The sequence below is a fragment of the Psychrobacter piscatorii genome (assembly GCF_904846415.1).
Taxonomy (GTDB): Bacteria; Pseudomonadota; Gammaproteobacteria; order Pseudomonadales; family Moraxellaceae; genus Psychrobacter; species Psychrobacter piscatorii.
The window spans coordinates 1-57,671 of record NZ_CAJHAR010000005.1; the positions used below are offsets into that span (position 1 = coordinate 1).

Here is a 57,671-nt window from a genome sequence, read left to right on the forward strand (position 1 = left end):
TACCGCTTTTGCTTTTTACACACTTTATTACACACTGTGTAAAAATAAAAAAGCCCCAAGAACTCAGTATTTAAGGGGCTTTCAGTCAGTCAGTCAGCAGGATTACATAGTTTTTGCTATATTCTCCGAAAGCGATCTTTTATTGTCTTACTGTGTCAAAAAACTCAAATCTTCTTCAGGGCGCGTGGTAAATACTTCACAGCCATTGTCTGTTACGACCATCGTATGCTCCCACTGAGCGGACAGTTTGCGGTCTTTGGTAATCGCTGTCCACTCATCTGGCAAGATCTTAGTTTGCCATGTACCTTGGTTAATCATCGGCTCGATGGTAAAGGTCATGCCGGTTTTTAGCTCAAAACCAGTGCCTTTTTTGCCGTAATGCATGACTTGTGGCTCGTGGTGAAATTCGTTACTAATACCGTGTCCACAGAACTCACGAACGATACTAAAGCGCTCAGGCTCGACCACTGCTTGAATGGCAGCACCAACATCGCCTAGACGCGCGCCGTTTTTGACCACACTCATGCCAGCATATAAGGCATCCTGTGCGACTTTGCAAATACGCTGCGCCATGATAGAACCATTACCAACGATCCACATTTTTGAGGTGTCGCCATAGTAGCCATCTTTGATGACAGTCACATCAATATTGATGATATCACCATCTTTGAGTAGCTTGCTTTCTGTTGGGATACCGTGGCAGACCACGTGATTGACTGATGTACAAATAGACTTTGGGAAACCATTATAGTTAAGCGGCGCAGGAATAGCCTGCTGCACATTAACGATATAGTCATGAGCGATTTGGTTAAGCGCTTCGGTACTGACGCCAACTTTGACGTGCTCGTCGAGCATTACCAAGACATCACTAGCGAGTTTACCGGCTACGCGCATTTTTTCTATGGCGTCGGCGGACTGGATAAGAGATTTTTTAGTCATCATCATCTGTCTTATAATTATGGGTTTAATGTGGATAGATTATACCATAAATGGATGAATGGCAGTTTCATGTTAAGTGATAGTGAACCTATCATTATTATTGATAATAATTGCTTTACCGCGTGGTAGAGACGGTTGTGACTCTTTAGTCACGATAATATATTCATTTTTTGACAATTTAGTTGAATCTTGTAGAATATATAAGTAATGTAATTTTGCATGCTAAAGGGATTAGCTGCCATCTTTGCCGATATTATGAGGTAAAGATAATCACAATTAATGATAACAAGGATGTTGTTATGACGCTTTCCTCATCTATTCGCGCCGCGCTCACGCCAAAAGCATTTTTGCCAATACTGGGTTCTATCAGTACTGGTGTCCTGTTAATGACGATGCAAACCACCTCTGCTCAAGCGGCAGGCCAATACTATAATTGTGCCAATGCCAATGGCTGTACGCTAGTCGACAGCAAGTATTTTACCTCTAATTATACCAAAACTCAGTATCCAGTGGTCATGGCGCATGGACTTGGCGGCTTTACCAAGCTGTTTGGGGTTTTAGATTATTTCAACGGAATTCCTCAGGAATTGATGAAAGGTGGCTCAGAGGTATACACCACCAAAACATCAGCGGTTAATAATAGCGAAGTGCGCGGCGAGCAGCTGTTACAACAGGTAAAAACCATCACTGCTATCTCAGGCGATCCTAAAGTCAATTTATTTGGGCATAGCCAAGGCGGTATCGATATTCGTTATGTCGCTGGTGTCGCGCCAAAATACGTCGCATCAGTCACAGCAGTATCAAGTCCAGAACAAGGTTCCAAAACCGCCGATTTTGTCAAAAATGTCCTTGAACCAAATAATAATACAGGCACGCCGTCAAACGTCACCACAGAGCTAGTGTCAGGCGTATTTAACCTGATCGGCGGTTTTACCGATGTTGGGTCAGGTATCAGTTTTAAGCAGATACAAGAGCAAGATGGCTGGCAGGCGCTCATGGCGCTATCGACCAGTGGTGCTGCTAAGTTCAATGCCAAATTCCCAGCAGCAATGCCAAAAAGCTACTGTGGTCAGCCGACCAGTACTGCCGCTAACGGTATCAAATACTATTCATTTAGTGGCGTTGGGCAAGTAACGAGCGCCCTTGACCCTAGTGATTATCTGCTTGCAGCAACAAGCGTACCGTTTTTATTCGAGGGAAATGATGGTTTGGTTTCTGCCTGCTCGAGTCGACTTGGTTATGTTATTCGTGATAATTACATCATGAACCATTTGGATTCAGCAGACCAAGTATTAGGTCTGACGGCATGGGGCGAGTCTGAGCCAAAATCTATCTATCGTACTCAGGTTAATCGTCTGAAAAACGCCAACTTTTAAGCTGACTTGTAAAAAGAACTCTCATCTATGTCGAAACATCGCCGTCCAGCCTATTTACCAATCGCTGTCATCGCCGTGGTCATCATCGCCATCGCTGCGGCGGTGATTATGTGGTTTAAGCCAGATAGTCAACGCATGGACACAGCACAATCAGCATCCAATGCATCTGCGGACGCCTCTGAGAGTACGCTATCCACTGCGCTAAATAGTGAGCAAACAGAACAAACCGCTTCAGCCCAGAACCAGTCTGCATTTGTCACTGGGTTGGAGCGTTTGCCGCGCTCATTGAAAGGCACGCAAGTGGACGGCGAAATCATCATCGATGAAAACAAGCAGTTGGTCGTCACTGAAGGTCTACGGCGTTTATTCGATTATTTTTTATCAGCAATAGGAGAGGAGGACGAAGCCGTTATTTTTGCGCGTGTCGAGAGTTATATTCGCCACCACACCCCAGAGCCTGCTGCCAGTCAAGCAGTCGCTATCTTTGGCAAATATGTGGCGTATCTCAAAGCACTGCCTGAGATAGAAAAGCGTTATGGTAATCTGCAATTGCAAGCGACCAAAAATGGTGAGCTAGATTTGAATGCAGTTGCTCAGCAAAAGCAGGATGTGGCTAACTTACGTCAGCAGTATTTTGACAAAACCACCATCGCGGCATTCTTTGGTGCTAGCGATAGTTATGATGACTATAGTATGGAGATGGTCAGAATCAATCAGAATCAGCAAATGAGCGAAGCACAGAAACAAGCCGCTAGACAAGACTATATTAGTCGCTTGCCAGACAGTGCTATCAAAACCAATATCATGCAGCAGGCCAATCTTGGTGAGCTTATGGTTCGTACTGAACAGATGAAAGCGGCAGGTGCCAGCCCTGAAGCGCTATACAATATGCGCCGAGAGCTAGTAGGTGCACCAGCGGCAGAGAGACTGGCACAAGTCGATCAAGAAGATGCCAATTTTGATCAGCGTTTCACTCAGTATCAGAAACAAAAGGAGCAACTATTGAGCCAAAATACCAATTCAGCAGAGGCGCAAACTCAAATAAATCAACTTGAGCAGCAACTATTTGATGACGCTGAGCGCAAGCGCTTGTCCGGTTATGCAGCGTTGCAAGAAACCAAAACTCAGTAAGCATATTTCATTAACATTAATTAACTTACAGCAATATAAGAGATAGGTATGCTAAAAGTGTGAGTAAGCTATGATCATTGGGAGAAGTCAGGCCTGATATCTGTAGCTTTAGTACAATGGTAGTAATCTTTCAATTGAACCAACAGTCTATTAAAACGATTCTAGGAGCTAATATGAAAAACTTAACCAAAGCATTGATGACAGGTATTGTCATGGTAACGGTACTCGTCGGGTGCCAATCGATGTCAAGTATGACAGCGCCCGCGACTGAAGAGCCAAATATTACTGGTACAGATGTGATCTAAGCTAGTTATTAATACGTGTACTGAGGCCTATATGTATTACTCAAGGTTTCGATAAACGATATCAGTCATCAGATGCGATAGTCGCACGATAAAAACACCTCACTATTTAGTGGGGTGTTTTCGTATCAGCTGACATCTGCCAAGAGAAGGTTTAAATAAAACCTCATCAAGAAAAGTGACACCATCGTTGAAAAATAGCATTGATAGTAAATATCAGTAGTTAGTAGTTAGTAGTTAGTAGTTAGTAGTTAGTAGTTAGTAGTCAGTAGTCAGTAGGATGTATGAGGCAAAAAATATCCGCCAAGTGCTTACTCAATTGATAATGACAGTCACTGGTGAGTCAGACAAAATATCGCTACTGTCTGAAACAGTGAATAAGACAATCAACCATAATAAATCAAAATTCTGAATGCGCTTGTTGGGTCTCGTGTCAAGTAGGACCTTATGCTCAGCAAGATTTTTGGATTCAATAAAAAAGGAATGTATATGAAAAATATGACGAAAGTGATGATGGCAGCTACCTTTTCAGTTAGTGCTCTTGCGGCTGGTTGCCAGACAACGGCTACCTTGCCTGCGCCAGCCAGTCAGCCCGTCACTGTAGAGGCGTTACAAGCGCACAATTGGCAGTTGGTTGATGCCAAACGTAGTAACGGTGAGCAAGTGTCTCAGCTGTTCTTTGATCCAGCCAAGCCTTTAACGTTAAGCTTCATGAACGACAATGGTAGAAACTACGTGGCATTTATGAACACGTGCAACAATATGAGCGCGGGCTACAGTGTCGTCAATGGTGATGTACAGATCAAAAACGGCATCAGCACAATGATGGCCTGCCCTGAACCACAAGCCAGCTTTGATACAGCGACCCTAGCAACGGTACAAGGCAAATACAGCCTCAGTAAAAATGCCAAAAATGTCCCTGTCTTAACCATCAAAAATGACAATCAAGTGGCTTACTTTAAAGCCGTCTCTAAATAAGCGAGCGATGTATAAATACGCTGGTTAGATTTGATAAGGCCTCACTAATATGTGGGGCCTTTTTTTGTCCAAAGTTTGTCGAATTTTACGCTACACTAGAGTGATGCTGCTGTCATACCTTAGCGATTTTATTGGATACTATTTTATGTTTAAAACCATTATGTCAAAACCAACCACGAATAACATCACGATAAAAGGGGCGACGACGATCGCTATATTGGCGGCTCTCACTGGCTGTCAGACACTGCCGAGTGCTGAAATGAAAAAACCGACCAGTACAGTGGATAGCAATCCACTGACCGCTGCTATGCCTGCCGTTGATCGTCAAGGACACATTGCTTATGTGGAAGAGCAAGGGTCAGGGAGCGCCAAAGTATCGACACTCTATAGCATCCGTCCTGATGGCAGTAATCGTCAGCTCATCGATCAGATCACAGGTTATATCTATGCGCCAGCGTGGTCGGCTGATGGGCAACTGCTTGCTTATAGCAAACAAGCCCCGCGTGAGCATCCTAAAATATATATTTACGACCGCAGCAGCAAGACGCGCAATCTGGTCGTCAATGTCGAAGGCAGTAATATGTCAGCGTCATTCTCACCTGATGGCCAACACCTGCTCTATAGCTCAACTGTCGGTGGTAATGCTGATATCTATAAGATGCGCCTGAGCGATGGCGAAACCAAGCAATTAACGGCACTACCGAGCACTGAGGTACAGCCCAGCTATGCAGCTGACGGCAAAAGCTTTGTCTATACCAGTGACAAAGTCCGTGCTGGGCGCCCACGTATCTACCGTTATCAGTTTGCAACGGGTCAAGCCACGCCTGTACCGACCAATGGCTATGTCGCCAGTCCCCAGCTAAGTATGGATGGTCAGCGCATGGCTTACCTAAACGGTCGTAAGGCGGCTGTTATGACGCTGGCGACTGGACAAGTGATCAATCTGGCAGAAACTGGACTCGATGAACCGGCACGTCTATCTCCTTCTGGAAGTTATGCGGTCTATCCAACGCGTCATTCAAAAATCAGCGGGCAAGTAGGCGATCAAAGTTTAGGAAGTCAAAAAGGTGGCGATTTGGTTATTCATTCGCTCTTGGGTAACACAAGTTACGCTATCAATAGCCAAAATGCTGGCGTCGTACGCTCACCGATATGGGGTCGTTAATAGCAACAGCTATATATTATGTAATGAAATGTATATATAATCATTAATAAAGGAACATAAGTTGATTCTGGAAATAGAAATATAACGGCATCAAGTCGAGCAATCGTCATTCATGTCATACCAAGCTATGTAACTGAGTCATTAAGATACTAGATTAAGTGAGTAAAGGGAGAAGAGGTGTCATGCAAGAAGCTTTTTTAGTATTTATCACTAAAATCAGTTTATACCCCACGATTATTTTTACGGGGCTTGTGATGTTTGTCACCTTATATTGGGTCGTATCACTGCTTGGTATGACAGATATGGACAGCGTCGATCTTGGTGACGCAGGCGGTGATGTGGATGTCTCCAACTTATCGTCAACAGGTTTTTTCACGGGTCTCATGCTGAAGTTTGGCCTTTATGGCGTCCCTCTCATTATCATACTCAGCTTAATTAGTTTGATTGGTTGGCTGCTGAGCTATCTGTACACCAGCTTTTTACATCAAAACGTTGACTCAGGCATTCTGTATTACCTGTTCGGCACAGGGGCACTCATTTTTGTCTTGGTTGTGTCCATGTGGTTGACTGGTCTTATCATCTCGCCCATCCGCAAAAATATCGCCAAAATCCCCAAGCGCAATTCGTCTAGTAATGTGGGCAAAATCGCTGTGGTACGCACGCTCAGTGTGACCGACAAGCATGGCGAAGCTGCGCTCAATGATGGCGGTGCAGGATTGATACTCAAGATTCGCTCAGATATGAGCGACAATCAGCTAAAACAAGGCGATAAAGTAGTGTTAGTAGAATATTTAGATAATACCAACACTTATCGCGTAACGCCTGTTAAAGACAAATAACGCTCATCAATGATATTGGTCAGTGAACGATGGCTCAATAATATAAAAAATAAGTATTTGGTAAATATAGTAAGGGTTTTAAATTCGCTTGGAATGTTTTAATTAAAGGAATGGATATGGATATACTCATTATCGTCGGCGTGGTTGTGGTGCTGGCGTTTGTTTTTATGATGGTTGCGCTTTTGATGCTCAAAGCCTTTTACGTCAAGGTTGAGCAGGGCAAAGCACTGATTATCAACGGCGTGAGTAAAATCGCCGTACGTTTTGATGGTGGCTTTGTTTGGCCAGTCATCAATAAAAAAGAGCTGATGAAAATCTCGCTGATCACCCTAGAGGTGGACAGACGCGGCAAAGAAGGTCTGATTTGTGCGGACAATATGCGTGCGGACATCACAGTCGCATTTTATCTACGGGTGAATGAAACCGAAGAAGATGTGCTCAAAGTCGCCAAATCCGTCGGCGTCGAGAGAGCGTCTGATAAAGTCGCGGTCAATGAGCTATTCAATGCTAAGTTTTCAGAAGCGCTAAAGACCGTCGGTAAGCAGATTGATTTTGTCAAACTGTTCGAAAACCGCAGTCAGTTCCGTGACAGTATCGTCCAAGAAATCGGTAACGATCTCAACGGCTATGTCTTAGAAGATGTGGCGATTGACTACCTAGAGCAAACGCCAAAAGTATCGCTAGACTCAAGCAATATCCTAGATGCTGAGGGTATCAAAAAAATCACTCAGCTAACGGCATTTCAAAACGTCATTACCAATGAGCTTGAGCGTGACGAAGAGCTGGCGGTTAAGAAAAAGAACGTCGAAACCCGAGAGGCAATGCTGGAGCTAGAGCGTCAACAAGCCGATGCCGAAGCCAAGCAAAAGCGTGAAATCTCATCAGTAATCGCTCGTGAAACCGCTGAAACTCGCAAGATTGAAGAAGAAGAACGCAAAAAGTCAGAAACCGCCATCATCATGGTAGAGCAAGATTTGGCGATTCAGCGTGAGAACCAGCAACGTGAAATCGAAGTGGCGGGTCAGAACCGCTTACGTGCTGTGGTCATCGAAGAAGAAAAAGTCACGCGTGCTCGCGATCTAGAAATCGTCTCGCGTGAGCGTGAAGTTGACTTGCAACGTATCGAAGCCGAGCGCGCGATTGAGCTTGAGAAAAAAGAAATCGCCAACGTCATTCGTGAACGTATCGCGGTCGACAAAACTGTGGCGCAAGAAGAAGAGCGTATCAAAGAGGTTCGCGAAGTCAGCGAAGCGGAGCGCTCTAAGCAAACGCGCGTACTGGCTGCCGAAGCAGATGCTGAAGAACTCAAAGTGCGTCAGGTGAAAAAAGCGGAAGCCGAAGAGCTATCCGCCAAGCATAAAGCTGTCGAGATTACCACGCTGGCTAATGCCAATCTGGAAGCCTCCGCGAAAGATGCAGAAGCCAAAATCAAAATGGCAGAAGGTATCAAAGCAGAAGAGTCAGCGCATGGCTTTGCTGAAGCGGCGATTCAAGAAGCCAAATCAGTATCGCTTGAAAAAGAAGGTATTGCGAGAGCGAATGTCATCAAGGCAACTGGACAGGCTCAGGCTCAGACAGACCGTGAAAAAGGGATGGCTGAAGCCGAAGTTATCGCGGCTCGCGGTGCGTCTAAAGCAAAAGCCGAGCGTGACATCGGTATGGTCGATGCAGAGATTGTTGCCGCTCGCGGTGAATCTAATGCCAAAGCCGAGCGTGATGTCGGTATGGCCAATGCTGAAGTTATCGCCGCTCGCGGTGAGTCAAACGCCAAGGCAGAGCGTGACGTTGGACTGGCAAAAGCCGAAGTCACTCGTGCGCACTTCCAAGCCGAAGCAGATGGTCTGGTCGAGAAGTTCAATGCCATGGGTAGCATGAGCAAAGAAGCACGTGAGCACGAAGAGTTCCGCATGGGTCTTGAGACCGCGCTACAAGAAGCATTGGCATCTATTGACGCAGGTAAAGAGATTGCCAAAGAAAACGCCGAAGTCTTGGCAGTGGCGCTCCAAAAAGCCAAAATCGATATTGTCGGCGGTGAAGCGCACTTCTTTGACAACTTTGCCAAATCATTGTCGATCGGTAAAGCCATTGATGGCCTAGCGGGTAAGTCAGACACGTTAAGCGGTATTATCAATGGGGTTATGGCCAATCAAGCCATGAAAGCCAACCAGTCAAATGATGACAGAACCGCTTAAGTGATGTGTGACTGGTATACATGTCAGTATTTATAAGCATGCTGCATTTATAAGCAAGCTGTCATTTAGGTCGCAGCGTGCTATGACCCATTCGCGCTAAGCGTGTTAAAGCGCGATAGCCAACTCATTATTCATGATGAGTTGGCTAATCTAAAAAATCGCATCACTTCTACTGATTTTTTAGATTAGCCAAGTGCTTCTTTACCTTCAATGATTCCTTATTGCCAAAATATAAAAATGGACGAGCAACGATGGCGGACACGCAAAACCCAACCAATTCAGATAGTAAAAGTGATCCCAACGCTAACCAAGCAAACCAAACCGATCAGGCCGTTGCCTCCGGTAATGCTTATGAGCTCATCAAAAAACGCCTAACAGAGCAGGGCAGTCGTCTAGAGCAACTGACCGCCAAACTAAATGCTGCACGCCTGACGGAATTTGGCAGCACTCAAATGCAGGTGATTGCCCGCACGCGTATCCGTACCGAGCATAACTGTGTGGCACAGGATATGGTGCAAGTTGGCGATTATCTGCTATTTGGCTACAACGTGTTTATGGGGCTAAAGCGTGCCAGCAATGTTAAGGATGTACTGTCGCTATATCGCTTGATAGATCCTGCTGATAAAGGCGACAGCGATGAGAGTCAGAAGGGTAATGGTGGTGATAGTGCGGAGCAAGAGTATCAGCTCGAAGAGGTCGATTTAAAAGGAACGTTTTTAGATCAAGATGCCTTTGTACAAGACTTCAATGAGCTCTATCGCTATTACAAGCAAACACGCCTGATTCAACTGACTGTTAAAGACAGCAAGTTGCTATTGGCATTTCAGATTGGCGAACGTATCACTGATATTCGCGTGTTTCGTTTTGCATTAGACTTTAGCCAAGGCACACCAGAGTCTGCTCAAGTCGCCTACGTGGACAATCGCGGCGAGCGTGATATTGAGTTGCCACCTGCCTATGACTTTGATTGGATCGAGACCACGCGCGATCAGATGGTTAATGGTAAGTATCCACACATGAATATCTTGGACACGATATTTGTGGAAACGGTCGGCGGCGATTTGACCATTAAGATTGAGGACAACACCCAGTCAGGGAATGGTATCTATAGCGAGCCTGTCAATGATCGCACCCAGTCGCTGACCGATGCTGAGATTGCTTACGCCAAGGTTGGCAGCTTAATCCTCCTCAAAATATTACCATACCGCGAAGATCATTACCGCTATTTTGTTTATAACACCTTGACCGAAGCGGTGCTGCGTTTGGATGCGATTGGTCAGTCCTGCGTACAGTTGCCCGAAGACCACGGCATTATATTTCCGGGTGGCTATTATCTACAGACGGGCGAATATAAGCTGTTCGATGCCAACAGTGTCGGTGCCAAAAATTTAAAGTTTAAGCGCAAGATTATCTCGACCAATGGCGAGGATGTTTTATTTTTATTTTATGACAGAGAGCTGGGTATCACGGGGCTGTTTCCTTATAACCTGATCAAAAAACAACTGGCAAACCCGATTTATTGTAATGGTATGGCGCTGGCAGACAACGGTCGCTTGGTGCTGTTTAGTGATCAAAGTGAGCCATCGCGCATTCATCCGATGCAGATATGGCACACCCCCTATGCCTCGCCTGAATATGTGAGCGAGTTGCCTGAGAGTACTAGCTTCTACGGCAAAATCGGCAACAAGGAACTGGTGCGCGGCATCTCTGATCTTTATAGCATTACCCGCTTGATTGATAACCAAAGCGTGTCGCAAAAACTCTATGAAGAGCTGTCGGACAATACCAGCAGATTGTTTGATAGCTATTATTGGCTGTCTGAGCCTGAGCTGGGCGACGTCGCCAGTAGTATTAAAGAGGTGACAGCGACCGCTGAGCTGGTCATTGATGAATTTGCCAAAGTTCAAAGTATCCAAAAGCAAACCCAAACCGCGCTCGCCGATGCCGAATCTCAGCAAAATGAGATTTTGCGACAGATACGCGTCACGACATTTGAGTCTGCCAGCGATTATGTCGATCAGCTGTCGGCATTAAGACGACAAAAGGGTCGCTTGGTCAGCTTGGAAGATTTGCGTTATTTAGACAGTGATAAATTAGAAGCGTTGCAAGCGCAGCTAGAAGAAGCGGAAAGCGAGCTTGCCGAAAAAACCGTACTGTTTTTAAGCGGTGATAAAGCGTTATCAAGCTACGAAGGGATATTAGTCGATGTCAGCGAGCGTCTAAATACGGCGGAGACCAATGCTGAGTTAAAGCCAGTGTTGGATAAAATTGACGACACGGCGCAAGGGTTAGACTTGTTGACCGAGCTGCTCGGTACGTTGGATGTTGCTGACGCCACCGTGCGCACCCAAATCATCGATGACATCTCGACTATTTATGCCAGCCTCAACCAGAGCAAAGCCAAGCTCAATCATAAACGCAAAAACTTAGGATCGGCAGAAGCGGTCGCGCAATTTGGCGCGCAGTTTAAGCTGTTTGGTCAGTCTATTGCCAATGCTTTATCGATTGCTAATACGCCTGAGAAATCAGATGAGCAAATGGCAAAGCTGCTCGTACAGTTAGAGGAATTAGAAAGCCAGTTCGCTGATCCAGAGACCAATAGTGGCGATCAGTTTTTAGCCGATATCATCAGCAAACGTGAAGAGATTTACGAGACCTTTGAAAATCATAAGCAGCAACTACTCGATGCCCGCAATCGCAAAGCACAAAACCTAGGCGATGGCGCGCTGCGGATGCTTGAGAGTATAAAAAAACGTACGCAAAGCACAGGTGTCACGGGCTTTACTGAGGAAGAGGCGCTCAATACTTACTTTGCCTCAGATGGATTGGTACAAAAAGTCCGCAATATGGCAAAAGAGTTACAAGCGATGGGCTTTAGCGTCAAAGCCGATGACATTGATGCGCGCCTAAAAGCCATTCAAATCGAGAGCTACAAGAGTCTAAAAGACAAGTCAGACTTGTTTGAAGATGGCGGTCAGATCATCAAGCTTGGCAAGCACCGTTTTTCGGTTAACACCCAGCCATTAGATTTAACCTTACTCAGTCGTCAGCAATCAGATGGCAAGCGCGTGCTCAATTTGCACCTGACGGGTACCGACTATTATGAAGTACTTAACAACGCTGAGTTAAATGCCTTGCGTCCGTATTGGGAGATGAATATCGCCTCCGAGTCCGACAAGGTATACCGCGCTGAATATCTGGCGTATAGCATCATCGAGAGTGCCAAAAATAGCCAAGATGGTCTGACCGAAACGCGCCTATACCAAGCATATGACGAAACCGTCATTACGTTAGATATCAATGGTGATATCGATAATGACAGTCCGCTAGCAAAACTGGTCAAAGCCTATGCCACCCCGCGTTATCAGCTCGGTTATGACAAGGGCATTCATGACCATGATGCCACGCTGCTGCTGATGCAGATATTGCCAACGCTGCGAGAAGCGGGTTTATTGATTTATACGCCGCAAGTACGTGCTTTAGCACAGTTGTTCTACTGGCAGTTAAATATTGTGCAAGCGCTTGGCTTAGATAGCCTACGTCAATTTGGCTACGACAATTGGCTGAATGAGTCAGTGCTGATCCGTGCAAATGACTGGACGGATAGAGCCGCTACCGCCGAGCAACTGCGCCGTACACTCGGTAGTGATACGGCCAAATCCCTACTGGTCGAGGACATGAGCCAAGTGATGCACCGTTTTGTCGCGGCCTATCGTGACGAGCGTATTAGCAGTAATAATGATCCTAATAAGCCTTCAAACGCTGCATTGGAGTCAGAATCAGATTCAAAGACCAGCGATATTCATAACACCAATATTTTTAAACCAAGCTATGTACAGCTTGCCTGCGAATACTTAGTCAGTGTCATGGGGCAGTCAGCTGAGCCAAATGCTGGCGCATATAACACAATGAACTGGCAAACCAGTAGGCAGGCCGAGCAGTTGTGCGAGCAGCTGAGCCAAACGCTGAGTAGTTCGCCCGTCAGCACGCAAAGTAATGCCAGTTTTGCACATCTACAATCTTCAATTGGTAAGCTTGGCTTCCAACCAAAATCAGCCTATGAGCTATTAGCCACATGGTTTCATGCGTTACTTGATAAGACTTACAGTAATAGTGAGTCGGCTAACGCAGCAGATGATAGCCTGAACGAGGCAGGTGAGGCGCTTAGTGAAACGCAGCTTGCTGAGCATCAAGAAAAAGACGCACTACGCAAGCAGCAACTAGAGAGCGGTCGTCATTATGTGCCAGAAGCGATTGCTGTACTACTCACTCAACTGAACGATGCGCAGCGTGAAGCTTTGGTACAGCGTCTGATTGATTCGGGGGCGAGCTTTGATAAAGGCGGCGCAAATAAAAGCACAGCTAATGCCGCTTCCACCTTATCGTTCTCTTCACCTCAAGCGTCATCATCAACGTCACTGACCAGTATCAATAACCCGCTCAATCAAGTGCAAAGCTTTGCGCGTCATACGGGTAAGGTGTCGCTTGAGATACAAGTTAACGGTTTATTGGGTGAGCATTCGCGTATTCATCAGCAGAGCTTAACCTTTGCCGTTGATGACTTTTTAGATCGTTTGCATCATCATGATACCCAAGTGATTCCAGCCTATCGACGTTATCTGGCGATGCGCTCAGAGATATTACACGCGTCAAAAGAAACCTTGCGACTGGACGAATTTATGCCGCGTCCATTATCCTCATTCGTGCGTAACCGTCTGATTAATGAGAGCTATCTGCCACTTATCGGAGATAACCTTGCCAAACAGATGGGCACGGTCGGCGAGGATAAGCGGACGGATTTGATGGGTATCCTCATGATGATATCGCCACCAGGATATGGTAAGACCACCTTGATGGAGTACGTGGCCAATCGTCTCGGCCTTATCTTTATGAAGATTAATTGTCCATCACTCGGTCATGACGTCACCTCATTAGATCCTGAAAAAGCCCCCAATGCCACGGCAAGAGAAGAGCTGAATAAAATAAATTTAGCCTTTGAGATGGGCAATAACGTCATGCTCTATCTTGATGACATTCAGCATACGCACGCGGAGTTTTTGCAAAAATTCATCTCACTCGGCGATGGGACACGCCGTATCGATGGTGTCTGGCAAGGCAAGACCAAAACCTATGACATGCGTGGCAAAAAGTTCTGTGTGGTCATGGCGGGTAACCCGTATACCGAGAGTGGCGAAGCCTTTAAAGTGCCTGACATGCTCGCCAACCGTGCCGATATCTACAACTTAGGCGATATTATGAGCGGTATGGAAGATATATTTGCCCTCAGTTATATCGAGAACTCACTAACTTCTAATAGTGTCCTCGCACCACTAGCAAACCGTGACCTAAGCGATGTACATCGCTTGATTAAAATGGCAAAAACAGACAACGCCAACCTCGCCCAAGCGCAAAGCAGCGATCTAACCTATCCGTATAGCACCTCAGAGATTAACGAGATTGTCGCCATCTTGCGTCATATGTTTGCCGTGCAAGCAGTCATTTTGGATGTCAACCAAGCCTATATTGCCTCCGCCTCGCAAGATGATAAATATCGCGTTGAGCCGATATTTAAGCTACAAGGCAGTTATCGTAATATGAATAAGATGACCGAAAAGCTGTCAGCGGTCATGAATGAGAATGAGCTAAACCAGCTGATAGACGATCACTATCTGGGCGAGTCGCAGCTATTGACCCAAGGCGCAGAGAGCAATTTGCTCAAGCTTGGCGAGATGCGCGGCACCTTAACCGAGGCAGAAAAAGAGCGTTGGGCGCAAATCAAAGCGGACTTCTTACGTAACAAAGCCATGGGCGGCGAAGACGGTGATACAGGCGCGCGAATCGTCGCGCAGTTGGTCGACTTGGCGAGTGGTTTCAATGCCATCAGTCGTCAGTTTGAGACGTACTTAACCAAAAATGATCCAGAGCAAATCGCTCGCTTACGAGAAGCAGAGCGTAAGGCCCAGTTAGAGACTCAGATGGAGGCGCAGCTAGCCTCACAAAAAATCCTCGCCGATAGCGTGATCAATAACGCCAAAGTCGTCAGCGATAGCATCGATAATGGCTTTGAGAAAAGCGTGAGCCAATTGCTACAAATATATAAGCACGACCACAAAGCAGAAGGCGAATACCTCAAGCAGAACCAAGACGTGCAAAAAGAGTTGATGGTGCAGCTGGTCGATGCCGTGGAGCAATTGGCACACAATATGGCGGATAGCTTGTCTCGTAGCTTAGCCGAAAGCCTGATTAAGACTGATGACAGTAAAGCCGTAGAGAACGATGCGCCTGATATTCATGAGCAGACCACACTGATGGCAAATGCCCTCAAGCAAGCGCTGGCACCACTAACGATGCGCATGGATGAGAAGCTAGCGATTGATAGCAGTACTGATCAATCTGGTAAGCTGATCGTCAACAGTCTCAATCGCCTAAATAAAATATTTGACGATTATGACTAGTAACTGTGACTAATAGCAATGATACGTAGTAGGCTATAGTGACACGTGACTGATGTCGTAAACAAACCAATGAGAAATGTATGGCGCACAAAAAGAAAAACGTCCGAAAAAAACTCTGCCCCGTCTGCGAGCGTGAGTTTAGCTGGACTAAAAAGCTCGATAAAAACTGGGATAGTATGGTGTATTGCTCAGACCAATGTCGCCGTATCAAGAAGTATGAGGGCGTCGAGCATCAGAAGTAAGATCTCACCACAACACAAATAGTCAAAAGTAGATGGGAGCAAACCATGGCACATAAAAAAGTAAACCTACCGCAAAAAACCTGCCCCGTCTGCCAGCGTCCGTTTACGTGGCGCAAGAAGTGGGAGAAAGACTGGGAGCAGGTGGTGTATTGTTCTGAGCGGTGTCGGCGGGGGAAGGCAAAAAGCGAATAGCTAAACATATATTTTGTGTAATATAGATTTCTATTTTAGAAATCATTAGGCCATATTTTGCTGTAATTCGCCAAATTCGGAGTTGAACATACAACTTTCATAAGGCTAGAATCTGTAGATTTTAATCTAGTAAGTCCGGTATAAATTAGAGAGTAGTCGTGAAGTTCTTCTGCTTTGTTTATGAAAAGTAGTATGGCTTTAGACTCCCATCCTTTAAAGCTATGGATAGTACAGACTTTTATACGTGTATCGCCTTTATAAAACGCCATTTTTCTAGCTCTTTCTTCTTTAATAGACGTTTCACTATCCTTATCAAAACTAAATATATTGATATGCCTTATACCTATTTTATCTAAGACACCACATACATCTTTTCCTAATGATTTATCTTGTACAAGAATAGATATATCATTCATGCTTAGCTCTTGTTTATCAATTAAAAAATTCTTAATACTTAAAATAATATTTTCTATAATATCTGAGCTTAATGAATTGACCTGCTCCCAACCCAAATATGTCTTATTAAAACTTATTTCCATTTGTATTTTAATGGGAGTGTTTACCATTTCCTTAGGTAAGAAGGTGTCTGAAAAGTTAACTACTAATGGTATAATTTCATTAGGCAATCGGTATGTGCCTTCTAGTCCAACCCATTCGCCCCTAAACCCTGCTCCTTGCATCGATTCATCAGTCCACAAAGTAGCTTGCTCATATATATCTTGAGTACTATCTGCTACTAATAACATCTCACCATTATCATTCAGTAATCTTCTTAAAATATTCCACCATTCTAATGAGAAGTCTTGACCTTCATCTACTAGGATTGCATCGTATTTATGATCTTTATAGTCATTACTGAATCGATTTATTGCTTCATTCACTAATAAACAATACTGGTCGTTGTCGGGAAAACCTGTAGACTCCTCAAAAAGTTTTGCCATTTCTTGGTTTAAACCAGCATCGCCACATAACCGACTACCCAAGTTATGAAAATTTAGCCACGTAATCTTTCTTCTAGCTTGAGGATTAATTCTGACAGCTAAATCTTGTAAGTAATTTAGCATAGTAATATTAAAGTTAACGACAAGCACTTTTTTTCTTGCCTCCATGAGCTTTACTGCACGTCCAACTAAGACAACAGATTTTCCTGAGCCAGCAGAGCCTTTTATTCTTCTATAGCCTGATTTGGTTCTACTATTAACGTAATCTAATTGTTTGGTATTATAGTTAATAGGAGTCCTTTGCTCTCTGTTTGATTCAGGTTCTATTAACCATATTCTAAGTTGATTAGCTATAACTTTGTCCATGAATTTTGAACTAAATCTAGTAATTCCTGTTGGTAACACAAATTTTATATCTTCTGATAGGTTTTCTTGAGTGATGATACAGTGATTATAATTTTCAGCACCTTCATCAACTAAATTAAAAACTTTTTTATTTCTACTTTTGAATATTGGTAAAAGTAATTCTTCAGCTTCTTCTTTAGTAGCCGATGGGAGTACTAATCCTACATTCACAGCTAGCGAACCATGTTTTTGGAAGTTTAAACCAAACGAATATAAGTCTACGACCTCTTTTTTATATTGAAGTAGCTTATCAACTGGATTTGGGCAATATTGAAATGTCACACCTGAATTATTTATAGCTTGTAACTGAGTCCTCCCATACTTATCTTCTTGAAGAAAGTAGTTCATGGCTTTGAAATTCCAGTTTTTAACTTCAAAAACCCCAATTCCTATATTCGGATTTAAAATCACCACATCAGGGCATAATCCATTCAAATGAGGTTGTATATAGATTTCCCAGTTCATGTGAAGATTGTCATCAAGATACTCAATGAATTGACGCTCACCTACTTCTAAAGGTTGATGTAATTTATCCCAGTCTGACTTAGGTGGCGAAATAATTCTATTCATCAAAGATATCCAATAAAATTAAGCCTGATACGGCTGATTTATTTCAATTTCTACTCTTTATTAAATTCCAAGTATCCAGAGTTTTTTTTATAAGAAAGTACACTCATTGGTAAGCTAATAGCCATTACGATAAATAGAAAGTATTGTATTTTGACGCCAACATAAGATAACTCGTCAAAAACAACGATAGTGACTATTAAAGTTAGTGCGAAAACACCAGCAAAGAATCTAAAAATTGATCTTCTCATTATTACTTCTTCCTACAAATTCCGATTCAACTATTTATCAATCACTTCCGTAATCTAAATAATAACCTCAACGTCAAGTATTCACAATCAGTAAGATTCTTACCTAGCATCTCTCTTCGCAAAAATATTCGCAACCAATGCACCACTAAAGTTATGCCACACACTAAATATCGCACTTGGTAAGGCAGCAACAGGATTGAAATAAGTCGCGGCAAGGGCAGCACCCAGACCAGAGTTTTGCATGCCTACCTCCACCATAATGGCGCGGCGTTGCTTCTCCGTAAATCCAGATAAGCGCGCGATCACATATCCCAAGGTATAGCCCAGCATATTATGCAGAGCAACGACGATAAAGACGATGGCACCGCTGTCTAAGATAGTTGCTTTAGAAACTGCCACCACCGCCGCGATAATGATAGAGATACCCAAGACTGACACCATCGGCAATACCTCGGTGACGAACTCGATCTTGCTACCCAAAAACTTATGGAAGATAACCCCCAGTAATATGGGTAAGATGACGATTTTAGTAATGGTTATCATCATACTCGCTAGGTCGATATCGATCAGCTGACCAGCAAACACGTTTAATAGAATAGGGGTCAAAAAGGGCGCAAGTAGCGTAGAGATAGAGGTAATCGCGACACTCAGAGCGACATCACCTTTGGCTAAGAACGTAATCACGTTACTAGAAGTACCGCCAGGGCAACAACCAACCAAAATCACACCCACTGCTATTAAAGGATCAAGGTTAAAGATGACCGTTAATAAGTAAGCGATCAATGGCATCAGCGTGAACTGTGCCAACAGTCCGACCAATACAGGTTTGGGGCGTTTGACAATCTCTAGGAAATCTTCTGTCTTAAGCGTCATACCCATGCCAAACATGATGATGCCAAGTATTGGCACAATCAAAAAAGCCAATGAGGCAAAAAATGTAGGAAACACAAAGCCCAACACGGCACTGACCAATGCCCAGATTGCAAAGGTTTTGCCAATCCAACTAGAAAGTAATGCAATCTGATTCATAGCCTGTCTCAAAATAACGAAAAACGAAGAAGACAATAATTTAGCATGGTTATTGCTAGTAAATGATAAAAGTATTTTGCTATGAACGTAGCGATAAGTTTGCTGATAATAAATAAAGGATGCGCCATAAAAAATGGCTTACTCATATTAAATGAGTAAGCCAAGAGATGATGATAAAATATCTATCGTTGATACGCTTCAAAGACGTTGTAACGCTACTAGGATGAATTTTACGCAGCCTCTGTCGGCGTAGGCACAGTAAGCAAGTAAAATTGTACTAGTAGCGCATTTCAATTTATATAGCCGTTTTATTTTTAAAAATCTATAAATTCGGATTTAACCATTTCTCAGCCGTTTTTATATCCCAGCCTTTACGCTCAGCATAACTCTCAAGCTGGTCACGGCTGATCTTACCGACATTGAAGTACTCACTATCAGGATGCGAGTAATAGAATCCACTGACCGATGACGCAGGCCACATCGCATAGCTTTCGGTCAAGGTCGTGCCGATTGCCTCTACCGTACCGAGCCAATCAAACAATTTGCCTTTTTCGGTATGCTCAGGGCAAGCAGGGTAGCCAGGTGCAGGGCGGATACCGACGTATTTTTCTTTAATCATCTCTTCATTGGTGAGTGACTCAGTCGGCTGATAGCCCCAGTACTCTTTACGAATCAGTTCATGCAGATGCTCGGCAAAGGCTTCGGCTAAGCGGTCAGACAGTGCCTGTACCATGATGGCGTTATAGTCATCGCCTGCCGCTTTATAGTGCTCAGCGAGCGCTTCTGTACCGACGATAGAGACGGTAAAGCCGCCCAAGTGATCGGTATGCGTGTCTGATGGCGAGATAAAGTCCGCCAAGCTCAGGTTTGGCTTACCGCTTGCTTTATCGCTTTGTTGGCGTAAGTGTTCGAACTGATAGGTCGGTTTGCCACCATTTTTTGGGTCATTATCATATACTGTGACGGTGTCTGCGCCAGTACGGCGTGCAGGCATGAGTTTGAACACGCCTTTGGCGACGATTGATTTTTCCTCAATCATTTTGTGTAGCAGCTCTTGCGCATTTTCAAACAGATCACGAGCCGCTTCGCCAACGACGTCATCTTGCAAGATTTTTGGGTATTTGCCCGTCAGACCCCAAGAGATAAAGAACGGCGTCCAATCAATGTATGGCAACAGATTAGTGATTGGATAATCATCCAATATCACTTGTCCTAACTTGTTTGGCACTGGTGGTACGTAGTTTTCCCAATCATACTGAAAACCAATCTTGACCGATTCGGCATAGGTGACTTTGGCGGCTTTTGGTTGGCGTTTGGCAAGACGCTCGCGTACTTTGACATATTCTTCACGAGTCTCATCAATGAGAGCAGTACGGTGCTCTTTGGATAGTAGCTTGGTCACCACACCGACTGAGCGCGAGGCATCCGAGACATAGATGACCGCATCGTTTTGATACTGCGGCTCGACCTTGACAGCCGTATGCGCTTTAGATGTCGTTGCGCCGCCGATCATCAAGGGCAGGGTCATGCCGCGCTCTTGCATTTGCTTGGCGACATAGACCATCTCATCGAGACTGGGGGTGATCAGACCTGACAGACCGATGATATCGACTTTTTCTTTAATAGCCGTATCGAGGATGGTTTCGCACGGTACCATCACGCCCAGATCGACGATATCGTAGCCGTTACAGCCAAGTACCACACCGACGATGTTTTTGCCGATATCATGCACGTCGCCTTTGACGGTGGCCATCAGGATTTTACCTTTGACTTCGCCTTCGACTTTTTCCGCTTCAATATACGGGTTTAGCCATGCGACGGATTGCTTCATCACGCGCGCTGATTTGACGACTTGCGGTAAAAACATTTTACCCGCACCGAATAGGTCACCGACGATATTCATACCGTCCATGAGTGGTCCTTCGATGACTTCGAGTGGTTTGGGGTATTTCTCCCACGCTTCTTTGGTGTCTTCTTCGATAAAGGTGGTTACGCCTTTGACGAGGGCGTGGGCGATACGCTCTTCTACCGTACCCTCACGCCAGCTCATATCGACCGTGCTGTCTTTTTTCTTGCCGCCGTCTTGGTAGTTTTCAGCGACGGTCATCAGACGTTCGGTCGCATCCTGTCCCGTTTCACCTTGATTGCGGTTGAGCATGACGTCTTCGATCGCATCACGCGCTTCCTTTGGAATATCATCGTACAGCTCAAGCATGGCTGGGTTGACGATACCCATGGTCAGGCCGTTTTTGATCGCGTGAAATAGAAACACAGAGTTGATCGCTTCACGGATAGGGTTACCACGGAAACTAAACGAGACGTTTGACACACCGCCCGAAACCATCGCATTTGGTAGGTTCTCCGTGATCCAGCGTGTGGCATTGATAAAGTCCGCGCCGTAGTTGTTATGCTCAGTGATACCCGTGGCGACGGCAAAGATATTTGGGTCAAAGATAATGTCCTCGCTAGGGAAGCCCACTTCATTGACCAGTACATCATAGCTACGTTTAGATATTTCAATTTTGCGCTCATAGGTATCGGCTTGACCGTCTTCATCGAACGCCATAACGATAACGGCTGCCCCATAGCGCATACACAGTTTGGCGCGCTCAACGAACTCAGCATGACCTTCTTTTAGCGAGATGGAGTTGACGACAGATTTACCTTGCGTACGTTTTAGGCCTTCTTCGATGATGTCCCATTTCGACGAGTCAATCATCAGCGGCACACGGCTGATATCTGGCTCGCCTGATACCAAGTTGACGAAATGAATCATCGCCTGCTTGGAGTCAAGCATGCCTTCGTCCATATTGATATCGACGATCTGCGCGCCGCCCTCGACCTGATCGCGAGCGACATCAAGAGCCTCGGTATAGGCTTCGGTCTTAATCAAACGTAGGAATTTTTTGGAGCCCGTGACGTTGGTACGCTCACCGACATTGACAAACAAACTGTCAGCATTGATGGTAAATGGCTCTAGACCTGATAAGCGACAGGCAGGCGCAATCTCAGGAATCACGCGTGGTGCATAGTTTGCCACCATATTAGCGATTTGGCGGATATGCTCAGGTGTTGTACCACAGCAGCCACCAACGATATTTAGGATTCCTGCTTTGGCAAAGCCTTCGAGTAGGGCAGCGGTTTCTTCAGCGGTTTCGTCATACTCACCAAACTCATTGGGCAGACCTGCGTTTGGATGCGCAGAGACGTAAGTATCAGCGATATTTGACAATGTTTGGATATGTGGACGCAGCGCATCCGCCCCAAGCGCACAGTTAAAGCCAACGGATAGTGGCTTGGCGTGACGAATCGAGTTATAGAATGCTTCTGCCGTTTGACCAGATAGTGTACGACCTGAGGCATCAGTAATCGTACCAGAAATCATAATAGGCAGCTCAAAGCCGATATCTTCAAACACACCCGTGATGGCAAATATCGCCGCCTTGGCATTAAGCGTATCAAAGATTGTCTCAATCAAAATAAGATCGACGCCGCCTTCTATCAGGCATAAGGTCGCTTCACGGTAGTTTAGGACCAGCTCATCAAAGGTAATGTTACGAAAGGCAGGGTCATTGACATCAGGTGATATCGAGCACGTGCGTGAGGTCGGGCCCACCACACCCGCGACAAACCGCGGCTTCTCAGGCGTCTTGGCGGTAAATTCATCAGCCGCCTCGCGCGCAATTTTGGCTGCTGTCTTATTCAGTTCAGGCACCAAGTACTGCATGTCGTAGTCAGCCATCGATAGACGCGTACCATTAAAGGTATTGGTCTCGATGATATCCGCACCAGCCAACAGATGATCGTGATGAATATCTTTGATCATGTGCGGCTGGGTCAGCACCAGCAAATCATTATTACCGCGCACATCTTGGTCGATATCGGCAAAACGCTCACCACGATAATCTGATTCTTCTAGTTTATAGGTCTGAATCTGCGTACCCATTGCACCGTCTAACATCAAGATGCGTGATGCCATCTGCTCAGTGATACGGGCGCGCGCGGTGAGCTGCTGCTCCTTATAAGGAAAGACAGCAGGCGGCGTCAAGATAAAGTCATCAGCGGATGATGAGTCAGAAGTAGTATCAGAGTGAGAAGTAGTATCAGAGTGAGAAGAGGTCGGTGAGGTCATCGTTTGAGTCATAGGTGCGCTGCTTATATCGTCAATATTATAAAAGGAAGGAATAACAAACCAATAGAGTGCAAAGTCTTATAAAGGAAATCGTCAAATTTGAATTATTCTAGCATGAAAAATATAGCACACATGGATACTGCCCATTCTACTTTTACCATAGACAAGCAGATACCTATTCACTGAGCTGCTGAGCATAGCGTTATATTGTATTTCACAAAGAATATGTGCACAAATGAATATCATTTCGCTTACGGATTACATAAAGCTTTGCTTCTGCAAATGAAAGCCAACGCTTATGCTTAAAAGTCCGACACAGTTTACACCTGTACTACAAAAAGTTGCGTAAAGGCAGGTTGATAAAGGTTTCAGACATGTTAATTTGATTTCAGAAGAATTAGGTCTTTGTAAGTTTTGCTTATAAGTCACTTATGGGCAAAAAGTTATTATTGTTCTGTTGGTCTATCTAGATGTTGCTTATCAAAAAGATAAGAATTGGACAGCACGAGCAACTGATATCAGAAGACAATTTAACCTGTAAGACAATAAGCAAATACATACTCAATCATTAAGGATAATGTTATGAAACTGACTAAAATTGCAACTATCGGTACGCTAGCTATTTCTATCGCTGGCCTAAGTGCTTGTAACAATATGATGCCAGCAAAAAGCGCAGATATGAAACCGCCAATGCACAGCCAAACTATGGCAAAAATGAATGTGGTACAAGTTGCTCAAAGTAATTCTGATTTTTCAGTCTTAGTAGAAGCGGTACAAGCAGCAGGTCTAGCAGGTATGCTGTCTGATCCAAATGCACACTATACGGTATTTGCACCAACCAACGCTGCATTTATGCAAGCGCTACAAGAAACAGGCATGACCAAAGCCCAGTTGTTTGCTGATAAAGCGATGCTAAGAAAAGTACTAGGTTATCATGTTATCAGCGGTGACATGGCTATGTATGCCAAAGATGTGAAGCCTGGTAACGTCATGACCGCTAGCAAAGACACGCTAATGGTAACCAACCAAGGTAAATTGATGGACGAAAACGGCCGTACTGCAAACATCGTAAAAACAGACATCGCAGCTACTAATGGCGTTGTCCATGTCATCGATAGAGTGCTACTACCTAAATAAGCTTTAGCGAAATAACATCTACATTTGCGATGAAGCTTAAGTAAGCAGCTATTATTTGATGAGTTTATCATTTGATAATGGCTGTTTTAGTATTTGATAATCAATCATGTAGCATGAAATACAAGTTACAGCAGTTTTAACGATTACAGACATCAAATAAACGCAATTGTGTTTTAAAGAACGCAATAACGAGTATACAAGTTGATAATGCTATATACGTGATTGATACAGTGCTACTACTTAAGTAAGTATCAATTAAAAATTAAACCTTTAGAATTATAGTTATTGATATAGCGGACTTAAAACTATGGCTGGTTATTTAGTCATATCCACGATTTATCAGTCACTGTTAAATTTATTAAAAGTAACTGTCTGTTAAACACATGACGCAACCAATCATTTAAAAGGAAATACCCATGTTAAAGAAGAATCTATTATCTATCGCAGTCGTAACAGCAGCCATGTCATTAGCAGCATGTAATGACACCGAAACTGTCGCAGATCCGGTTGAGCCTGAGGCTACTACTGAAGAAGTCGTAGCAGAGCCAATGGCCGAGACTGATCCAATGGTCGAGACTGAAGCAGAGCCAATGGCAGACGACATGAATATGGAAGCGACACAAACCATCGCCGAAATTGCAGCTGGCAACGAAAACCTAACTATTTTAACAGCTGCATTAAAAGCCGCTGGTCTTGATACGATGTTGATGGAAGATACTAAGTACACTGTATTTGCACCAACTGATGATGCATTTGCTCCAGTACTAGAAAAGCTAGGTGTAACGAAAGAAGAATTACTAGCTAACACAGACTTATTGAAAAAAGTATTGCCTTATCACGTAGTACCTATGGAAGTGAAAGCTGCTGATATCCCTTATGGTACCGATATCGAAACGGCTAATGGCAAAACGATCTCTATTAGCGATGCCAACGTAATTACTGATGCGACTGGTAACACAGCTAACATCACAGGTACTGATATCATGGCAACCAATGGTGTGGTTCACACTATCGATGCAGTATTGATGCCTGAGTAAGTTTTTCTTTAATTCAGTTGTCATAAGAACTTAGCTGTCATAAGCTGATAAGTATATTAAAGAGGCCCAGCGATAAAGCTGGGCTTTTTTGTGTCTATAAGATGGTGGCGCGTAGCAGCGATATATTAAAATCTGCTTTATTTATTTGCAATAAAAAAGCCCGAGACCATTGCCTCGGGCTTTTAATGATACTGGATAAAATTGAGCAGTAGCTACGTTAGTGCATATTATCTATGTTACTTACGTAGTGGATCTACATTCGTTCTTTTTTGCTCTGCTAGATGACGCGCTTCCCAATAAGGTGCGTTTTTGATACCGAATTTTGCAGGATCAAAACTGTAGCGTGCCACACCAGCTTTACGTTGTGCTTCGTAGTCTTTAAGCATGGTAAGCGTTGGACGAGCCACAATGAAGATAACAAGAATACCAACAATGTTGAGCCAAGCCATAAGGCCAACACCAATGTCACCAATTGCCCAGATATAACCAGCTGAGTTTAGACCACCGTAAGCAACCATCACCATGATCAATACTTTTACTAAGAATAGACCTGTTTTATTGGCACCGCGACCGAGGAAGCGTGTTAAGTAAGCCACGTTTACTTCAGCGATGTAGTAATAAGCTAGGATAGTTGTAAAGGCAAAGAAGAATACAGCGATTGCGATAAAGGCATTACCAAACGTACCATATACCGATTCCATTGCCATTTGCGTAAAGGCAGGGGCGTTGATTTCAGTAGTAGCGGCGACGTTTTGTATGATGAACTGACCATCTGGTAATGTACCTTGGATGTTGTACATACCAGTAGATAAAATCATAAAGGCAGTCGCAGAACAAACCAGTAGCGTATCAACATATACTGAGAATGCCTGAACAAGACCCTGCTGTGATGGATGCTCAACTTCAGCAGCAGCAGCAGCGTGAGGACCTGTACCTTGACCCGCTTCGTTAGAGTAAATACCACGCTTAACACCCCAACCGATTGCTGCACCAAAACCTGCTTGTGCAGTGAATGCATCGCCAACGATCATGCCGAATACATCTGGAATCAAGCTGAAGTTACTGAACATGATGATTAAGGCTAAGGCAATATAACCAATTGCCATAAACGGAACGGCAAACTCAGTAAAGGTTGCAATACGCTTAATACCACCAAAGATGATGACACCTAGTACAACTAAGATGATGGCTAAGCCAACCAAACGCATAGAGCCGACTTCTAGGCCTGCCACGTTCATGATCGTACCTTCACCCATTAACTGTGCGAATGCACTGATAACACCGTTGGCCTGTACGCCAGGTAAGAACATACCACAGGATAAAATAGAAGCGATGGCGAAGAGGATGCCGTACCACTTTTGACCAAGGGCACGCTCAAAGTAATAAGCAGGGCCACCGCGATATTCGCCAGTCACCACATCTTTTTCTTTGTAAATCTGTGCAAGGGTAGACTCGACATAGGCAGTAGATGCGCCTAAGAACGCTACGACCCACATCCAAAATACAGCACCTGGACCACCGAAGCCGATAGCAGCAGCTACCCCAGCGATGTTACCCATGCCTACACGTCCTGCGAGGGAAACGGCTAGTGCCTGAAAAGATGAAATACCATCAGTACTAGACTTACCACTGAATAGCAATTTGATCATTTCACCGAACAAACGCACCTGTACAAAGCGCGTCAAGATGGAATAGAACAGACCAGCGCCCAAGCACAGATAGATCAGTGCTGGGCTCCAGATAATTCCGTTTACTAAGTTAACTAAACCTTCCATATGTATATTCCTAGTACTGTCTCAAGATGGCTCTGTATGCTAGGAGTAAATTAACTGGTTAACTTACTTATTTAAGTTAAGCAGTTAAATTATCTGCATCGACTCATATTTATATTAGTTAAGTCTCATACGTGCTTAGCCACCAAGAATGGACTGTAGTTGTCTGTATTTATCCGCTTGGCTTCATCAGTGACACAGACTATTTTTATAGCGATTATCATTGATAGCATTAATATCAGCTGTGTGTTTGATTGTTCTACAGCCTCAACTACTGCGGTGTCCTATCATCACGTTACGAATGAGATGAGTTATAAGTTAACCCGCGGATAAAACAGGCGGTTATATAATTGAATACTCCTCATGACGAGGGTATTCAATTTGCTATGAGCCGTCCCGATTGGCTACACTGCTGGTATGGCGGATTGAATGTATTAGTGGAGTATCTAAGAGTGAGTAACTGTTTTTCATCACAGCTGCCAACTCTCTAATACGTATCAAACTATAAGTCCACTACCAAATGTATTCAAACCGTACGGCTACGTAACTGCAATTTGCCATATTTTCGTACCAATTACTAGAAATTTCTTTGTGTATGGACGGATAAGTTTTGTTTTGATGCCATCATTTCACTCATAACTGACTGCAATAATGACCTAGATTTATTCACTATAAGTTATTTAGTAGACTTTTGTTTTATATATTAAGATTTGGCTCAAATGAATGCTTTTGAAACATGATAGCAGTCGAAAGTTGCGGTTGTGTTTTGGTAACGGTCAATTGTAAAAGCATCATGATAGCGCCATTATGAGCATTATATCTTGTAGCTTATAAGACTGAGCAATATGTATAAGTAGTTTTTCATGTTGTGTCTGTAGATACAAAAGCTATAAGCGCGTGCCTTTATACAAAATATAGAACGCATATGACCGTTAGATGATTGTGAAGGCATAAGCGCAAAAAAATTATTAAAAAACGTGTTACCAGATATTTGTTATTTATCATTATTAGGAGAAACAACGATGACGCGTAAATCTATTATGAAGCCGATGTTGCTAGCAGCACTATTGACGACGTCTACTGTCGGTCTGAGTGGCTGTGGTTATAACAATCTTCAGGCGCAAGACGAGCAAGTAACGGCTTCATGGTCAGAAGTGGTCAACCAATATCAGCGCCGCAGCGATTTGGTGCCAAACTTGGTCAAAGTCGTACAGCAGTATGCTGAACAAGAGCAAGAAGTGTTCACCCAAGTGGCGGAAGCACGTTCACGTGCGGGCGGCATCACTGTGACGCCTGAAGTGCTCAATGACCCAGAAGCAATGGAGCGTTATGCTGCTGCGCAAGAACAAATGACAGGCGCACTGTCACGTCTGATGGCAGTGTCTGAGCGTTACCCTGAGCTAAAATCAGATGCGCTGTTCCAAGACTTACAGGCTCAGCTAGAAGGCACCGAAAACCGTATCGCTGTCGCGCGTAATCGCTATATCCAAGAAGTACAGGGCTACAATACCACTGTGCGCCAGTTCCCAACCAATATCACCGCAAAAGTATTTGGTATGGATACCAAGCCAAACTTTACCGTTGCTAATGAAGATGCCATTTCGACAGCGCCAAGTGTTGATTTTGGCGATTCTGCAAAAGCAGAGTAGGAAGCATTAGAAATACATAAAAATAGAGCGGTGTATGCCGCTCTATTTATTTAGCTGATGACTATTAGTTAATGTCTATTAATTTATAAAAATGTCATTTGAGGTGGTAGAGATTAGATGAATAATTCAAAAGCAATCTTATCAGCATTACTGTTTACACTGAGCGTCAGCGGTGCATCAGTGTTGCATGCTGCGCCCAATACCGATGCTGGCAATAATGCTGCGGCGACAGATAGCACCTCGAATCTACAAAACCGTAGTGTCGAAGACTTGGTAGCCATTGCCAAAGCAGGGGAATCCAACGAGGCGATTAATGATGCAGTGCTGAATAATGACGCCATCAATGGTGCGGTGCTTGGTAATGACGCTATTAACCAAAGCGCGACAAATGATGAGGCAACCGCTAGTGCGCAAGCGCCAGCTCAGCCACCAGTAACCTCAAGTGCCCAGAGCGTTGATGCTGACAAACTGATACTTAACGAGCCAGTCGTTGATCAGGCTAATATCTTAAATCCGCAAGAAAAGCAGCGCTTAGAGGCGCAGCTTAGAGATATCTATCAGCAAGGTTTGGCACAGGCGGCGGTTGTTATCGTACCGACTACTAATGGCCTGCCTATATTTGATTATGCCTTACAAGTAGCCGAAAAATGGCAATTGGGCGACAAGGACATTGATGATGGTCTGCTAATCGTCGTTGCGGTCAATGACCGTGACATGTATATCCTAACCGGCTATGGTCTAGAGGGTGTGTTGCCAGATGCGGCCGTCAACCGTATCATCCGTGAAGACATCACACCATTATTTAAGCAAAATAACTATGGCGCTGGGATACTGGCTGGCGTGGATGCACTCAAGGCACGTCTAACGGCTGATCCTGAGGTATTGGCGCGTGCTGATGCGCAAGCTGCTGAGCGTAGTGCTGAGCAAGGCTCAGATGAGCTACCATCACCTATTTTCTTATTTATTATGGCTATGATATTTGGCAGTTTTATTACTAATATCTTAGGCCGGGTATTTGGTTCTATTATCACGGCAGGCGGCTTTTTTGCGGGTTCCTTGGCGCTGGGCGGCGGCTTTTTTATGACATTGATCATGGCGATATTTATATGGCTGTTTTTGATCTCACGTGGCGGCGGTGGTGGCAAAGGCGGCGGCGGTAAAGGTGGACGCAGAGGCGGCGGCATGATTTTCTTACCCGGTATGGGTGGGGGCAGTAGTGGTGGTGGTTTTGGCGGCGGCGGCTTTGGTGGTGGTGGCGGCGGTTTCGGCGGCGGCGGTGCTGGTGGCTCGTGGTAAGTGTCTATCTATTAAAAGCTCAGATTAGTTATTAGAAGCTCAGATTAGTAAAGACTCAAATTAATAAAAGCCAAAAATAGAGTCTCAGTAAATAGACCCAAATAACCATCAAAAATGACGTAATTGAGGAAAAATATAATGGCAGAAAACCATGCTTCAACTTCTAGCTTTGCTCGATGGTGGCGTCAGGTCTTGTTTGTACCTTTGCTACATAGCAAGTGGCTGACAGCAGAAGCCAAAGCACGGCTGACAGATGAGGTGACACGCGCTGAGCGTGGGCATCGCGGTGAGGTATTTTTGATTGTCGAAAACCATTTGCCAATTCAAGACGCTTATCATATGGATTGCCGCGAACGTGCGGTCGATCTGTTTAGCGAGTATCGAGTCTGGGATACCGAAGAAAACACAGGCGTCTTGATCTATGTCAATATTTGCGAGCATCAATTAGAGATTGTGGCCGACCGCGGTATCAGCACTCACGTAAGCCCAACCGTCTGGCGTGCTATGTGCGAAAAAGCAGTATCAGGTATCAGTAATAAGAAAACAGAAGAGAGTTTGGCTGAATTGTTGGATGAAGTGGGACAAGTACTGCGCCAGTACTATCAGCTTGAGCACAATCCATCAGGCAATGAGCTGTCTGATACCGTGGTATTTTTAAAATAGTAATACGGCATCTCTAAACACATTATTGATAGAGTCGAAGGTGGCTGTTCTCGTCTATAGGGTTTTGATGCTAAAATATCGCACGTAAAATATTCGTACCTTTTAAAGAGGGTGCGAATATATATAAATTATCCACAGCTTGTCTCGATAACACCATTATTGGAATACTATGATTGATTTAATACAGAAACTACCAAAAGCAGAACTTCATCTACACATCGAAGGGTCATTAGAGCCTGAGCTGATGTTTAGACTGGCAAAAAAGAACAATGTAGAGATTCCTTATGACAGCGTAGAAGACGTGCGCGCCGCCTACAACTTTAACAATCTGCAAAGTTTTTTAGATATCTACTATGCCGGCGCAAATGTCTTACTGACCAAAGATGATTTTTATGATTTGACGTGGGAATATATTCTTAAGTGTGTTGAAGACAATGTCATCCACACCGAGATATTCTTTGACCCGCAGACACATACCGAACGAGGCGTGCCTTTTGAAGCGGTCATCACAGGTATCAAAGAAGCACTTGCCGATGCCAAAGAAAAGTACGGCATCACCTCTTGTATCATCATGTGTTTCTTGCGCCATTTGTCGCAAGAAGAAGCATTTGAGACACTAGAGAAAGCGCTAGACTATAAAGATGACATCATCGGTGTCGGTCTGGACTCATCAGAGCTTGGCAACCCACCATCGAAATTCAAAGAAGTCTTCAAAAAAGCCAAAGAAGAAGGTTTTAAACTGGTCGCCCATGCGGGTGAAGAGGCTGATTTTTCGTATATCTACGAAGCATTGGACTTATTGAATATCAATCGAATCGACCATGGGGTGCAATCGATAAAGAGCCCAGAGCTGATGCAAAGACTCAAAGATGAGCAGATGCCATTGACCGTGTGCCCGAACTCAAATATCGAACTGCGAGTATTTGATAATTACAAAGAGCATAATATCAAAGAGCTTTTGGATTATGGTCTCAATATCAGCGTTAACTCAGATGATCCTGCCTATTTCAAAGGCTACGTGAATCAAAACTTTATTAATCTGCATGAGAATCTGCCGATAACAGAAGAAGATGTTATTACGTTAGTAAAAAACTCTTTTAAATCGGCATTTATCAGTGATGAGTTAAAAGAAGATTACTTGGCGAGAGTGGACGCGGTATTGCAATAGATATTGATTGGCTATTAGTATAGTAAAGGCTTAACGATTGATAGCAATCGTTAAGCCTTTTTTATTGTTTATCAGATAATGACATTTATAAGCAGTTATAAAGCAGTAATCTCTTCTATAAGTAACGGCAAAATAACTCCGGCTTTTTCTACTAGCGTGATATCGACGATGGTATTCGGTGTTGGATCGGGATTTATCTCGATAACTTGCGCACCGTTCTGCTTGGCTAACTGTGAGAGTCCGGCCGCAGGATAGACCAAGCTTGATGTACCGATACTGATAAATACATCACAGTTAGCCGCAGCCTCTTCGGCAGTCTGCCATGCTTGTACAGGTAGTGCTTCACCAAACCACACAATATCTGGTCTGATATAGCCTTCACAGTGCGGGCAAGTAATCAGCTTATCATCAAAACGTATCGTATCTTGCTTAATATAGGCGGCTCTTGATTGTTCCGGATAAGGTATCTCACACTGACCACAGCAATTACGCCATAGATGACCGTGCAAATGAGTTACCGAACTACCAGCTTGCTCATGTAGGTCATCGACATTCTGCGTGATAAGTGTGACTTGCTGATCGGAAGTTTGCGCATGATACTGCCACTGAGCCAATGCATGATGGGCTGGATTTGGTGCTTTATCTGCGACCATCTGCCTGCGCCATTGATACCACGACCATACTAGCTTTGGATCACGAGCGAATGCTTCAGGGGTTGCCAAGTCTTCCGCGCGATAATTCTCCCACAAGCCCGTTTGCTTATCTCGAAACGTCGGAATACCACTTTCGGCTGAAATACCGGCCCCTGTCAAAATGCAAATGCGCTCTTTCGATGCCAACAATGTTGCCGCAAGTTTTACTTCTGCTATTACCGCTGGTGATAATTCTGCTAACATGAGCCAACCCTTGTTAGTAATGGATATTTTTACTTATGATAGACGGAATTTGGTGGCTTGTCATATTGTTCGCCATCATCGTGGCCTTATGGTTTGTGGCAAAATCACGTGGGGCAAAAGCAGGCGAAAAGCACGGTAGTACCAAGTCAAAAAATACAGTACAGAATGATGCCCTGCAAAAAACATCCGCATTATTAAAGCAGTACTTTCCTGATTATCGGGTCACTCGTAAGGCAAATCACTTGCTCATCAGCAAACAAGGCAAAAAAATGGCGATGATTACGATTGATAAGAAAATTGCTGAGGGTCAGCGTCGTTTGGGTGATGTGCCAGTGATTAATTATCACCGCGTGCCTAGCCGTGCTCAGCTAATAGCCAATTTACAAGACGCAGAGTGAGTTTTATATAGATGAGAGCACTAGAGGTATGCGCACACAGAAAAACTACCAACATTTTGAAACGTCGGTCTGATGAGTATGAGCAGTTTAGGATAGCACTAAGGAAGGGTAGAGCGAGGTTGTACACATTGTAAATGGTGCGCTCGGCGGGAATCGAACCCACGACCCTCGGCTTCGGAGACCGATACTCTATCCAACTGAGCTACGAGCGCATATGATAACGATATGTCTGACTGTCACGCTTAGATGCGCATGATAACCAGCATAAAGTGCCTAGAAATAAAGACCGCTTAGTCTAACAAATAAAACGCATAAAGCCAATAAATGACCGTCGTGATTGAGGTTTTTTAAGAAAAAACAGCCAAGTCATTAAACAAGCATGGCAATTTACCTGCCTTTTCCCTTATAATGTTGGGGAGAATTCATATTTATAATCACCGATTGCAAGTGCGCTGGCACGCGGGATGGCTGTCTGCTATTGAGGACTTAGAGGTCGTCAAAGGAGGACAGACAGAATGTCCGAGCTGTGCTAGTCCTTGTATACGTAATAAGAGAACGTGACGAATGAGAAAAGTAGTTATGTTATCGGCAGCTGCCATTCTAGGAATCGCTAGTATCGCGGTGAGCCAAGCTGAAGATATTGTCGACACGCCTGTAACTGTGACTGACGTCGCAGAAGGCCAAGAAGTCGTAGAAGAGGCGCCACAAACGCTAGGTGATGAGCCCCAAGCTGCTGCAGACACGACAGATGGCGCTGCTGCACCTGCTGATGGTGCTGCTCCAGCAGAAGGCGAAGCGACCGCCGCTGCAGCGCCTGCCGCTGACGAAGAGCCGATTCCACAAGATACGCCGCAAGTACAAAAGCTGATTGCTTTGTATCCTAATCTGATTGCCCGTATTCAACCTGTTGCAACTGTATGTTTTGAAGACGATGAAGTGTGTGACGTAACAGCACGCTCATCTGGCCCATCTGCTGGTGACGGTCCTCGTGATGGTAAAGCGGTATACAATGCGGTATGCCATACTTGTCACGCCGCTGGTTTGTTAGGTTCACCTATCTTCGGTGATGCTGGCGCTTGGGGACCACGTATCGCGAAAGGTAAAGATACGCTATATACCCATGCTATCAACGGTTTCAATGCGATGCCTGCTAAAGGCGGCGCGGACATTCCTGATGAAGAAGTCCAAAACGCTGTAGACTATATGGTTGCAGAATCAAGCTAATTTTTGCTAACGGCTTTGCTGGCTTTTATAGCAGTTATCGATAAAGCGCCTATTTCAGTAATGAGATAGGCGCTTTTTTATGATGAGTATTATTAATACGGTACTTCAAATATAAAGCAGTTGAAATTTGCGATTAGCAGCCTCATTTTATGAGATTACACCGTGTCTTCTAGATAGTAGAGCGTGTTGAACATTTTTATATAGCATAGGCCATTATGATAATGACAGTCGAATGTTCAACACGGCCTATTATTCTAAAATCGTGTTTTATACAAATTGATAAAAAATAAGAGGTCTTCATGTCTGATGTACCAGCACTTTCTATCCAAGGCTTATCCAAAACCTATGACAATGGGTTTTCGGCATTAAAAGGGGTTGATTTAACCGTACCACAAGGTGGTTTTTTTGCATTACTTGGGCCAAATGGCGCAGGTAAGTCCACCATGATTGGCATTATCAGTTCACTATTTAAGCCAACCACGGGTAGTGTCCATATTTTTGGGACAGATCTATTAGAGAATCCTTCGATTGCCAAACAGTACCTTGGAGTAGTACCACAAGAATTCAATTTCAACATGTTTGAAAAAGTCGAAGATATTTTGATTACACAAGCAGGTTACTTTGGTATTCCAGCAAAAGAAGCCAAGCCAAGAGCAAAAAGGCTACTGACAGCATTGGGGCTTTGGGATAAGCGTGACAGCAAATCACGTGAATTGTCTGGCGGTATGAAACGCCGTCTGATGATTGCGCGAGCGTTGATTCATAAGCCAAAATTATTGATTCTCGATGAGCCAACGGCTGGTGTCGATATTGAGCTGCGCCGCTCGATGTGGGAGTTTATGCAGCAGATCAATATCGAGGAAAATACCACGATTATTTTGACCACCCATTATCTGGAAGAAGCCGAGCAGTTGTGTAAACGCATTGCGATCTTGGATCACGGTGAGATTCGTATCAATACAGAAATGAAAGATTTATTGGCGCAGTTATCTGTAGAGACGTTTGTCTTTGATCTAGAGACGCCGCTCACCGAGCAATTAGCTTTGACCGGAGTGACAGATATCTCACAGCCAGATGAGCAGACGCTAGAAGTCACCTTGACAGAAGGCGAGTCATTAAATGGTGTCTTTGATCAGTTATCCGATAAAGGCATTAAAGTCGGCAGTATGCGTAATAAAGCCAACCGTCTAGAAGAGTTGTTTATGCGCTTGGTTGACAAAAATATTGAAAGTGCAAACAGCATGAAGGAGGCGGGATTATGAGTCAGGAACTGATCGATCATAATAAAACGATGTCACTGAGTAAAAAGTGGATTGCATTTCGTACGATATGGTTCAAAGAAGTGCGCCGTATTCTGCGTATTTGGCCGCAGACGCTATTACCGCCAGTCATCACGATGAGTTTGTACTTTGTCATCTTTGGTAAGATGATTGGCTCGCGCGTGGGTGAGATGGGCGGCGTGCCCTACATGCAGTTCATCGTGCCAGGTTTGATCATGATGTCGATCATTACCAACAGTTACTCTAACGTGGTTTCGAGCTTTTTTAGTGCCAAATTCACGTCCAGCATTGAAGAGCTTTTGGTCTCGCCTGTCTCCAAGCATGCGATTTTGATGGGTTATATCAGCGGTGGGATTTTCCGTGGACTGGCCATCGGTGTGATTGTCTCGATTGTCGCGCTATTCTTTACTGACCTTGGTATCGAGCATTTATTTGTCACTGTATTTACGGTACTTGGCACGTCTATCTTATTTTCACTAGGCGGCTTTATCAATGCGGTGTTTGCGCGCTCATTTGATGATATCTCTATCATTCCAAGCTTTGTATTGACCCCGCTGACCTATCTTGGCGGCGTGTTTTATTCGATGGAAAACTTATCACCATTTTGGCAAAATATTTCGCTATTAAATCCTATTGTCTATATGGTCAACTCATTCCGTTACGGTATCTTGGGCTATTCTGATGTCAACGTTTGGTATTCGATGGCAGCGATTTTTGTGTTCTGTGCGATATTTTATACCATCGCTTATCGCTTGCTCAGTAACGGTTCGCGCGTGCGTTTGTAGTTTGCTTTATCGTCTAAACTGCTGATTATCAGTAGTTTGACGCCTTGTCTTTTTTCTTACTCAATTTGGTCGCATTATTTTTCGGATAGGTGTGTAGGTCTTGGTAATTTCTTTTGTGATAAAAGAAAATACCAGTCTTATCATACCTATCCGTTTTTTTTTGAATAAAATGACACTTGTTACGTAAATGCAGGGGTTAATCAGCAGAAAGATAAGCTATTAATTGCGAATAGTCCTCATTAGCATTATACTTCTCATTTTTTAAGATAAAAGGTAGCCTCAGGTTACCTTGGTAATTGAGATACTAAATGACCCAATCAGTCAGCGAACAAATCATTCGACAGCAACGTCGCATAGAATCGAAACGCCGATTGGTGTTGTTGGCACTTGCGGTAGCGTGTGTCGTGGGTCTGGTACTGGATGTGATGACGGGCCCTTCAATGCTGCCGATGGGAGAGGTGATTAGCTCGCTATTGCAGCTAAGCGGTGTGGATGATACCTCACATACCATCGTTTATGATTTGCGCCTGCCTATTGCGTTTATGGCTTTGCTAGTAGGGGCGTCACTCGGTGCTGGTGGTGCTGAGATGCAGACACTACTCAATAATCCGATGGCAAGTCCTTATACGTTAGGGCTTGCGGCAGCAGCAGGATTTGGCGCCTCCCTAGTCATTGCGTTTGGTAGTTTTGGTTTGCCACTACAATATGCTGTGCCTATTGGGGCGTTTTCGATGACAATGATCGCCTCTGCGGTGCTGTTTTTGTTTGCGTCATTGCGACAGTTTACGGCCGCTACACTGATACTAGTAGGTATCGCCCTGTTATTCATTTTTCAGTCACTATTGTCATTGGTGCAATTTACCGCATCAGCTGAGGTCTCCCAGCAAATTTTGTTTTGGCTATTCGGTAGTTTAACCAAATCGACTTGGTCCAATGTGTCGGTGGTCGCTGTCGTCAGTGGCATTTGCATTACCCTACTGATGCGCGACAATTGGAAATTAACCGCGCTAAGATTGGGTGAACAACGGGCATCAGCACTTGGTGTCAATATCACGCGACTGCGTATTAAAACATTAATTTTAGTAGCGATGATGACGGCAACAGCGATTAGCTTTGTCGGGGTGATTGGCTTTATCGGTTTGGTGGCACCGCACGTGGCACGGTTGCTCGTTGGTGAAGACCAACGTTATTTTTTGCCCGCGACCATGCTCGCAGGCGCAGCGTTTTTATCATTCTCATCGGTGTTATCGAAAGTGATTGTCCCAGGGGCATTGTTTCCGGTTGGGATTGTCACGTCGTTTGTGGGTGTACCCTTTTTATTCTGGATTATTTGGACTAAGCGATGAAAAACTGGATTTGTGGGACAGTGGCAGTAGGTTTGATGTTAACGACGTTAACTGCTCACGCAGAAATCAAAACCATCAACGATGTGCTAGGACGCGACGTTCAAGTCGATGTACCTGCCAAGCGCGTGGTATTGGGGTTCTATTATCCTGATTATATTGCGGCGACAGGCTCGGAAAAATTTGGGCAGGTGGTGGGTATTTCACGAGAGTTTTGGGAAGATTTTAATCCCGGTAGTTGGGAATTATATAGCGAAAAATTACCAAATCTAAATAGCATTGGCGATATTGGCAATATCGATAGAGGCACATTTTCTTTCGAAAAAACCTTGGCAATGAAGCCCGATGTGGTGGTATTAGCAAAATGGCAATATGACACCCTAAAGGCCGAAATGCCGCGTTTTGAAGCGGCAAACATTCCGGTTGTCGTGGTTGATTATAATGACCAAACGGTAAAAAACCATGTCAAAAGCACCGAGATTTTTGGACAATTGGCAGGTAGTGAGCAACGCGCTGACCAAGCGGCGCAAGAATATGCTGACAGCATCGCAGACATCCAAAAACGCGTACAAGCCGTAGCGCTACCTAAGCCCAAAATCTATATGGAGTTTGGGGATAAAGGCCCACAGGAGCATAGCTTCACCTTTGGTAAAAATATGTGGGGCGCAATTGCAGACACGGTAGGTGGTGATAATATCAGTAGACCCTTCATCGAAGATTGGGGCATCATTAACCCAGAACAAGTTTTGGTGAGTAAACCTGACGTTATTATGATCTCAGGCACCGAAGTGGGCATGAAGCAGCCCAATGCGATGGCAATGGGAATTGATATCCCAACTGATGAAGCCCAGCGTCGCCTAAAAGGCTTTACCACCCGTAGTGGTTGGGAAAATCTGCCCGCAGTGAAGAACAACCGTGTATATGGCATTTATCACACGACGTCTCGCTCGTTATCTGATTTGGCAGCCGCACAATTTATGGCAAAAGCGTTATATCCTACAGCATTTGCTGATGTCGACCCTGAAAAAACCTACATGGATTTTCACGAAAAGTATTTGCCAGTCAAGCCTAACGGTACGTTCTTCATCCAGCTAGGCTGTGGAGCAAGTGTTTGTGATGACAATGCTAACGTTCAAGCAAAAGATCAGGGCAACGCATCAACCGCTGCGACCCAAGCCGATTCTGCTGCCAATATGTCTGAAAACCCCTCTGAAAATGTGTCGTGGTTTACTAAGCTTATGAATTGGTTCAGCAGTTTATTTGCTTAAGTAGAGACATGCCCTGATTTTTGACAATTTAATAGAAGAAGTCGCTATGCTCAAGCTTAATCGTTTAACCATCCAATATGGCTCGCACACCGTTGCTAGGGAGATTGATGCCCAGTTTGAATCGGGCAAGATTTACACCATCTTGGGAGCAAATGGGGCAGGTAAGTCGAGTTTGCTCAAAGCGATTTTTGGCGAATTGGCATTTTCTGGCGCTATCGATTATCAGGGCAAAGCGCAAAGCAAAGCTCACCTCAATACATGGCGAAAACCCATTGCCTATATGCCGCAAGACAGTCATACTGATGCCGAGCTAACTACCCTTGAAGTGGTGTTGCTCGGACGCATGGACGCCTTGAGCCGTCATATTGGTGATGAATTATTAACAGAAGCGGTCGACTTATTGGCAGAGCTGAATATTTCTCATTTGGCACATCGTCCGATCCATTTGTTGAGTGGCGGGCAGCGGCAGCTGGCGATGTTTGCTCAAGCCTTACTGCGCCGTCCCAAGATTTTGCTGCTCGATGAACCTGTCTCCGCACTGGACATGGCACATCAAATCAATCTATTGGACAAAGTGAGCCATTATACTCAGCAGCACCAACTGATTTGTATTATGGTGTTGCATGATTTGAGCCTCGCCGCGCAATTCTCAGATGAAGTTTTACTGTTGGCTGATGGTCACATTCATGCTCAGGGTATGCCGAGCGCCGTATTGCAATCCGATATTTTACGTCAAGTGTATCACGTGGATATTGAGATTTTGACCAGCCATCAAGGCTTGCCAGTGATTCATCCGTATCGCAAGCAGCTTGCTGGCGTCTGACTCATGCCTGATTAGGTGACTCATGCCTGATTAAGAAAGTTTAACGGCTTTTTTGTCAGGTAAGCTACTGATTACCCCTGCAAAGATGACCGCTACAATACCAAAAACCTCTATCCAGCCAATGCTTTCACCGGCAAAGATGAACCCATAAGCCGCGGAAAATACAACTGTTAAGTAGGATAATGCCGCGACCGTGAATTTTTGCCCCACGTGATAGGCATGCGTCATTGCTAATTGAGCGAGTAGTCCTGCCACGCCGATACCAATGATGTAAGGCAAACTCGCACTTGTCAAAGCACTCCAACCAAACCATGTCGCCGCTATGGCTGAGACAACGGTCGCCACTGCCGAAAAGTAAAACACAATCCGCCACGCAGGCTCACCCATTAGTGATAGCTCTCGCACTTGTAGCAGCGCAAACGCCGTAAAAATACCGCCACTTAACGTAATCAAAGTTTCCAACAGTCTGTCGGAGGCGAAGGCAGGTTTTAACATCAAACAAATACCAGCCAATCCCAGTAGTAGCGCACCCCACGTTTTGAGCGATGGTTTGTCTTTGAGCCAAAAAATAGATAGCAAGGCAATAAAGACGACAGAGGTGTAGTTCAGCGTCACAGACGTTGCGAGCGGTAAATGGCCTAAGCCATAAAATGCCAGTAATAATGCCGTCGTGCCTGCCAGACTACGCTGCATATGGCCCCAAAAAAATGGCGTCTTGAGGGTTTTTTTTCGCGCAAGGGTGGTGCCAAAAATGACTAAGGCAGGCAACAAGGAGCGCCAAAAAGCCAGTTCATATTCATTCATATGCAAGTGAGTGGCGGCGTTTTTGACCAAAATACTCATCGTGGCAAATAAGAATGCCGCAATAATCATCCAGCCTGAGCCTAAAGAGATTCTTTTTATCATAAGTAGCGATAAGCAAAAAGAGGCAATTGTACCATTCCACGTGATATGCTTTTTGGTTAATTTAGAGCGTTAATGAGGGTAGTATCTGAACTAGGGAAAACAATACTTAATGACGTGAAATTAAAAAATAAGAGTGAATGTCGGCTTACCCTCATAGGCTAAAGCGTGACAGCCGCAAGCATACAAAAGGCGCACACAGACAGATCAATTGCGGTAAAATAACGACCTATCAACATTACTTACATTATTTAGCAACTTATTTAGCAGTTAGGGCCGTTTATGAGTATTCATGGTATTTTAGGAGAACAAACCACCGATTATCCGACTGAGTATAGCCCAGAGACGCTATATCCTATTGCACGTAGCATGGGACGTGATGCGATTGGTTGGCACGCTGATAAACTAACGGTCGGCGTAGATTGGTGGCAGGCATTCGAGATCTCTTGGTTAAATCTGCAAGGTATTTCGCAAGTGGCGATGGCACGATTTAGTATTCCTGCCAGCTCACCATTTATCGTAGAATCAAAATCTCTCAAGCTATATTTGAACAGTATCAATTTTACTGAGTTCGCCAGTTGGAATGACGTGCAAACATTGATCGCTAAAGACCTATCCGCCTGTTTGCAAGCGGAAGTACAGGTAGAGTTATTTGCGCTGAATGATGCATCAAGCCTGCTGATCGCTCAGCCAACCGGTATTTGTATTGATGACGCATTGTCAGGTAGCACGGAAAAAATCGCATTAACTGAGCATCCTGATGCATCGCTGTTGAGTAATGATGAAACAGAAGCGAGCAGTGAGCGTGTGGCAAATAACAGCAATCAACCCTATGTTTTTTATTCTAATCTGCTGCGTAGTAATTGCCCTGTGACCAATCAGCCAGATTGGGGCACGCTGGCCGTGTCGATAACGACTGACAAGACTTTTAACAATGCAAATATGCTACGTTATATATTGAGTTTCCGTCAGCATAACGGCTTTCATGAGCAGTGTGTTGAGCAGATATTTGCAGATTTGAGCGAGTATTATGAGCCAAGTGATTTGATGGTTCGTGCATGGTATACACGCCGCGGCGGTATCGATATCAATCCTTGCCGTGTCAGCGACATCAGCTTATTGCCTGCGCCGAGTCGCCTGATTCGCCAGTAGCCGTATTAAAAGCATAAAAAAGCGCCTATCTCATCTAATGGGATAGGCGCTTTTTTTGTGCATCAAATCAAACATATCTGACGTTCAATTTACTGACATTTCATGCTTGGACTGCAATCTACTCACAGCCAAGTTTGGCCAGTAGCTCGTCACGGCTGAGCAACTCTTTTTCACCGTCACGGCGATTGACATATTCGTACTTGTCTTCAGCGATGTTGCGATCAGACACGACGATACGGTGTGGAATACCAATCAATTCTAAATCAGCGAACTTCACCCCTGGGCGTTCGTTACGATCGTCCAGTAGGATGTTGACGCCCTTAGCTTTTAGCGTTTCATAAAGCTCAGTGGCAGTCTGCATGACCGTCTCTTCTTTTGACTTCATCGGTACGATAGCTACTTCAAAAGGCGCAAGTGAGTCTTTTACATCAGGCGTTTGTGGCCACATGATACCGTTATCATCGTGGTTTTGCTCGATGGCAGCAGCGATGATGCGGCTGACGCCGATACCATAGCAGCCCATCATCAAGGTCACCGGTTTGCCAGCTTCACCTGAGACGCTGCAGCCAAGTGCTTGTGAGTACTTATCGCCCAGCTGGAAGATATGACCGACTTCGATACCGCGTTTGATTTGTAGGGTTCCCTGGCCATCAGGTGAGGCGTCGCCTTCGAGCACGTTGCGGATATCAACGATGCGCGTGATGTGCGCGTCACGATCCCAATTGACTCCGGTTGTGTGCTTGTTGACTTCGTTGGCACCAGCGACAAAGTCAGAGAGAATAGCCGCTGCGCGATCGACGAACACAGGGATATCTAGATCGACACCGATATAGCCTTTGAGCAGTCCTGCGGCTTTCAGCTCTTCTTCACTCGCCATAGTCAGCGGCGTGTTTACTTCTTCGATTTTTTCCGCTTTGATGTCGTTGAGCGTATGATCGCCACGCAGTACCAGCGCAACCAACTGCTCTTCACCTTCTGGCGTATGACCTTTGACAATCAAGGTTTTCACGGTGGTGGCAAGTGGAATGTCTAAATGCTCAGCAACTGCTTCGCAGGTTGGCATGTTAACGGTATCAACGTTGGTCAGTTCTTGGGTCGCAGGCTGACGCTCACCCGTGCTAATGGCTTCAGCAAGCTCAATATTGGCCGCATAGTCAGAGATGGTGGAGAAGGCAATGTCATCTTCGCCACTGTCTGCCAAAACATGAAACTCATGTGAGGCAAAGCCACCGATAGAGCCAGAATCCGCTTGTACCGCGCGAAAGTCAAAACCCAAACGGCTAAAGATGCGAGTATAGGCGTCGTACATATCTCGATAAGTCTCAGCAAGTGAGGCTTGATCGATATGGAACGAGTAAGCATCTTTCATGGTAAATTCGCGTGCGCGCATCACACCAAAACGTGGGCGAATCTCGTCACGGAATTTGCTTTGAATCTGAAAGAAAGTAATCGGTAGTTGCTTATAACTACGTAGCTCGCCTTTTGCCAGATTGGTGATGACTTCTTCATGCGTTGGACCCAGCACAAAGTCACGATCATGACGGTCTTTGAAGCGCAGTAGCTCAGGACCGTAGTCTTCAAAGCGTCCGCTGGTCTGCCATAGCTCAGCAGGCTGCGTCATCGGCATCAGCAATTCTTGTGCGCCGATGTTTTGCATCTCTTCACGAACGATGCGCTCAACCTTTTGCAAAATACGCAGACCCATGGGCAACCAAATATACAATCCAGAAGCGATCTTGCGAATAAGACCAGCACGCACCATCAATTGGCTTGAGGCGATGTCGGCATCACTTGGGGTTTCTTTTAATGTGGCAAATAAAAATTGACTGGCTTTCATAAATAAAGCGTAACCTTATCAACGATAAAAAAATAAGAAATAGTAGGATGTTGAGCGTATGGCTAATCGTTTCATTGCCGCCGCAAGCTTACCTTTATCACTTAGCAATAATCTAGGGTATTTCCTAGTTACTCATATGCTGATATAAAAAAGCACATCAGTAAGAACCACTCTTATAAGAGTAAACAAGAGAGGCAGATTTGATTTGAGGTATGAACATGCCGAAATGCAATATATTCAGGGCAAAAGCCCGATAATGCTAAAAGATTGACATTTTATACATACAATCTGACTATGTTAGGTAAAGTTCGCCTAAGACGCAATGACTTTTTGTCTTTTCAGACCGAACGTTATACAAAGGCTGAGATGAGACTCGAATAATTGAGTTGTTTATAAGCTTTTAAGACAAAGGTAATGTATGTTTTTGAGATGGCCTAATTTACGTATTATGTAGAAGATTGGTAGCCATTACTTGAATTTACTGCACAATAGTCACATTTATAGGTTAAGCGTTTGTTTTAATTACATAAAATTATTGGTCATCTGAAAAACGATGCACTTTTATAAAGGTAACTTCTATGAGTAGTCCTGATATGAACAATACCAATGGCACCCACAAGCCAGCGAAGCAGCCTATTGCCACGATGTCTTGGGTGATACTGCTCATTGGCTTAGCAGCCATCGTTTTTGCTATTTATAGCGCGCAAAAAATCACAGAAGAAGAACCGATAGAAACCATCACTCGAGAAGGCGTGGTCACACAAATCCAGCAATTAAACAGACTCCATACCGTCGCGTTTAGTGTTGATACGGTGATTACGAGTGAGCGTCCGGGAAGTTGGATGAAGTTGTGGCAAGATGAACAAAAAGCGCTGTTCATCGCTCATGGCCGCGTCGAAGCAGGGGTTGATCTGAGTGCACTGACACCTGAGATGGTACAAGTGGTACAGCCTGTTCAAGCCGATGAAGCGCAAGTAGATAGTAATGTACCCATTTCAACCATGCCACAAATCAATATTACCTTACCGCCTACAGAGATATTTTCAGTATATTTAGATGATATCGAGATTTATGACTGGCAGACAGGCGCCTTTGGCATGATGCAAGTTGATCCTAAGATATTGGCGCAAGCACAAACCATGGCAAAAAAAGAAGTGCTAGAGCGTGCCTGCCGAGGAGATGTCATGAATATGGCGCTGCAAAATGCCCAAACGCAATTGCAGCAGCTGTTTGCTTTGACGGGTGCTGTTGTGACGGTCAACACGCAGGGTGCAGGCGCATGTCAATTGCCTGCAGCCACTAATAGCTAATTTACTCTTTTTTAAATTCAGCAATGGCGAGCTTACGTGCTGATTTGTGTTCGACCATCGGCGCAGGGTAGTCAACAGTGGCAAACTCTCCACCCTTTGCCAATGCTTTACGCATTTTATCCTCACTGTGCAAAGTGCTCGCGGGGATGTCTTTTAGTTCTGGTAGCCACGTTTTGATAAATATCGCTTTTTTATCATGAGTGCTGCCTTGGCTAAAGGGGTTCATAATACGGAAGTAGGGTGCTGAGTCAGTACCTGTTGATGCGCTCCATTGCCAGCCGCCATTGTTGGAGGCAAAATCCCCATCGATGAGCTGCTGCATAAAGTAGCGCTCGCCTAAGCGCCAATCAATCAACAAGTCTTTGGTCAAAAACATCGCCGTGACCATTCTTAGTCGATTGTGCATAAATCCAGTAGCGTTCAGACAGCGCATCGCAGCATCAACGAGTGGTACGCCTGTTTTGCCCGTGCACCATGATTCAAAATCCTCTTCATTGTATGACCAACTCACTTTGGTGTCAGTGTCCTCTTTATACGCTTTATGGCGAATCAGGTTTGGCTTATCAACCAGTACATGACGATAAAAATCTCGCCAAGCAAGCTCGCTTATCCAGCGGTCGATATCTTCATTATCGCCATCATTACCGTGCAGCTTTTCTTGTACTTTGCTGGCTTGTAGATAGCAGAGCCGAGGGCTGATGGTGCCTATAGTGAGATAAGCGGATAACTGGCTGGTGGCATACAGGTGCGGCACATCACGGCTGACATCATAATCATTGATATCATCATCGACAAACTCATCTAAGCGCTGGCAAGCAGCAGACTCACCTGCAGGATAGGCGTCCCTTGCGGCTGTGAGTTGGGCGTCCATATCAATATGCTGTAACGAGTCCTCTTTTTGTCGCGTCTTTTGATAATCATCAAGCATTTTTTCACTGAGGGCTTTGATATCATCAACTGTATTGGCACTATCTTTCGATGATTTTAGATTGATTTTATCATCGCAGTCGACTGCTGGTGCGTCATGCATTTGAATGGTGCTAACGTCTAGCGTATGTCGCCATTTCTTATAAAATGGGGTAAAGACCTTATACATACTATCGCCGTCATTTGTCGTGATACTCAGCGGTGGCAAGATACATTGGTCATGCCAGCGGACAAACTCGATGTCGTCTTTTGCAAGCTGCTCACTCAATTGCTCATCACGATCAATCTCATTGCCTTCGTATTCATGGTTAGCCATGACGCAGCTGATATCGTTGTCCTTGCATAAGCTCGTCAGAGCATCTATACAGTCAGAAAAGCTTGGACAGACTTGTACCGTTAAAGTGATATTCAGTTGTGATCTCAAGTCTTTTGCTAGTATAGGTAACGTACGGGCAATATGGTCGACTTGCACCAGAGAGGTGTCATGCTGTTGCCACTGCTCGGACGTCAAAAAGAATATGGCGGATACCGATGCATTGTCTTCATTAGCCCGCTCGCACAGTGCTGCCAATGCGGTATTATCATGAATGCGCAAATCTCGACGAAACCACATCAAGTAATGCAACGGACTGTCGCTATCGCTACTATCATTATTTTTATTATTGCTACCATTGTTGTTAGTAGTCTTTGACATCAAAGTATCCCTATATTAATCAATCGCAATCATAAACAAAACTGAGCATAAAAGTATGCTAGGATAAGTTTTTGGATGCAATGGCTTTGCCGTTTGCGTAACAAATTCTCATCATATCTCACGATTTATCTTTAGTCTGACGCTATCTGATGTCGCTATAATCGATGTCAGATTTATGAATATAAAATCCAAGGTCACAAAATGCACGTTAAGTTTTGCGGATTTACTCAGCTTAGTGATATACAGACTGCGGCACAGTTAGGTGCAGACGCAGTCGGTTTGGTGTTTTATCCACCAAGTCCGCGTGCGGTCACGATAGAGCAAGCACAAACTCTAAGCGCTGCCGTACCTGCTTTCGTCAGCGTGGTGGCATTGGTGGTCAATATACCTAAAGATGAGCTAGTCAAATTAGCAAACGATGTACCTTTTGATATCATTCAGTTTCACGGTGATGAAACGCCTGAGCAATGCGAGCAGCTGGCAAGCAGTGTCAATAAACGCTGGATCAAAGCATTGCGTATCAATGCAGAGCAAGACACGCTCGATAGCGTTCGTGCTCAGATTGCACAGTTTGCTGACGCAGGTGCCAGTAGTATTTTGCTCGATGCTTATCATCAAGCGGCATATGGCGGAACAGGGCAGCGCTTTGACTGGAGTCTCATTCCCCATGACAGCGCGCTACCAATTGTATTGGCTGGTGGTCTTGATGCGCAAAATGTCGCAGAGACATCAAATCTGCCTATCTACGGCGTCGATGTCAGCGGTGGTATCGAGGTTGATAAAGGTAAAAAAGACGCTGCCAAGATGCGTGCCTTTATGAAAGCAGTCAAGCGCGACCGATGGCAAAACGAAACGGTCACTGACGCCATTTAAGTTTGTTATCGTAGGTTGTTTTCTATATATAATAGGCTTATCTGATCGTTATTCCGATTTTTCTGTTCCAATCTTATTTTATTTTTCTCTTTATATTTATTCTAAAAAATACCACTTATTACAGTAGGAATTATCATGAGTCATGTCGCGAACAAAGATTTATCTACTACAGCACAATCTGTAAACACCTTCACCAATCCTGAAAACGTACAGGATTTTAACCAATACCCTGATGCACGCGGACATTTCGGTGTACACGGTGGGCGTTTTGTCTCTGAGACGCTGATGGCGGCATTAGAAGAGCTTGAGACACTTTATACCAAAGTCAAAGCCGATCCAGCATTCTGGGAAGAGTACCACAACGATTTGGTCAATTATGTCGGTCGCCCAACACCGCTTTATCATGCCAAACGCTTGAGCGATGAGATCGGCGGCGCGCAAATTTACTTTAAGCGTGAAGATCTCAACCATACAGGCGCGCACAAAGTAAACAACACTATTGGTCAGGCATTGCTTGCCAAGATGTGTGGTAAAAAACGTATCATCGCTGAGACTGGCGCAGGACAGCATGGCGTCGCGACGGCAACGATTGCAGCACGCTTGGGGCTAGAGTGTATCGTTTATATGGGTGCTGACGATGTCGAGCGTCAAAAAATGAACGTCTATCGTATGCGCTTGCTTGGAGCGACAGTTGTGCCCGTCACTTCTGGCTCACGCACGCTAAAAGACGCAATGAATGAAGCCATGCGTGACTGGGTGACCAATGTAGATAGCACGTACTATATTATTGGTACGGTTGCAGGCCCGCACCCTTATCCGCTATTGGTTCGTGATTTCCAAGCAATTATTGGGAAAGAAGCGCGCATTCAGCATCTAGAAAAAACAGGCAAAATGCCAGATGCGTTGGTTGCTTGTGTTGGGGGTGGCTCAAATGCTATCGGTTTGTTCTTTGATTTCCTAAACGATACCGATGTCAAAATGTATGGTGTCGAGGCGACAGGTGATGGTATCGAGTCAGGTCGTCATTCAGCGCCATTAGCGGCGGGTCGTATCGGCGTGCTACATGGCAACCGTACTTACCTCATGGCAGATGATGATGGCCAGATTCAAGAAACGCATTCTATCTCAGCCGGTCTTGACTATCCTGGTGTTGGTCCGGAGCATAGCTTCTTAAAAGACATGAAGCGCGTTGAGTATGTCGGCTGTACCGACAAAGAAGCGCTAGAAGGTTTCCATGAATCAACGCGCAAAGAAGGCATCATCCCTGCACTTGAGACTGCTCATGCCGTCGCTTATGCATTGAAACTGGCCAAAACCATGACGCCTGATCAGACAATCATCGTTAATATGTCAGGTCGCGGTGACAAAGACTTGCATTCAGTGATGAAGGCTGAAGGGATTGAGATGTAGTGAGAATGGAGTAGTTTAGATTGTTGTATAAGAAAGTTTAGCAGCATATTAAGTCGATTAAATATCCTAAATCTCAATACGCTAATTGATAATTGCTCTATAGAGTAGAGTAATTATCAATATTGCTAGCTATTTTTTTATTATCGATAGTATACCTTCATGAATTTGAACCGCTTAATACCGAGTAAGCCTAGCCAGTTGGGTAAGCATCCAGATCAAGAAGTGCTAACAGCGCCAGTTACAATAAGTGTGGGTGTGCCTACTGAAAGAGTCAGTTTTTGGCAGAGTTATGGTTTCTTTGTAGTTGTCACTATATGGTCAGTGATTTATGTCTTTATGGCCATTTGGGAGTTTTCGACAGGTTATACGGTTACGACAATTGATGAAATTTTAAGAAGTATTCTTGAGCTTTGGTCTCTTTTAGCTATACCCATGTTGTTTTTCTTTCTGATGACGTATTGGGTGCATCGTGCCTACAAAGGTTTTGTGGTTCCAAATTCATGGGTCGCAAAACGGTTGACCTGGCAGCATGTGCCAATTATGGTTATCAAAGAAGATAGCATTAGATTTCTATCTCATTTCTTTATATTTATTGATAATCTACATCATGATCAGATAGTAAGCTTTGATGATGTTGAAAAGTTTTCTCTAAATCAAAGCAGGTATTCTGGTATTGGTTTTTCAATAATATATAAAAAGCAACATGTTGAAGCTATGAAAAATGAAGGTAAAAAAATTGACGGCTTGTTAGCTCACAAAAAATTTACATTATATGAGCATTACAATATTTTGAATGGTCAACATTATATTGATCTACGTGAAATATTAAATATTATGAATACCTTCCATAAGCAGAGAGCTAATAGTATCGAATATTTATCGCAGGATAATCCTGATAATTTAATGGATATTGGCTGGTAAAAACATATTTATAAAACCTAAAAACCTATTAAAAATTATAGAGACCACTATGACTAGAATTGAAAGCACTTTTGAAACTTTAAAATCACAAAACAAAAAAGCTCTGATTCCTTATGTGATGGCAGGCGATCCTAATCCTGCAACGACCGTCGGTCTATTGCATGACTTGGTCAAGCACGGCGCAGATATGATCGAAGTCGGCTTGCCGTTCTCTGATCCGATGGCAGATGGCCCTGTGGTTGCATTGGCTGGCGAGCGCGCATTGGCAGCAGGTACGAGTACGCGTGATGCGCTAAAAATGGTTGCAGAGTTCCGTCAAACCGATACGCAGACGCCAATTATCTTGATGGGCTATCTCAATCCCGTTGAAATCATCGGCTACGACAACTTTGTGGCGCTATGTGAGCAGTCAGGCGTGGATGGCTTATTGATGGTAGATTTGCCTCCAGCAGAGGCGGGCAGCTTTACGCAGCATTTGACTGACCATTCGATGAATGAGATTTTCTTGCTATCGCCAACGACGTTGCCTGAGCGCCGTGAGCAAGTATTGACCCATTGCGGTGGCTATATTTATTATGTATCGCTAAAAGGCGTGACTGGTTCAGCCACGCTAGATACAGACGATGTTGCGACGCAAGTTCAAGCAATCAAAGCAGAAACAGACTTGCCAGTATGCGTCGGCTTCGGTATTCGTGATGGCGCCTCTGCAAAAGCAATCGGTACTCATGCGGATGGTGTTATCGTTGGTAGTGCATTGGTACAGAATTTTGCAGATATCGATGCCAATGATACCGATGCGGTAGCAAGTGCTCAGCAAAACATCATGGCAAAAATGGATGAGCTGCGTGCAGCATTAGACAGTCTGAGTGCTTAATGCTCGTTATCCTAGTATCGCTTTTATTGAGCTAACAGCGGCATGATGTTTTAAGTATCTAATTGAGACGATTTGATAAAGGTGATAGTTATAAAGACAATAGTTGATTTGAAGTAGTTATTTTGGGTAATTGGTCTTGAATCGCGAAGTTAGATAACGGGAAGCAATGACTCAAAAACGTTACTGAAAGATGACGTGAAATGACTTTGCTAAATTTAGTTTACGAGTGTAAACTAACATGACTATTATATGGCGTCTGATAGCCGTGGTTTGTCAGTGACTAGTTTCAAAAAGCATTTGCCAAAAAGTCTCAACAAGCACATCATCTATCAACAAGCACCTAACCGAATGATCGACACGTAAGATTGATACATCAGCGTGTCGCATAATTGCTCATGTTATGACTGGGTTTGACGCTTTGTTTAGACAACCATTAAACTCTCAATGACAAGCGAATGAGCCAACTTGTCAATAAGCCTTTTATGATGGCAAATAATATGACTGATACAGCAACAAAACTCGATAATAATACTGCTAAAGCCGAGCTGAACAGCAACGCGGAGAGGCAGTCATGGTTTAACCGTCCTATACCAGGTATCAAGCAGCAATTAACTGCGCAATTGACCGCGGTAGAGACTGAACCGTCGACCAAATGCAGCAATTGTCATTCTGTGATTACCAACACCGCACTGATTTTTAACTGCTATGTATGTCCACACTGTGATCATCATTTACCAATGAGTGCTCGTGAGCGCTTGAATTGGTTGCTTGATCAAATAGACGGCGAGACAGGGCAAGAATTCACTGCCAAAGATCCGCTGAGCTTTGTGGATAGTAAGCCATATCCTGCGCGTATGAGCGAAGCACAAGAAAAAACAGGTGAGTCTGAGGCGTTGGTTGCTATGTATGGCAAGCTGCGTAATCTTGATATCGTCGCTTGTGCTTTTGATTTCCGTTTTATGGGCGGCTCGATGGGGTCAGTGGTTGGCGACCGTTTTGTACAGGCCGCTGAAAGAGCACTTGAGCAAAAAGTACCGTTAGTGTGCTTTGCTGCTTCTGGCGGTGCGCGTATGCAAGAAGGTCTGTTATCATTGATGCAAATGGCACGCACGGCGGCAGCGATTGAACGTTTGAGAATCGCTGGCATTCCTTACATCGTGGTATTGACCAACCCTGTCTATGGCGGTGTGACGGCGTCATTGGCCATGCTGGGTGATATCCATTTGGCAGAACCAAAAGCGATGATTGGCTTCGCGGGTAAGCGCGTGATTGAGCAGACCGTGCGTGAGACATTAGAAGAGCCGTTCCAACGTGCGGAGTTCTTATTAGAGCATGGCGTCGTAGATGAAGTGGTGCATCGTCATCAACTGATTGATACCATCTATCGTTTGCTTGCAAAACTGTGCCGCGTACCTAATGTAGATGCTTAATAAGATGTATGGCTCAGTATCATGAGTCAATTATTGAGTGCATAAACGTCTAGCCGCGTGCTAACATCTACTGCATATGCAAGACCCTCTAATAGCATTTATCGTCATTGCACGGTAAATGCTATTTTTGGTTTTAGCCAACACATATATTTCTACCTCTTATTAAATTTCATATAGGTTTTATTCATGTCTGACCTTTTAGCATCTGACCTCAAAAGCCCCAGTGATAACGCTAGCCTAACTCAATGGCTTGATTATATGCAGCAGATTCATGTGTCTGCAATCGATATGGGGCTATCGCGTGTATTGCCTGTTGCCGAAGCGCTAGGCGTGGTGCAGTCAGCCAAAGATGATGCCTATGTCTTCACTATAGCAGGCACCAATGGCAAAGGCTCTACGACCGCTGTCATCGCTGAGATGTGTAAAGCCGCAGGTTATAAAACGGCACTATATCAATCGCCGCACTTGAGCGTTTTTAATGAACGCGTGCGTATCAATGGCGAGATGGTCAGCGACGAGACGCTGATTGATGCTTTTAGCAAAGTAGAAGCAGCACGTTTAGATTGCGATTTGACCTTGTCATTCTTTGAGATGACAACGCTGGCAGCATTACTCATATTTGCTGAGGCAGACTGTGATGTATGGGTGTTAGAAGTCGGATTAGGCGGACGCTTAGATGTGGTCAATATTATTGATCCTGATATGGCAGTGATTACTAATATTGGTATCGACCATGTCGACTGGCTAGGTGACAATGTTGAGGACATCGGTCGCGAGAAAGCAGGCATATTGCGCCAAGGTATTTCTTTAATTTATGGTGCTACTGAAATGCCATCTAGCGTGCAACACGCTATCGATAATAAGCAGGCGACTTGTTATCAAACTGGGCAAGATTTTAGCTACCGCGATATTGACTCAACGATTTGGCAATATAGTAATGCGGCAGTTACCTTGCAATTACCACGGCCTGCGCTATCATTGACCAATACTGCCAATGCACTATCAGCGGTACTTGCAAGCACCTTGAGTGTCGATATCAGTGCCATCGAGCAGGCATTGCAAACTGTCAAACTGGCAGGGCGCTTTGATTATCGCGAAAGCCATCATCGCCATTGGTTGTTTGATGTGGCGCACAACGAGCAAGGTGTGGAATTTTTATTAGCGCAGTTATTGCCATTTTGGCAGCAGCATTTGAGTAAACACGGTAGCCAAGCTGGTAGAGATCTCCCAAAAATCAAAATATTGTTCTCTATGTTGGGTGATAAAGATATCGACAAAGTGGTACAACGTCTGACTCAAGCAGGCTTGCCGATTAGTGATTGGTTTATTGCTGAGATTGATTATCCTCGTGCCGCGAGTACCGAGCAGCTACAAGGCGTCTTAACTCAATATGTGGATAGGGCCAACATATATGAATTCGATGGCTTGCATGCAGCGACGTATGCGGTGATAGCTGATAGTCAGCCACAAGATCTAATCGTCGTATGCGGTTCGTTTCATACGATTGGAGAGGCGCTCGCTGCACTTACCGTATGATCATTTAAGTTAAGGTGGCGCCTGTTTAGTGTTAATCTTAGTACTTGCCTGATAGCAGACAGCACGAAAAATATGCTTTATAATCAAAATGATTTGCAAGACTGGCAAAAATAGGTCGGCATGAATTTTGAACACTGATGGCAGTAACTGGCGGTACGAGGTACTTATTAGCGCAATTATCTATATTGCTGTAAGACAGTCCCTGCGCCGCTCAATCAACCTTATTACCAACTAAGAGACGTAAACGGATGAACTTTTCGAGACAAGCCTTATTGGGCATTGGGATGATTCTAGGCGGTAGCGTGATGTTATACGCCATGGTGCAGCAGATTGGCGAGAGCAACCAGCCACAGCCAACATCAGCGATGATAGAGAAGCCAACGACCGAGCAAGAATCTCCGCAACCGCTAACGACTGACATCGAGACAGAAAAACGTATTCTTGCGCAAAAGCAAAAAGAACGTGCTACTCGTGTTGCCGAGCAGGAGAGGCGTGCACAGGAGTTTTTGACAGAACAAGAAGTGGCTGAAGCAGAAGCGTTGGCCAAAGCCCGCGCTGAAAGCCAGCAGTATGTCAAAAACAGCATGCCAGCTGCTGATGAAAAAAGCGACAGCACAAAGTCCACTCAAGAAACTACTACTTCAGCAGAATCAGCATTAGCATCGCCCATAACCCCAGAAGCCTCGCAAATCTCAGAAACCTCGCAACAGCAAGAAGCTCAACGACAAGCTGCTGCCAAAAAAGCAGCTGAGGCAAAGAAACAAGCTGAGGCCAAAAAACAGGCTGAGATTGAAGCCGCTGCTGAAAAACTAGCAGAAAGTAAAAAAGAAGCAGAAGCAAAAAGACAAGCGGACGCTCAAGCTGCGGCCGAAAAAAAGCGAGAGGCAGCTGAAGCGGCTAAAAATGAACCACCAAAGTCGCCTTCTGATTATCAAGTCAAAAAAGGCGATGGGCTGATTAAGCTTGCAAGACAGTACAATATGCCTGTCGAAGTCTTGGCTCAAGCAAATAACATTTCACCATCGACCTCATTACAGCTGGGTCAAAACATTACCATACCTTCGCGTAATCAAGTGCAACGTCTGGAGCGAGAAGCTGCTGCTGCCGAGAAAGCAGCTGAGGCTAAGCGAGACGCTCAGCAAAAGCTTCGTGAGGCTCGTCAAGAAGTGAAAGAAACTGATGCGAAAGGCAGCTTTGGGGTGCAAGTAGCGCTCGCAGATAATCAAGCCAAAGCGGATCAGCTAGCGAAAAAATTCAAAGAGGCCGGATATCAAGTGAAAACCAGCCCGACCAGTCGCGGTGTACGCGTCATTGTCGGTCCTGAACGTGGAAAGGTCGCTGCATTGGCACTAAAAGATAAGATCAATAGTGATTCTAACGTCAATACGAACGGTGCTTGGGTGCTTTACTGGCGTTAAGCTTTAGACTCGCAACTGTCGTCAGAGATTGATGAGTAGATAAGTGAGATATTTTCTTTAGTACTGACTTGAGTTATTATTTAATGATCAAAACACGACATTCGCTGTCGTGTTTTTTGTTTTATCGTTTGCCGATTGGCGCAAGCTTGGTTACGATGAGCACCATTTTTATTACTCATTTTTGTATAACCTGTCAGCCTACAAAGGTTGCCCTGTGGTAATCAGCCGATCATTGATTCTTCAGAGTCGTGGGCGTTAGCTGGTCACTGTTATATTGTATAAGGTAAAACCATGTCATTTGGCGCTATATTTTTAATCTTGGCCGTTGGGTTTTTAGGGCTGATTACGTTACCAAAACTATTGGCAAAACGTCCAGTCGCAGAGCCTGAACCAAAGCCTGTGCGCGGTGATGAGCTGGCTATCTGGCCATTTGCCCCAATGCCAATCATGACCGACACTGAGGTCATATTTTTTAATAAATTAAGAAATGCGCTACCGGAGTATCATATATTTGTGCAGGTTCAGTTGTCACGAATCATTGAAGCCAATAGTGACGAGACATCCGAGCGCAGCTTTTGGTTCAATCGTATCTGTCGCCAGAGTGTTGATTATGTGATCGTGGATGTTGATGCTCAGACCACGCTAGTTGCCATTGAGCTTGATGACTGGACACATAGCAGTAAAGCGCGGCAAAAAGCCGATGATAAAAAAGACAAAGCCCTTGCGAGTGCAGGCATCGCCATCGTTCGTTTTCATGCTGAGCGTATGCCTAGTGCAGACATGTTGAGATATGAGCTAATGCAGGTGATAGAGAGTTATTGATGACTTGTTTTCAGCAGAAAAATGAAATTAGCTGTGTTATGCCCCTTTTTATTGTAACAATACTGTTATATCTGTTTACTTTATAGATAAATTATTTAAATAAGAGTATTATTGCTCCATTCAAAAGCAAACTTAAGTTTTCTATTTATTATCAGACTTCTTGACTGAGTTTGTTTTTAATTAGAGCTAACTTTTGCTACTTCTACTCTTTGAAATATCTCTATAAAGGACTGTGTGATGAAATTTTTTAAATTGAGTACATTGGCGTTAGCGAGTGTATTAGCGTTAGCAGGCTGTGGTGATGATAGTAACGATTCTGTTGGCAACGGCGGCAATACACCAGATGTGCCTGTCAAGCCACCTGTTGATAATAGTCTATCGGAGCTTGACCAAGCAAAAGAGATGATTCGTACTGCCAAGTTATTCGTGAGTGACAACCAAGCAGTCACAGAGGCTTATGAAGGCGCAAGTGATATCCTCACCGACAATCAAAGCACGCGTCTTAATTATACGTTTCATATCCCAAGCGATTTGCAAGAGTATATGAAAGAACAAAATCTCTCAAAGCTTACCGCAGCGAATATTATGGCCTTGTCTAATGATCAAGCATTTGACACCTCGCTGGGTAATATCGTTCTGACACCAGAGTCAGACTTTGTGGCAACACTCAATGCGGATGGGCAGTTTGCTTTGACGGGTACGACCAAAGTGGATGTGCAAGAGTATAATTATATTTATAACCCAACGACTAAAGTTTACGATGAAACTACGGCTATTGTAGATACTTTTACGACTGTATTTGATGGTTATGAAAATGCGCTAAGCTCTAATACAAGTACCTCTAACTTCAATGGCAGCTTAGGTTTTGAAAGCATTAAAATTGGTACTGGTATTGATGCGGTTGTTTTGAGTTCGAGTACCAAGGGCGCAACAGTTAGTGGACAGTTTAGTGATAAAGTTGTGGTTAATGATGACTTTGATATGAATGATGTCAATGAAGCTGGCATTAAACTAGAGAAGGCTGTTATCAAATTAGGTAGTCTAAAATTGTCTGCCAATGATAGTACTATTGAAGCAAAAAATTTAGAGTTTGCAGCATTAGATATCAGTAGAAAGTTGGCAGATAATAGCTTATCTGTCAGAACGATACCTTATAAGATTGCAATAACAGGCAAGTTGACTAAGGCTAAGCCTACTACAGATATAGAGATTACGCTTAACGCAACTGCTAACGATAATGATATAAAGAAATTTATCACTATTGATGGGGCGGATAATATCGAAGAAGCAGCAGACCAATATGTCGGTATGGAAATCGTATTGGCGATCAAAGGAAAGGTGACCAAAGAAAGCGCAACGATTATTCCGCTTGATTTCCAAGCCAACCTCAAGCGCACAGCTCGTAATATTATCGAATTACAAGGCCTCACAGCCAGCGTAGAAGGTAAAAAGTTATTTGTAAAAGGCCAATCTACTTTAGACAATAACTACGATGTAACTGGTACGCAGTTTACAGTTGAACAAAATAAAGCGTCGATCACATTAAAGGTTGATGCTGACGGTGACTTCATCAAAGATAGTATGGGCAAGTTAGGCGATATCATGGTTAATGGTAAAGACTATGGCGATTTGATGGATAATGATGGCAAAATTACCGCTAAGTTTAATGACAATAGTTTAATAATTCTT

General features: G+C 44.3%; 43 protein-coding genes and 1 tRNA gene (1 of these 44 running past the window's edge). 34 read left to right on the forward strand and 10 right to left on the reverse strand.

Translation table 11 applies throughout. The annotated features are described in order from the left end of the window. Positions 1-147: 147 nt before the first annotated feature. Positions 148-939, reverse strand: a complete 792-nt coding sequence (gene map, locus JMX83_RS03235; protein ID WP_394213606.1) for a type I methionyl aminopeptidase — start codon at positions 937-939, stop codon at positions 148-150. Between the two features lie 299 nt (positions 940-1,238). Between map and JMX83_RS03240 the strand changes: the two genes are divergently transcribed. The 10 genes from JMX83_RS03240 to JMX83_RS03280 all read left to right on the forward strand — a co-directional run bounded on the left by JMX83_RS03240 (position 1,239) and on the right by JMX83_RS03280 (position 15,811). Beyond that, positions 1,239-2,315 carry an esterase/lipase family protein gene (locus JMX83_RS03240; protein ID WP_201599097.1) on the forward strand — a complete coding sequence of 359 codons (1,077 nt, stop codon included), beginning with the start codon at positions 1,239-1,241 and terminating at the stop codon, positions 2,313-2,315. A 27-nt stretch (positions 2,316-2,342) separates the two neighbouring features. Then, positions 2,343-3,446 carry a lipase secretion chaperone gene (locus tag JMX83_RS03245; RefSeq protein WP_201599099.1) on the forward strand — a complete coding sequence of 368 codons (1,104 nt, stop codon included), beginning with the start codon at positions 2,343-2,345 and terminating at the stop codon, positions 3,444-3,446. 173 nt (positions 3,447-3,619) lie between these two features. After that, complete coding sequence (locus tag JMX83_RS15330; RefSeq protein WP_257785223.1) at positions 3,620-3,751, forward strand: hypothetical protein; 132 nt, start codon at positions 3,620-3,622, stop codon at positions 3,749-3,751. 486 nt (positions 3,752-4,237) lie between these two features. After that, entirely contained in the window at positions 4,238-4,726 is a 489-nt protein-coding gene (locus JMX83_RS03250) for an META domain-containing protein (RefSeq protein WP_201599105.1), read from the forward strand. 145 nt (positions 4,727-4,871) lie between these two features. Beyond that, the gene (locus JMX83_RS03255) at positions 4,872-5,891 is read left to right on the forward strand and encodes a PD40 domain-containing protein (RefSeq protein ID WP_201599106.1); all 1,020 of its coding nucleotides are present in this window, start codon (positions 4,872-4,874) and stop codon (positions 5,889-5,891) included. Positions 5,892-6,073: 182 nt separating this feature from the next. Then, on the forward strand, positions 6,074-6,730 hold the full coding sequence (locus JMX83_RS03260; protein ID WP_201599108.1) for an OB-fold-containig protein: 657 nt from the start codon (positions 6,074-6,076) through the stop codon (positions 6,728-6,730). 116 nt (positions 6,731-6,846) lie between these two features. Continuing rightward, positions 6,847-8,922 (forward strand): flotillin family protein, encoded by a 2,076-nt coding sequence (locus tag JMX83_RS03265; protein WP_265089482.1) that lies wholly within the window; start codon positions 6,847-6,849, stop codon positions 8,920-8,922. A 251-nt stretch (positions 8,923-9,173) separates the two neighbouring features. Beyond that, positions 9,174-15,377, forward strand: a complete 6,204-nt coding sequence (locus JMX83_RS03270; RefSeq protein WP_201599112.1) for a DNA repair ATPase — start codon at positions 9,174-9,176, stop codon at positions 15,375-15,377. 80 nt (positions 15,378-15,457) lie between these two features. Next, the gene (locus tag JMX83_RS03275) at positions 15,458-15,619 is read left to right on the forward strand and encodes a DUF2256 domain-containing protein (RefSeq protein ID WP_201599114.1); all 162 of its coding nucleotides are present in this window, start codon (positions 15,458-15,460) and stop codon (positions 15,617-15,619) included. 45 nt (positions 15,620-15,664) lie between these two features. Further along, the gene (locus JMX83_RS03280; RefSeq protein ID WP_201599116.1) at positions 15,665-15,811 is read left to right on the forward strand and encodes a DUF2256 domain-containing protein; all 147 of its coding nucleotides are present in this window, start codon (positions 15,665-15,667) and stop codon (positions 15,809-15,811) included. A gap of 35 nt (positions 15,812-15,846) precedes the next feature. Here JMX83_RS03280 and JMX83_RS03285 read toward each other — a convergent pair whose 3' ends face one another. The 3 genes from JMX83_RS03285 to metH all read right to left on the reverse strand — a co-directional run bounded on the left by JMX83_RS03285 (position 15,847) and on the right by metH (position 23,148). Continuing rightward, positions 15,847-17,727 carry a UvrD-helicase domain-containing protein gene (locus JMX83_RS03285; RefSeq protein WP_201599118.1) on the reverse strand — a complete coding sequence of 627 codons (1,881 nt, stop codon included), beginning with the start codon at positions 17,725-17,727 and terminating at the stop codon, positions 15,847-15,849. A gap of 347 nt (positions 17,728-18,074) precedes the next feature. Continuing rightward, positions 18,075-19,004: a bile acid:sodium symporter family protein gene (locus JMX83_RS03290; RefSeq protein WP_201599120.1), complete on the reverse strand. Its 930-nt coding sequence runs from the start codon at positions 19,002-19,004 to the stop codon at positions 18,075-18,077. Between the two features lie 322 nt (positions 19,005-19,326). Continuing rightward, positions 19,327-23,148, reverse strand: coding sequence for a methionine synthase (metH, locus tag JMX83_RS03295; RefSeq protein WP_201599129.1), 3,822 nt, complete (start codon positions 23,146-23,148; stop codon positions 19,327-19,329). 570 nt (positions 23,149-23,718) lie between these two features. On the opposite strand from metH, the gene JMX83_RS03300 reads away from it, so the two are divergent. Continuing rightward, positions 23,719-24,273: a fasciclin domain-containing protein gene (locus tag JMX83_RS03300; RefSeq protein WP_201599130.1), complete on the forward strand. Its 555-nt coding sequence runs from the start codon at positions 23,719-23,721 to the stop codon at positions 24,271-24,273. 416 nt (positions 24,274-24,689) lie between these two features. Continuing rightward, positions 24,690-25,310 (forward strand): fasciclin domain-containing protein, encoded by a 621-nt coding sequence (locus JMX83_RS03305; RefSeq protein ID WP_201599131.1) that lies wholly within the window; start codon positions 24,690-24,692, stop codon positions 25,308-25,310. A gap of 236 nt (positions 25,311-25,546) precedes the next feature. On the opposite strand, the gene JMX83_RS03310 is transcribed toward JMX83_RS03305, so the two are convergent. Beyond that, positions 25,547-27,085 carry an alanine/glycine:cation symporter family protein gene (locus JMX83_RS03310; RefSeq protein WP_201599132.1) on the reverse strand — a complete coding sequence of 513 codons (1,539 nt, stop codon included), beginning with the start codon at positions 27,083-27,085 and terminating at the stop codon, positions 25,547-25,549. 1,019 nt (positions 27,086-28,104) lie between these two features. Between JMX83_RS03310 and JMX83_RS03315 the strand changes: the two genes are divergently transcribed. From JMX83_RS03315 to JMX83_RS03330, 4 genes are all read left to right on the forward strand, one after another. Further along, positions 28,105-28,731 (forward strand): LemA family protein, encoded by a 627-nt coding sequence (locus JMX83_RS03315; protein ID WP_186475055.1) that lies wholly within the window; start codon positions 28,105-28,107, stop codon positions 28,729-28,731. Between the two features lie 117 nt (positions 28,732-28,848). After that, positions 28,849-30,027, forward strand: a complete 1,179-nt coding sequence (locus JMX83_RS03320) for a TPM domain-containing protein (protein WP_201599136.1) — start codon at positions 28,849-28,851, stop codon at positions 30,025-30,027. Positions 30,028-30,165: 138 nt separating this feature from the next. Next, positions 30,166-30,690 (forward strand): TPM domain-containing protein, encoded by a 525-nt coding sequence (locus tag JMX83_RS03325; protein WP_201599138.1) that lies wholly within the window; start codon positions 30,166-30,168, stop codon positions 30,688-30,690. A 169-nt stretch (positions 30,691-30,859) separates the two neighbouring features. Next, positions 30,860-31,858 carry an adenosine deaminase gene (locus JMX83_RS03330; protein WP_201599139.1) on the forward strand — a complete coding sequence of 333 codons (999 nt, stop codon included), beginning with the start codon at positions 30,860-30,862 and terminating at the stop codon, positions 31,856-31,858. 95 nt (positions 31,859-31,953) lie between these two features. Here JMX83_RS03330 and JMX83_RS03335 read toward each other — a convergent pair whose 3' ends face one another. Beyond that, positions 31,954-32,754: an NAD-dependent deacylase gene (locus tag JMX83_RS03335; protein WP_201599140.1), complete on the reverse strand. Its 801-nt coding sequence runs from the start codon at positions 32,752-32,754 to the stop codon at positions 31,954-31,956. A gap of 35 nt (positions 32,755-32,789) precedes the next feature. Here JMX83_RS03335 and JMX83_RS03340 point away from each other — a divergent pair, with 35 nt between their 5' ends. After that, positions 32,790-33,152 (forward strand): hypothetical protein, encoded by a 363-nt coding sequence (locus JMX83_RS03340; protein WP_201599141.1) that lies wholly within the window; start codon positions 32,790-32,792, stop codon positions 33,150-33,152. Between the two features lie 135 nt (positions 33,153-33,287). Here the strand turns inward: JMX83_RS03340 and JMX83_RS03345 are convergent. Beyond that, a tRNA-Arg gene (locus tag JMX83_RS03345) sits at positions 33,288-33,364 on the reverse strand. A 352-nt stretch (positions 33,365-33,716) separates the two neighbouring features. On the opposite strand from JMX83_RS03345, the gene JMX83_RS03350 reads away from it, so the two are divergent. The 6 genes from JMX83_RS03350 (at position 33,717) to JMX83_RS03375 (ending at position 39,875) form a co-directional block, all read left to right on the forward strand. Continuing rightward, positions 33,717-34,376: a c-type cytochrome gene (locus JMX83_RS03350; protein ID WP_201599142.1), complete on the forward strand. Its 660-nt coding sequence runs from the start codon at positions 33,717-33,719 to the stop codon at positions 34,374-34,376. 299 nt (positions 34,377-34,675) lie between these two features. Then, a complete protein-coding gene (locus tag JMX83_RS03355; protein WP_201599143.1) occupies positions 34,676-35,638 on the forward strand; it encodes an ABC transporter ATP-binding protein in 963 nt (320 codons plus the stop codon). 29 nt (positions 35,639-35,667) lie between these two features. Beyond that, positions 35,668-36,441, forward strand: a complete 774-nt coding sequence (locus JMX83_RS03360; RefSeq protein WP_057762348.1) for an ABC transporter permease — start codon at positions 35,668-35,670, stop codon at positions 36,439-36,441. A 308-nt stretch (positions 36,442-36,749) separates the two neighbouring features. Continuing rightward, positions 36,750-37,787, forward strand: coding sequence for a FecCD family ABC transporter permease (locus JMX83_RS03365; protein ID WP_201599145.1), 1,038 nt, complete (start codon positions 36,750-36,752; stop codon positions 37,785-37,787). Beyond that, positions 37,784-39,052, forward strand: coding sequence for an ABC transporter substrate-binding protein (locus tag JMX83_RS03370; RefSeq protein ID WP_201599147.1), 1,269 nt, complete (start codon positions 37,784-37,786; stop codon positions 39,050-39,052). The genes JMX83_RS03365 and JMX83_RS03370 overlap by 4 nt, the downstream gene beginning before the upstream one ends. A gap of 46 nt (positions 39,053-39,098) precedes the next feature. Further along, positions 39,099-39,875, forward strand: coding sequence for an ABC transporter ATP-binding protein (locus JMX83_RS03375; RefSeq protein WP_201599148.1), 777 nt, complete (start codon positions 39,099-39,101; stop codon positions 39,873-39,875). Positions 39,876-39,905: 30 nt separating this feature from the next. Here the strand turns inward: JMX83_RS03375 and JMX83_RS03380 are convergent, their stop codons facing one another. Further along, entirely contained in the window at positions 39,906-40,781 is an 876-nt protein-coding gene (locus JMX83_RS03380; RefSeq protein ID WP_201599149.1) for a DMT family transporter, read from the reverse strand. A 279-nt stretch (positions 40,782-41,060) separates the two neighbouring features. Here JMX83_RS03380 and queF point away from each other — a divergent pair, with 279 nt between their 5' ends. Further along, a complete protein-coding gene (gene queF / locus JMX83_RS03385; protein ID WP_201599158.1) occupies positions 41,061-41,930 on the forward strand; it encodes an NADPH-dependent 7-cyano-7-deazaguanine reductase QueF in 870 nt (289 codons plus the stop codon). A gap of 118 nt (positions 41,931-42,048) precedes the next feature. Here queF and JMX83_RS03390 read toward each other — a convergent pair whose 3' ends face one another. Beyond that, positions 42,049-43,767, reverse strand: a complete 1,719-nt coding sequence (locus JMX83_RS03390) for a proline--tRNA ligase (protein ID WP_201599166.1) — start codon at positions 43,765-43,767, stop codon at positions 42,049-42,051. A gap of 578 nt (positions 43,768-44,345) precedes the next feature. On the opposite strand from JMX83_RS03390, the gene JMX83_RS03395 reads away from it, so the two are divergent. Next, complete coding sequence (locus tag JMX83_RS03395) at positions 44,346-45,077, forward strand: DUF4230 domain-containing protein (protein ID WP_201599173.1); 732 nt, start codon at positions 44,346-44,348, stop codon at positions 45,075-45,077. A gap of 1 nt (position 45,078) precedes the next feature. Here JMX83_RS03395 and JMX83_RS03400 read toward each other — a convergent pair whose 3' ends face one another. Then, on the reverse strand, positions 45,079-46,698 hold the full coding sequence (locus JMX83_RS03400; RefSeq protein WP_201599180.1) for a cryptochrome/photolyase family protein: 1,620 nt from the start codon (positions 46,696-46,698) through the stop codon (positions 45,079-45,081). A 201-nt stretch (positions 46,699-46,899) separates the two neighbouring features. On the opposite strand from JMX83_RS03400, the gene JMX83_RS03405 reads away from it, so the two are divergent. The 9 genes from JMX83_RS03405 to JMX83_RS03445 form a co-directional block, all read left to right on the forward strand. After that, positions 46,900-47,571, forward strand: a complete 672-nt coding sequence (locus tag JMX83_RS03405) for a phosphoribosylanthranilate isomerase (protein WP_201599182.1) — start codon at positions 46,900-46,902, stop codon at positions 47,569-47,571. Positions 47,572-47,706: 135 nt separating this feature from the next. After that, complete coding sequence (trpB, locus tag JMX83_RS03410; RefSeq protein WP_201599184.1) at positions 47,707-48,981, forward strand: tryptophan synthase subunit beta; 1,275 nt, start codon at positions 47,707-47,709, stop codon at positions 48,979-48,981. 159 nt (positions 48,982-49,140) lie between these two features. Continuing rightward, the gene (locus JMX83_RS03415; protein WP_201599185.1) at positions 49,141-49,902 is read left to right on the forward strand and encodes a hypothetical protein; all 762 of its coding nucleotides are present in this window, start codon (positions 49,141-49,143) and stop codon (positions 49,900-49,902) included. Positions 49,903-49,951: 49 nt separating this feature from the next. After that, a complete protein-coding gene (trpA, locus tag JMX83_RS03420) occupies positions 49,952-50,776 on the forward strand; it encodes a tryptophan synthase subunit alpha (RefSeq protein WP_201599187.1) in 825 nt (274 codons plus the stop codon). Between the two features lie 485 nt (positions 50,777-51,261). Further along, a complete protein-coding gene (gene accD / locus JMX83_RS03425) occupies positions 51,262-52,206 on the forward strand; it encodes an acetyl-CoA carboxylase, carboxyltransferase subunit beta (protein ID WP_227675714.1) in 945 nt (314 codons plus the stop codon). A gap of 186 nt (positions 52,207-52,392) precedes the next feature. Continuing rightward, positions 52,393-53,742: a bifunctional tetrahydrofolate synthase/dihydrofolate synthase gene (folC, locus tag JMX83_RS03430; protein ID WP_201599189.1), complete on the forward strand. Its 1,350-nt coding sequence runs from the start codon at positions 52,393-52,395 to the stop codon at positions 53,740-53,742. 248 nt (positions 53,743-53,990) lie between these two features. Further along, positions 53,991-55,160 carry a LysM peptidoglycan-binding domain-containing protein gene (locus tag JMX83_RS03435; protein WP_201599193.1) on the forward strand — a complete coding sequence of 390 codons (1,170 nt, stop codon included), beginning with the start codon at positions 53,991-53,993 and terminating at the stop codon, positions 55,158-55,160. Positions 55,161-55,451: 291 nt separating this feature from the next. Beyond that, positions 55,452-55,982 (forward strand): DUF2726 domain-containing protein, encoded by a 531-nt coding sequence (locus JMX83_RS03440; protein WP_201599194.1) that lies wholly within the window; start codon positions 55,452-55,454, stop codon positions 55,980-55,982. Between the two features lie 237 nt (positions 55,983-56,219). Continuing rightward, a protein-coding gene (locus tag JMX83_RS03445; protein ID WP_201599195.1) for a hypothetical protein crosses the window boundary here: on the forward strand, positions 56,220-57,671 show its 5' portion. Its footprint extends 3 nt past the window's final position; the window shows 1,452 of its 1,455 coding nt (coding positions 1-1,452); the start codon lies at positions 56,220-56,222; its stop codon lies off the right edge, out of view.

Bases quoted from the DNA above. Each gene is read 5' to 3' on its own strand.
- map (WP_394213606.1), bottom strand. From the start codon at position 939: ATGACTAAAAAATCTCTTATCCAGTCCGCCGACGCCATAGAAAAAATG.
- JMX83_RS03240 (WP_201599097.1), top strand. From the start codon at position 1,239: ATGACGCTTTCCTCATCTATTCGCGCCGCGCTCACGCCAAAAGCATTT.
- JMX83_RS03245 (WP_201599099.1), top strand. From the start codon at position 2,343: ATGTCGAAACATCGCCGTCCAGCCTATTTACCAATCGCTGTCATCGCC.
- JMX83_RS15330 (WP_257785223.1), top strand. From the start codon at position 3,620: ATGAAAAACTTAACCAAAGCATTGATGACAGGTATTGTCATGGTAACG.
- JMX83_RS03250 (WP_201599105.1), top strand. From the start codon at position 4,238: ATGAAAAATATGACGAAAGTGATGATGGCAGCTACCTTTTCAGTTAGT.
- JMX83_RS03255 (WP_201599106.1), top strand. From the start codon at position 4,872: ATGTTTAAAACCATTATGTCAAAACCAACCACGAATAACATCACGATA.
- JMX83_RS03260 (WP_201599108.1), top strand. From the start codon at position 6,074: ATGCAAGAAGCTTTTTTAGTATTTATCACTAAAATCAGTTTATACCCC.
- JMX83_RS03265 (WP_265089482.1), top strand. From the start codon at position 6,847: ATGGATATACTCATTATCGTCGGCGTGGTTGTGGTGCTGGCGTTTGTT.
- JMX83_RS03270 (WP_201599112.1), top strand. From the start codon at position 9,174: ATGGCGGACACGCAAAACCCAACCAATTCAGATAGTAAAAGTGATCCC.
- JMX83_RS03275 (WP_201599114.1), top strand. From the start codon at position 15,458: ATGGCGCACAAAAAGAAAAACGTCCGAAAAAAACTCTGCCCCGTCTGC.
- JMX83_RS03280 (WP_201599116.1), top strand. From the start codon at position 15,665: ATGGCACATAAAAAAGTAAACCTACCGCAAAAAACCTGCCCCGTCTGC.
- JMX83_RS03285 (WP_201599118.1), bottom strand. From the start codon at position 17,727: ATGAATAGAATTATTTCGCCACCTAAGTCAGACTGGGATAAATTACAT.
- JMX83_RS03290 (WP_201599120.1), bottom strand. From the start codon at position 19,004: ATGAATCAGATTGCATTACTTTCTAGTTGGATTGGCAAAACCTTTGCA.
- metH (WP_201599129.1), bottom strand. From the start codon at position 23,148: ATGACTCAAACGATGACCTCACCGACCTCTTCTCACTCTGATACTACT.
- JMX83_RS03300 (WP_201599130.1), top strand. From the start codon at position 23,719: ATGAAACTGACTAAAATTGCAACTATCGGTACGCTAGCTATTTCTATC.
- JMX83_RS03305 (WP_201599131.1), top strand. From the start codon at position 24,690: ATGTTAAAGAAGAATCTATTATCTATCGCAGTCGTAACAGCAGCCATG.
- JMX83_RS03310 (WP_201599132.1), bottom strand. From the start codon at position 27,085: ATGGAAGGTTTAGTTAACTTAGTAAACGGAATTATCTGGAGCCCAGCA.
- JMX83_RS03315 (WP_186475055.1), top strand. From the start codon at position 28,105: ATGACGCGTAAATCTATTATGAAGCCGATGTTGCTAGCAGCACTATTG.
- JMX83_RS03320 (WP_201599136.1), top strand. From the start codon at position 28,849: ATGAATAATTCAAAAGCAATCTTATCAGCATTACTGTTTACACTGAGC.
- JMX83_RS03325 (WP_201599138.1), top strand. From the start codon at position 30,166: ATGGCAGAAAACCATGCTTCAACTTCTAGCTTTGCTCGATGGTGGCGT.
- JMX83_RS03330 (WP_201599139.1), top strand. From the start codon at position 30,860: ATGATTGATTTAATACAGAAACTACCAAAAGCAGAACTTCATCTACAC.
- JMX83_RS03335 (WP_201599140.1), bottom strand. From the start codon at position 32,754: ATGTTAGCAGAATTATCACCAGCGGTAATAGCAGAAGTAAAACTTGCG.
- JMX83_RS03340 (WP_201599141.1), top strand. From the start codon at position 32,790: ATGATAGACGGAATTTGGTGGCTTGTCATATTGTTCGCCATCATCGTG.
- JMX83_RS03350 (WP_201599142.1), top strand. From the start codon at position 33,717: ATGAGAAAAGTAGTTATGTTATCGGCAGCTGCCATTCTAGGAATCGCT.
- JMX83_RS03355 (WP_201599143.1), top strand. From the start codon at position 34,676: ATGTCTGATGTACCAGCACTTTCTATCCAAGGCTTATCCAAAACCTAT.
- JMX83_RS03360 (WP_057762348.1), top strand. From the start codon at position 35,668: ATGTCACTGAGTAAAAAGTGGATTGCATTTCGTACGATATGGTTCAAA.
- JMX83_RS03365 (WP_201599145.1), top strand. From the start codon at position 36,750: ATGACCCAATCAGTCAGCGAACAAATCATTCGACAGCAACGTCGCATA.
- JMX83_RS03370 (WP_201599147.1), top strand. From the start codon at position 37,784: ATGAAAAACTGGATTTGTGGGACAGTGGCAGTAGGTTTGATGTTAACG.
- JMX83_RS03375 (WP_201599148.1), top strand. From the start codon at position 39,099: ATGCTCAAGCTTAATCGTTTAACCATCCAATATGGCTCGCACACCGTT.
- JMX83_RS03380 (WP_201599149.1), bottom strand. From the start codon at position 40,781: ATGATAAAAAGAATCTCTTTAGGCTCAGGCTGGATGATTATTGCGGCA.
- queF (WP_201599158.1), top strand. From the start codon at position 41,061: ATGAGTATTCATGGTATTTTAGGAGAACAAACCACCGATTATCCGACT.
- JMX83_RS03390 (WP_201599166.1), bottom strand. From the start codon at position 43,767: ATGAAAGCCAGTCAATTTTTATTTGCCACATTAAAAGAAACCCCAAGT.
- JMX83_RS03395 (WP_201599173.1), top strand. From the start codon at position 44,346: ATGAGTAGTCCTGATATGAACAATACCAATGGCACCCACAAGCCAGCG.
- JMX83_RS03400 (WP_201599180.1), bottom strand. From the start codon at position 46,698: ATGTCAAAGACTACTAACAACAATGGTAGCAATAATAAAAATAATGAT.
- JMX83_RS03405 (WP_201599182.1), top strand. From the start codon at position 46,900: ATGCACGTTAAGTTTTGCGGATTTACTCAGCTTAGTGATATACAGACT.
- trpB (WP_201599184.1), top strand. From the start codon at position 47,707: ATGAGTCATGTCGCGAACAAAGATTTATCTACTACAGCACAATCTGTA.
- JMX83_RS03415 (WP_201599185.1), top strand. From the start codon at position 49,141: ATGAATTTGAACCGCTTAATACCGAGTAAGCCTAGCCAGTTGGGTAAG.
- trpA (WP_201599187.1), top strand. From the start codon at position 49,952: ATGACTAGAATTGAAAGCACTTTTGAAACTTTAAAATCACAAAACAAA.
- accD (WP_227675714.1), top strand. From the start codon at position 51,262: ATGGCAAATAATATGACTGATACAGCAACAAAACTCGATAATAATACT.
- folC (WP_201599189.1), top strand. From the start codon at position 52,393: ATGTCTGACCTTTTAGCATCTGACCTCAAAAGCCCCAGTGATAACGCT.
- JMX83_RS03435 (WP_201599193.1), top strand. From the start codon at position 53,991: ATGAACTTTTCGAGACAAGCCTTATTGGGCATTGGGATGATTCTAGGC.
- JMX83_RS03440 (WP_201599194.1), top strand. From the start codon at position 55,452: ATGTCATTTGGCGCTATATTTTTAATCTTGGCCGTTGGGTTTTTAGGG.